Raw genomic sequence first — 56,701 nt, 5'->3', positions numbered from 1 at the left:
AGGACGCGATGTTCGCCCACCTGCTCGACGGCTCGCGGGCCGCGAACCGGCTGGGCTGGCAGTGGACCGTCGGCACGGGCAACGCCAAGCCGTACGGGTTCAGCCGCTGGCAGGTGGAGAAGCGGTCCCCGCAGCTGTGCCGGTCCTGCCCGCTCGCGGCGCGCTGCCCGATCGAGGACTTCCCCGACACCCCGCCCGGGCCGCCCGTGCAGGGCCCGGACCTGGGCCGCGGCCCCATCCCCGCCGGGCCGGAGCGGGTGAGCGGCGGGGGAGCCGACGCCGTCTGGCTCACCGCCGAGTCGCTCGGCGCCGGCGACCCGGCGCTGGCCGCCGACCCCGACCGCCCGGCGGTCTTCGTGCTCGACGCGCCGCTGCTGGCACGGCTGCGGCTCTCCGGCAAGCGGCTGGTGTTCCTCGCCGAGACCCTCGGCGACCTCGCCGCGCACCGCCACCTCGAGGTGCGGCTCGGTGCGGTGCCCGAGGAGCTGGCCGGTCGGCGCGTGGCGGTCACCCACGCGCCGGTGCCGGGGTTCGCGCGGCTGCGGCGCCGCGTCGACGTCGTCGAGGAGCACCCGTATCCGTGGCTGGTCGTGCCGCGGCCCGCGCCGCTGCGCTCCTTCTCGGCCTGGCGGCAGGGCGCGCGGCCGCGCTGAGGTCCCGGCGTCGCGTGGTGCGGCCGGGCAGGATCGGGGCATGCAGCCGCGCCTGAACTTCGTCACCCTCGCCGCCGCCGACCTCGCCGCGAGCCGTCGCTTCTACGTCGACGGTCTGGGATGGCCGGTGCGGTTCGCCGGGGAGGAGGTGCTGATGCTCGACGTCGGACCGATGCTCGTGCTCTCGCTGTGGCGGCGCGACGCCTTCGAGGCCGAAGCCGGTGACGTGGGTGCCGGGGCTGCCCCGATCACGCTGGCCCACAACCTGGACTCCCCGGCCGGCGTCGACGCCGCCGTGGCGGCCGCCGTCGCGGCCGGCGGGGTGCTGCACCGTGCCCCGGAGTCCCGCGCCTGGGGTGGCTACTCCGGCTACGTCCTGGACCCCGACGGCTACCGCTGGGAGATCGCCTGGAACCCGGACTTCGTCGTCGGCGAGGGGTGAGCGCCGCCCGTCGCGGCGGACGGGGCCGGGGAGCCGGCGGCGCCGAATGCCGGGACGGGCGTCCCGCCATTCGGGACCGCTGGCAGACTGGCCTATGGCATCGCAGCGCCGCGCGTTACCCTGGGGTCATGCTCGACCTCCTCGTATCCGACCGACGCGCCGACTGAGTCCACCGACGACGGCACGCCAGTCAGCGCGTCACCCCTCGAAGCCACTCCGGCCGAGGGGTTTTTGTTTGCCCACCACCTCTTCTTCGCAGACAGGAACCACCACCAGCATGAGCGCAGAGACCTCCGGCGCGATCACGGGTGCGCAGAGCCTGATCAGTTCCCTCGAGGCCGTCGGTGTCGACACGATCTTCGGCATCCCCGGCGGGGCGATCCTGCCGGCCTACGACCCCCTGATGGACTCCTCGATCCGTCACATCCTGGTGCGCCACGAGCAGGGCGCCGGCCACGCCGCCCAGGGGTTCGCCTCCGCGACCGGTCGGGTCGGGGTGTGCATGGCGACGTCGGGCCCGGGTGCCACCAACCTGGTCACGCCCATCGCCGACGCCCACATGGACTCGGTGCCGATGGTGGCGGTCACCGGCCAGGTCGGCGCGTCCTCGATCGGGACCGACGCCTTCCAGGAGGCCGACATCCGCGGCATCACGATGCCGATCACCAAGCACAACTACCTGGTCACCGACCCCGCCGACATCCCGCGCACGATCGCCGAGGCCTTCCACCTCGCCAGCACCGGGCGCCCCGGCCCCGTCCTGGTCGACGTCGCCAAGTCGGCGCTGCAGTCGATGACGACGTTCACCTGGCCGACCGAGCTGCACCTGCCCGGCTACCGTCCCGTCACCAAGCCGCACGCCAAGCAGATCCGCGAGGCCACCCGGCTGATCCTCGAGGCCAAGCGCCCGGTCCTCTACGTCGGCGGCGGCACGATCCGCGCCCGCGCGCACCGCGAGCTCGCCGAGCTCGCCGCCCTCACCGGCATCCCGGTCGTCACCACGCTGATGGCGCGCGGCGCGTTCCCCGACGGCCACCCGCAGCACCTCGGCATGCCCGGCATGCACGGCACGGTGGCCGCGGTGGCGGGCCTCCAGCGCAGCGACCTGATCATCAGCCTCGGCGCCCGCTTCGACGACCGCGTCACCGGTCAGCTGGAGAGCTTCGCCCCCGGCGCGCTGGTGATCCACGCCGACATCGACCCCGCCGAGATCGGCAAGAACCGCCACGCCGACGTGCCGATCGTCGGCGACGTCCGCGAGGTGCTGCTCGACCTCATCGTCGCCCTCAAGGCCGAGGAGGCCGCGGGCCGCACCGGCGACTACGAGGCCTGGGTCGGCTTCCTCACCGGCGTCAAGAACAAGTACCCGCTGGGCTACGACCTGCCGCCCTCCGGCCTCTCGCCGCAGTACGTGATTGAGCGGCTGGGCAAGATCGCCGGCGAGCAGACGATCTTCACCTCCGGGGTCGGTCAGCACCAGATGTGGGCCGCGCAGTTCATCAACTACACCCAGCCCAACACCTGGCTGAACTCCGGCGGCCTCGGCACCATGGGCTACGCCGTGCCGGCCGCGATGGGCGCCAAGGTCGGCATGCCAGACCGCACCGTGTGGGCCATCGACGGCGACGGCTGCTTCCAGATGACCAACCAGGAGCTCGCGACCTGCGCGATCAACAACATCCCGATCAAGGTCGCGGTCATCAACAACGAGTCCCTCGGCATGGTGCGCCAGTGGCAGTCGTTGTTCTACAACGAGCGCTACTCCAACACCGACCTGCACTCCAAGCGGATCCCCGACTTCGTCAAGCTCGCCGACGCCTACGGCTGCGTGGGCCTGGCGTGCGAGTCGCCCGACGACGTCGACGCCACGATCGAGAAGGCCATGGAGATCGACGACGTCCCGGTCGTGGTCGACTTCCGGGTGCACCGTGACGCCATGGTGTGGCCGATGGTCGCCGCCGGCGCCAGCAACGACGACATCAAGTACGCCCGCGACCTCGCCCCCGACTTCGAGGAGAACGACCTCTGATGTCCCGCCACACCCTCTCCGTCCTGGTCGAGAACAAGCCGGGCGTGCTCGCGCGCATCGCGGCACTGTTCAGCCGCCGGGCCTTCAACATCCACAGCCTCGCCGTCGGCCCCACCGAGCACCCGGAGATCTCGCGGATGACGATCGTCGTCGACGTCGAGTCCACCCCGCTGGAGCAGGTGACCAAGCAGCTGAACAAGCTGGTCGAGGTCATCAAGATCGTCGAGCTCGACCCCACCGCCTCGGTGCACCGCGAGCTCGTGCTCGTCAAGATCGCCGCCACCGCCGAGACCCGCGGGCAGGTGCTCGACACCGTGCAGCTGTTCCGGGCCAAGGTGGTGGACGTCGCCGCCGACGCCGTGACCGTGCAGATCACCGGCAACGCCGGCAAGATCGCCGACTTCCTCGCCGTGCTCGAGCCCTTCGGGATCCGCGAGCTCGTGCAGTCCGGCATGGTGGCCATCGGCCGCGGCTCCCGCTCGATCTCGGAGCGCTCGCTGCGCCCCGTGAGCGTGCCCGTGCCCTCGGTCTCCGCCTGACACCCCTCGACCTCAACCCCCACCCCGCACCAGACCTAAGGAGAAGCCACCAGTGGCTGAGATGTTCTACGACGACGACGCCGACCTGTCCCTGATCCAGGGCAAGAACGTGGCCGTCATCGGCTACGGCAGCCAGGGGCACGCCCACGCGCTGAACCTGCGCGACTCCGGTGTCGACGTGCGCGTCGGCCTGAAGGAGGGCTCCAAGAGCCGGGCCAAGGCCGAGGAGCAGGGCCTGAAGGTCCTCACCCCCCGCGAGGCCGCGGAGGAGGCCGACGTCATCGTCATCCTCGCCCCCGACCAGGTGCAGCGCCACCTCTACGCCGAGGACATCGCCCCGGCGCTGGCCGAGGGCGACACCCTGGTGTTCGGTCACGGCTTCAACATCCGCTTCGGCTACATCGAGCCGCCGGCCGGTGTCGACGTGATCCTGGTGGCCCCCAAGGCTCCCGGGCACACCGTGCGCCGCGAGTACGTCGCCGGTCGCGGCATCCCGGACATCATCGCCGTGGAGCAGGACGCCAGCGGTCAGGCCTGGGAGCTCGCGAAGTCCTACGCCAAGGCCATCGGCGGCACCCGCGCGGGCGTCATCAAGACGACCTTCACCGAGGAGACCGAGACCGACCTGTTCGGTGAGCAGGCCGTCCTGTGCGGTGGCGTCTCGCAGCTGATCCAGTACGGCTACGAGACCCTCACCGAGGCGGGCTACCAGGGCGAGATCGCCTACTTCGAGGTGCTCCACGAGCTCAAGCTCATCGTCGACCTCATGTGGGAGGGCGGCATCGCCAAGCAGCGCTGGTCGGTGTCCGACACCGCCGAGTACGGCGACTACGTCTCGGGTCCGCGCGTGATCGACCCGCGGGTGAAGGAGAACATGAAGGCGGTGCTCGCCGACATCCAGAGCGGTGCCTTCGCGCAGCGATTCATCGGCGACCAGGACGCCGGCGCGCCGGAGTTCCTGGAGCTGCGGGCCAAGGGTGCCGCCCACCCTATCGAGGAGGTCGGCAAGGGCCTGCGCGCGCACTTCTCGTGGCAGCAGCAGGACGCCGACTACACCGAGGGTTCCGCCGCGCGCTGACGCTCCCCGCACCACCCCACGAGCCCGGACCGCACGGTCCGGGCTCGTGTGCGTCCGGCCGGGAATGCCGTGGCCCCACCGAGCGCTGCACCCGGTATGCGTGTGGAGATCTGGAGCGACGTCGTGTGCCCGTGGTGCTACCTCGGGAAGCGCCGGCTGGAGGAGGCCCTGGCCGGGTTCGAGCACCGGGACGAGGTGGAGGTCGTCTACCGCTCCTTCGAGCTCGACCCCGCCGCGCCCGCGCACGGCCACGGCGACCGGGAGCCGACGCTCGTCGCGCTCACCCGCAAGTACGGCCGCTCCGAGAGCCAGATGCGGGCGATGATGCAGCAGCTCATCGCGACCGCCGCCGAGGAGGGCCTGGCCTTCCGCCTGCTCGAGACCGTGCACACCTCGACCCGCGACGCGCACCGGCTGCTCCACCTGGCCCGCGAGGTCGGGGGCCCGGCGTTGCAGTACCGGCTGAAGGAGGCGCTCTTCGCCGCCTACTTCACCCGGGCGCAGGACGTCGCCGACCCGGCGGTGCTCGCGGCCGTGGCCGCCGAGGTGGGTCTGGACGCCGACCGCGTGGCGCAGGTGCTGGCGGGTCAGGAGTACGCCGCGCAGGTGCAGGCCGACATCGACGCCGCCCACGAGCTCGGGGTCGGTGGGGTGCCGTTCACCGTCGTGGACGGCCGCTACGGCATCTCGGGCGCGCAGCCGGCGGAGGCGATCGGGCAGGTGCTCGAGCGCGCCTGGTCCGAGCGCCCCGCGGTGACGGTGGTCGCGGCCGGGGGCGCGGGCGGCGACGCCTGTGGCCCCGACGGCTGCCCGATCTGAGGTCGGGGCCCTCACCGGCGGCGGTCCCCGCGCACGGGAGCGAGGGTGTGCCCGAGCGCGGCGACGAGCCCGTGCGCCGTGCCGGGGTCGATCAGGACGGGCCGGACCGCCCCCTCGGCCTCGCTGAGCAGGAGCCAGGGTTGGTCGTCGTCGTGCCGCTGCACGAGCTGCACCAGCATCACGACGTCGCGCGGGCGGTGGGCCAGCGACGCCGGGTCGACCCGCGCCACCCGGCCGGGGACGTCGACCGGCTCCCCGTGGTGGGCCCCATCCTCGGGGTGGTCGGTGGCGAGGTGCTCGCGCACGCACCACCTCGGGCAGGGATGCGGCTCGGGCCGTGGCCGGTCCGTCGGTGGGGTCTGGTGCTCCACGAGTGCGCCTTCCGAGTAGCCGAGCAGGTGGTCCCGTACCGTAGGCACGGACCGGTGACAATCCCGGGGCGCGCGGGGGGATCCCTCCCGTCAACAGCGGGATCAGGGATGAGATTCCCATCTTCAGGTGACCGGTTGTGGATGATCCGCCGCCAAGGATGGTGCCCATGAGCGACGACGCGCCCACGTGGGAGGAGTACGGCCGCGCCATGGGGGTGCGTCTCCAGCAGGCCCGCGCGGCCAAGGGCATCAGCCAGGAGCGGGTGGCCCACCTGTGCGGCCTGGCCGGCTACACCTACCAGAAGTTCGAGAAGGGCGAGTCGCGCCCCGGCGTGCCGCTCAACCCCCGTCTCACGACGCTCACCGCGCTCTCCCAGGTGCTGGAGATCCCGCTGGCCGAGCTGCTGCCGCCGCCGTACCCCGCCGTCGAGTACTGATCCCGCGCCGATGGCCGCCGCCGCCGGACCGGCGGCCGTTCGTCCTCTGCGCCGGCTCGTGCCGGCCGTGGCGTCGACGCTGCTGGCCCTGCTGCTGATCCTGCTCCCGGGCTGCACCGGACCCGGTCCTCGCGGCTCCGGGACGGGTGCGGGCGGGGGCACGTCCGGGGTCTTCCCGGGCCTCCCTGGTCTCCCAGGCGACCCGGGGGTCACGCGTCCGCTGCCCCGGCCCGCGGGGCCGGCGGCCCTCCTCGGCCTGGAGCCGGGCTGGGGTCCCTCGCGACGGGACCTGGACCGTGCCGCGCGGGCGGTGCGCCGACTCGACGTCGCCACCCTGGCCGGGCAGGTGATCTGGGCCCGTGTCGACGGCCCGCTGGCGGGCGTCGAGGCGCGGCGTCTCCGCCTGGGCGGCCTCGTGGTCCTCGGGACCCGTGACGCGACCGCGCTGCGACGCGAGGTCGCCGCCCTCCGGCCGCCGACGGCGGGGGTCCCCGTCCCGGTCGTGGCCGTGGACCAGGAGGGCGGCCCGGTGGTGCGGGTCTCGGGCGGAGGGCCGCCGCTGCCCGCGGCCATGGCGGTCGGCGCGGTGGACGACCCCGACCTGGCCCGTCGCGCCGGCCGGGCGCTCGCCCGGCAGACCGTGGCGGCCGGGGTCGTCTGGGACCTCGCTCCGGTGCTCGACGTCGTCGACCCCGACGCGGACGTGACCCTCGGAGCCCGCTCCCTGGGGGCCGACCCCCGGCGGGTCGCGGTGCTCGGGGAGGAGGTGGCCCGCGGGCTGTGGGACGGCGGTGCGGTCCCAGTGGTCAAGCACTTCCCCGGTCTGGGGTCGGTCGACGTCGATCCCCATCGCGGGCTCCCGGTGCAACGCCGCGCGCCCTCGGTGCTGCGGGCGCTGGACGAGGCGCCGTTCGCCGCGCTGGTGCGGCGCGGCATCCCGGCGGTGATGGTGGCCCACGTCGTCGTGCCGGGCTGGGACCCGACCGCACCGGTGTCGCTCTCCCGCGCCGGGATCAGCGGCGAGCTCCGGGGCAGGCTGGGCTTCGCGGGCGTGGTGATGACCGACGCCCTCGACATGGGTGCGCTGCGCCGCCCCGCCGGTCCCGCCCGTACCGGTCCGCCCCCGGTCGTCGCGGCGCTGCGGGCCGGTGCCGACGTCGCCCTCATGCCGCCCGACCCGTCGGCCGCGCGCGACGCGGTGGTCGCGGCGGTGCGGGACGGGGTGCTGACCCGTCGCCGGCTGGAGCAGGCGGTCGCGCGGGTCTGGGCGCTGCGGGCGCTGCGGGCCGCGACGCCCCCGGTGCCGGCGCCGGGCACGGACCGGGTGGCGGTCGAGCTCGCCCGGCGGGCGATCACGCAGGTGCGCGGTCCGTGCGCCCCGGCGTCGGTGGACCCGCGGATGGCGGTGCGCTGGATCGGTCCGACGCCGTGGCGCGACGCCGCGCAGCGGGCCTGGGCGCGGGTCGGGGGTCGGTCGGTGCGCACACGGAGCCCGCGCGACACCGTGACCGTGCGCCTGCTGGCCGGTCCGCCCGCACCGGCACGCCGGGGCGCGGAGCCTCCCGGCGTCGCCGTGTCGGTCGGAGACCCCCGGTGGCTGCGGGGGAGCGGGGCGCGGCGTCAGGTCGCGATCTGGGGCGACGCGCCGGCCGACTGGGCCGCGCTCGCCCGGGTGCTGCACGGCGACGCCGTCGCGCCCGGACGTCTCCCGGCGCCGTGGTCCGGCACCGGGGACGCCGGCTGCGGCTGAGCAGGGTGCCCCTCAGCCGCGCAGCCGGGTGTTGCCCTCCGGGGCGCCGTCGCGGAGGAGACGCTTGGCGAAGCACTGGCTCGGCACGATGCCGCGCGCCGAGCACCAGCCGTTGGCCGCCCCGGGCCGGGCGAACGGGACGCCGGTGACGACCACCCAGTAGCCGTCCAGCTCGTAGGCGTCCCAGGCGGTGCTGGAGAGCAGGCGCACGCCGGGGTACTCCAGGCGCAGCTCGAGGTACTGGCGGTAGATGTCGCCCAGGGAGTAGCGGCGGTCGGTGTAGTCGTCGTAGGTGCCCTGCCGCTTGGAGGACAGCTGCGGCACCCACGACCCCTCGAGGTCGAGCAGCCCCGGCTCGTCGGCGGCCGCCTGGCGCCGCAGCGCCACCTCGGCGGTGCGCTCGTTCTCGGCGGCGTCGGTCAGCGGTGCGGCGGCGACGGCGAGTCGCTGGCCGCCCTCGGGGCCGTCGCCGGTGGGGGCGGGGCCGTCCTCGGTCCCCGCGCCGGTCCCGTCGGGGACCTCGCGGCAGGCCACGACCAGGGTGCCGCGCCGGATCTCCTGCTCGATCACCTCGGGGTCCACCCAGGCGCTGCCCGGCACGAAGTCGACGGTGAGCAGGCCGGTGGGGTCCTCGAACCCCGGCACGTGCAGCGGGGTCCGGCTCAGGTCGACGGTGCCGCGCACCAGCGGCGCCTCGGCCGCGCCCGGCAGCCCGCCGAGATCGGCCACCAGGGAGGAGGTGAGCGCCAGGTCGAGCACGCCGCCGGGCACCCACTCGCCGTCGGGACACACCGGGCGGACCTCGAACTCGATCCGGACCGCCAGGTCCTGCGCCTGCGCGCGCGTGGGCACCAGGTCGAGGGTCCGCCCGCAGGAGGTGACCAGGGCGATGCCGCCCGCCGTCCCCGCCGCGTCGGGGGAGTCGGTCGGGCCGACTGAGTCGGTCGGGCCGGCGGAGTCGGTCGGGTTGGAGGAGTCGATCGCCCCGCTGTCCTCGGACGTCGTCGCCGCGGGGGTGAGCAGCCGACCCTCGGCACTCACCCGGTCCGGGCCCTGCGACACCAGGCGGTGCGCCGCGTAGGCCGCGCCGGTGGCCACCAGGGCGGCGAGCGCGAGTGCCGTCGCGAGGACGGTGGCGCGCACGAGTCCCGTCGGCAGCCCCGCCGGGCGTGCGGGAGTCGCCGGGCCCGCCGGGCCCGCCGGACCGGCGGGCGGAGGGGGCGGGGCGTGCGCACCGGTCGGCGGGGGCGGCGGCGGGAGCGGCGCCCGGGGGACCGGTGCCGGGACCGGCGGGGCGGGGACGGCGCCGCAGCCGGGGCAGGGGGACGTGGCCGGGAGCCCGCCGCGCTCGGTGCCGCAGTCGGTGCAGAAGCGGGGGGCGCTCATGCCGCACCCCCGGTCGTGCCCGGGACGGGCGGCGTCGCGGTGGGCCGTCGTCGACGCCCGGTGCGCAGGAGCACCAGGGCGAGGCCCACGAGCGTGAGTGCACCGCCGACCGCGCCCGCACCCCACACGACCGGGCGGCGGTACCACCGTTCGATGCGGCCGATCGGCTCGAGCGCGGCCACCACCGGGGTGCCGAGGTTGCCGTCGGCGTCCATGGGCACCAGCGCGACCTCCCAGGGGCCCTCCCGGAAGTCCACGGGCACGCGGGCCTCGCGGGCGTCGCCGTCGAGGATCCGCACCGGATCGCCGTCGACCGTCACCACCCAGCGCAGCGGCTGCTGGTCGCCGGCCCGCCAGGACACGTCGAGCAGGACGTCGTCCGTGCGCCGCTGCGCCCGGGCCGTGAGGTCGGAGGCGTTGGGCACCCGGGGCACCAGTCCGCGGGTCGGCTCGGCCTCGACCGCGACCGACGCCGAGGCGTTGGCGCTGCGACCGCGGTCGTCGACCGCCACGACCTGCATCACCCCGCGGTAGCCGGGCGTGTAGGTATGGGTCAGGGTGGGCCCGGTGGTGGTCTCGTCGGTGAACCCGTCGCCGTCGACGTCCCACAGGAACGAGACCAGTTCCCCCTCCGCGGCGGTCGAGGCGGAGGCGTCGAAGTGCACCTCGCGGCCCGCCGCGACGTAGTAGGAGGCGTCGTCGAGCACCACCGTGGGGCGCGCGGCGATGTCGTCCAGGGCCGCGCTCAGGCTCGTGGTGGCGTCGCGGTCGAGTGGGATCACCTGCCCCGAGGTGCGTGCCGCGAGGTCGCGGTAGGGGCGGGCGAGGCGGCCCGGCACCACGGGGAAGACGTTGACCGGATCGATCTCGAGCGCCCGGCGCTCCACCTGCGGCAGGGTCTCCCCGCCGGTGCGGTCGGGCTCGTGGAACGGGGCGTCGGTGAGCACGACGGCGGCCTTGGTGGCGCCGTAGGTCCAGTCGAGGGTGTCGAACCCGAGCATCAGCGCGTGCAGCAGGCCCTCGGGGGTGTCGTCCCCGCCGGTGGCGGTGAGCGAGAGCAGGCCGGACTCGAAGACCCCGACGTCGTCGGTGAAGTCGACGACCACCTGGGCCGGTGGGGAGTCGCCGGAGTCGCGGTACTCCAGCAGCGCCACCCGCGAGTCGAGGGCCAGGATGCGGTCGGCCTCGGTGCGCGCGAAGGTGATCGCGTCGTCGATGTTGTCGCTCATCGACCCGGTGGTGTCGATGACGAACACCACGTCCCGACCGGTCGTGCCGGGCGCGGACGCGGCGTCGTCGGGCGGGTCGAGCACGAGGTTGCGCACGCCCAGGCGCTCCACGACGCGGTCGGCCAGACAGCTGATGCCGGACTCGACCGTGGTGGGCGCGCCGGCGAGGTCGACGCACGCCACCGGGAACTCGTCGGCGTCGCGGTAGCCGCGCGAGTGGACCCGGCGCGCCGCCTCGTCGGGAAGGACGGTGCCCTGGCCGCACACGCCGTCGCCCGCCAGGCACAGGGAGTCGGCCACCGCGCGCACCGACTTCGGGAGGCCCGGGGTGATGGCGTCCGTGAGGCCGCCCTTCCGGGCGAGGCCGGGGTCCAGGTCGCTCATCGACTCCGGGGCCCGGGGATCGTGGTTGGGATCCGCGATCAGCGCGACGGCGGCGATCTGACGGGTGACCTCGCGCGAGGGCGCGAGGTAGCCGTCGGTGCGGAACTGGCCCAGGAACTTGTCCGGGTTGACGATCTCGCCGCGCAGGTAGGAGTTCACGACGTCGGCCCCCTGGGAGTACCCGGCGAGCACGTACCGGGTCGCGGTGCCGCAGCTCTCCCACTGCCGCTGCAGCGTGCGGTGCAGCTCGCGGATCCCGGAGGTCACGGAGTTCGAGTAACCTCCTGCGGCCCACGGCACGATCGAGAGGTCGGCCCGAGGAACGGCGATCGCGGGGTAGCGGATCGGCGTCCAGCTCAGCCGCAGCTGGCCGCCGGTGCGGGCGTTGATCTGCTGCACCAGGTCGTAGAGGAACGGCGTCGACGTGGCGGGGGAGTACCCGGTGTCGGGGTCGCCGGTGAGCGCGGTGCCGCTCGCCAGGCCGGACGTGCCCGTGGCGGGGTCGACGGGGTCGAAGGCGTCCCAGGTGGCGCCGTACCCGGCGGTGGGGTTCGTCGGGTCGTACGGCTGGGCGCCCGGCCCGGTCTGCGGGGCCTCGCCCGAGCCGCGCACGACGTAGACGATCACCTCGGCACAGGAGTCCGTCGCCGCCGACGCCGGCAGCGGCGGGGTGGCGAGCACGGCGAGGGCGCCGGAGACGCCGAGGGTGAGCGCGAGTATTCGTCGGGCCCGACGGGGCGGGCGGGCGGTCGGGAGGTCGCGGTCGCGCGGGGCTGGGGACACGGGGCGATCTCCTGGGGCTGCGGGGGCCGGGCTCCGGGGAGGGAGCGTGGGGGAACTCTAGGACGGATCCGCGTGGTCGGCACGGAGGGCAGCGCCGTCCGGCGTCGCCCACCGCGCGTGCGACAAAGGTGAGGCTCACCTCACGTTGGTAAGGCTTGCCTCAACAGTGCTACGGTCGACCGGTGCTGAGCAACTTCCTCATCGGACTGCGGGAGGGCCTGGAGGCCTCGCTCGTGGTGAGCATCCTGCTCGCCTACCTCGTGAAGTCGCAGCGGCGTCATCTCGCCCGCTACATCTGGATCGGCGTGGCGGGTGCCGTGGCCGTCTCGGTCGGCTTCACGCTGCTGCTCGGGCTGCAGTCCCGCAAGCTCGACCACCGTTCCCAGGAGCTGCTGGGCGGTGTGCTGTCGCTCGTCGCGGTCGTGTTCGTGACGTTCATGATCTTCTGGATGGCGGGCGCCGCGCGCTCGATCGCCGGCGACCTGCGCGGGCGCATCGACGCCGCCGCCGGCAGCCCCGGCGCCCTCATGCTGATCGGGCTGGTCTCGGTCGGGCGCGAGGGCATGGAGACCGCCGCCATCCTGTGGGCCAACACCCAGACCGCGACCGGCCGCGACCAGGTCGCCGGCACCACCACCTCGACCACCCCGCTCCTCGGCGCCCTGCTCGGCATCGCCACCGCGGTGGTGCTCGGCTACCTCCTCTACCGCGGCGCCATCACGATCGACCTGGGCCGCTTCTTCGCCGTCACCGGCGCCCTGCTGGTCGTGGTGGCCGCCGGCGTGCTCGCCTACGGCGTGCACGAGCTGCAGGAGATCGACCTGCTCCCCGGCGGCGACGCGATCGCCTGGGACATCTCGGGCGTGCTCAGCGTCGGCAGCTGGTACGGCTCCCTGCTGGCCGGACTGTTCAACATCACCCCGCGGCCCTCGGTGCTCGAGGTCGTGGCCTGGACGGCCTACGTCGTGCCCGTGATGGTGCTGTTCCGCCGCGCGCTCCGTGCCCGACCGGCCCGACCGGCCCGGCCCGCCCCGGACGCCGCGACCGCCTGACGCCCCGGCCCCTTCCTGCTCGGCCCCTTCCTGCTCGGCCCCCAGCCCCGCATCCGCCCCCTCACCCCGGAGGACCACCGTGTCATCCCGTCCTGCCCATCCGGCCCGTCCACTCCTCCTCGGTCTCCTCGCCGCCACCGCCCTGGCCGGCTGCGGCACCGAGAGCACCGCCGCCCCCGAGGCCGGCGACCCCCGCGCGCTCGTGGTCACCTCCCGCGACGACGCCTGCGAGCTCTCCGCCGTCACCGCCCCGGCCGGCACGCTGACGTTCGCCGTCAGCAACGAGGGCCGCGACGTCACGGAGTTCTACCTGCTCGCCGACGACGGGCTGCGGATCATCGGCGAGGTCGAGAACATCGGGGCGGGCGCGGGCAACCGGCTCACCGTCACCGCGCCGGCCGGCGACTACGTGGCGGTCTGCAAGCCCGGCATGAGCGGCGACGGGCTGCGGCAGGCCTTCACCGTCACCGAGTCCGACGACGACGCCCCCGCGATCAGCGCCGACGACCAGGTGCTGATCGACCAGGCGCTGGCCGGCTACGCCGCCTACGTGCGCGACCAGACCGACCAGCTGCTGGCCCGCACCGAGGAGTTCGTCACCGCCTACGGAGCCGGCGACGACGACCGCGCGCGGGCGCTCTACCCCGTGGCCCGCACCCACTGGGAGCGGATCGAGACGGTCGCGGAGTCCTTCGGCGACCTCGACCCCCGGATGGACCTGCGCGAGGCCGACCTGGAGCCCGGGCAGACCTGGACCGGGTGGCACCTGCTGGAGAAGGACCTGTGGCCGGCCGAGGCCGAGGCCGGGTACGCCGGTCTCACCCCCGCCGAGCGCCGCCGCTACGCAGGACAGCTGCTCGCGGACACCCGCGACCTCCGCGCGCGCGTCGCCGACCTGACCTACACCGTCGACGACATCGCCAACGGCTCGCGCGGCCTGCTGGAGGAGGTCGCCACCGGCAAGGTCACCGGTGAGGAGGAGCGCTGGTCCCACACCGACCTGTGGGACTTCCAGGCCAACGTCGACGGCGCCCGCGTGGCCTTCGAGGGCGTCGCGCCGATCGTGGAGCGTCGCGAGCCCGCGCTGGCCGCCACCCTCACCGAGCGCTTCGCGGCCCTGCAGGACCTGCTCGACCGACACCGCGAGGGGGAGGGGTTCGTGACGTACACCGCCCTGGACCCCGCCGAGGTCAAGGCGCTCGCCGACGCCGTGAACGCGCTCTCCGAGCCGCTCTCGCGGCTGACCGCGGCCGTCGTGTGAGCGGTCAGCACCTCCCGGACGGGACGGGGGGCGCCCCCACGGCTCCCCGCTCCGGCCGGCTGTCGCGCCGCCGGCTCCTCGGCGGGGCCGCCCTCGGTGGTGCCGCCGTCGGGGGTGCGGCGCTGGGCGGGGTCGCCGTCGCGCCCAGCCGTGACGACGTCACCGACGCCGGGAGCGCGACCGGCGGCGTCGTCGCCTTCCACGGCGCCCACCAGGCGGGGATCGTCACCCCGGCGCAGGACCGGCTCCACTTCGCCGCCTTCGACGTGACCACCACCGACCGTGCCGAGCTGGAGCAGCTGCTGCGCGACTGGACCGACGCCGCCCGCCGCCTGACCCGCGGGCTGCCGGCGGGCGCGGGTGCGGTGGGCGGCGACCCCCTGCTGCCCCCGGACGACACCGGCGAGGCGCTCGGGCTGCCCGCCGCGCGGTTGACGATCACGATCGGTGTGGGTCCCTCGCTGTTCGACGACCGGTTCGGGCTCGCCGAGAGGCGGCCGGCGGCGCTGCGCTCCCTGCCGCACTTCCCCGGCGACGTGCTCGACCCCGCGCGCAGCGACGGCGACCTGGCGGTGCAGGCGTGCGCCGACGATCCGCAGGTGGCGGTGCACGCGGTCCGCACCCTGGCCCGGATCGCCTTCGGGCGCGCCTCGGTGCGCTGGTCGCAGCTCGGTTTCGGGCGCACGTCGTCGACGAGCACGACCCAGCAGACCCCGCGCAACCTGTTCGGCTTCAAGGACGGCACCGCCAACCTCAAGGCCGAGGAGACCGCGGCCGTGGACGAGCACGTCTGGGTGGGCGTCGACGACGATCCGGCGGCCGCCTGGCTGGCCGGGGGGTCCTACCTCGTGGCACGCCGGATCGCGATGGACATCGAGGTCTGGGACCGCCAGCCGCTGGCCGACCAGGAGGCGATCGTGGGGCGCACGAAGGGGGAGGGCGGGCCGCTGTCGGGCGGACCGGAGTCCGCGGCGCCCGACTTCGCCGCCGTCACGGGCACCGCGCCCACCATCCCGGTCGACGCCCACGTGCGCGTCGTGCATCCCGACGCCCACGGCGGGGCGCGCATGCTGCGCCGCGGCTACAACTTCGTCGACGGCTCCACGGGGCTCGGTGCGCTGGACGCCGGGCTGTTCTTCCTGGCCTACGTGCGCGACCCCGATCGGCAGTTCGTGCCCGTGCAGGCGGCGATGTCGCGCGCGGACGCCCTGCGGGAGTACCTCACCGTCACCGGCTCGGCGCTGTTCGCCGTGCTGCCGGGCACTGACGAGGCCGGCTTCCTCGGCGAGACGCTGTTCGCCTGAGCGACCCGCCCCGGGGCATCCGGCTCAAGCCACCAGCACCCGGTCGCGCCCCCGTGGGACGGGCCGGTCGCCGTCGGCGCCCGCCGCCGCCCACGCCTCGGCCAGCCGCGGCAGCGCGGCGCGCAGGTCGTCGACCGGGCGCGCCCAGGGGATCCGGACGAACCGGTCGAGGCCGCCGGCCACGGCGAACACCGGACCGGCGGTGAGGGCGACGTCGCGCCGCTCGGCCTCGCGCGCCAGCGCCGTCGCGCGGGCCCGGGGCAGCCGGCACCACACGGCGAGCCCGCCGCCGGGGCGGTGGAAGGTCCAGTCCGGCAGCTGCTCGGCGAGGCCGTCGAGCAGCACACCGCGCTGGGCGCGCAGCCGCGCGAGATGCTCGGGCAGCACCGGTCCGCGCGCCAGCAGCCGGGCGAGCACCAGCTGCTCCAGGACCGGTGCGCCCAGGTCGAGCACGAGCCGGGCCGCCACGACGTCGTCCACCAGCTCGCGCGGGGCCCGGATCCAGCCGAGTCGCAGCCCGCCCCAGAACGACTTCGAGGCCGAGCCGAGGGTGACGGTCCCGGGGGCGAACGCGGCGAACGGGGGTGGCATCTCCTGGCCGTCCAGGGCCAGCGCCTGGTGGGCCTCGTCGACGATCGCCACGGTGCCGGCGGCGCGCAGGTGGGCCGCGTAGGCCGCGCGCTGGTCGGCGGTCATCACGTGCCCGGTGGGGTTCTGGAAGTCCGGCACGAGGTAGGCGGCCGCGGCCCGCACCTGGCGCAGCGTCGAGCCGATCGCCTCGAGGTCCCACCCCTCGGCGTCCACCGGCAGCGGCACCAGCCGCGCGCCGGCGCTGCGGATGCTCTCGGTGGCGTTGGGGTAGACCGGCGACTCCACCAGCACCCGGCTCCCGCGGCCGGTGAGGGCGCGCGCCACGATGGCGGCCGCGGACAGCGCCCCCGGGGTGACGATGATCTGGTCGGGGCGGGTGGGCAGGCCGCGGGCCTCGTAGGTGGCCGCGATGGCCTCCTGCAGCGGCGGCAGTCCCGCCGGGAAGTAGCCGTGGCCCCCCAGGTAGGCCGGCAGGTCGGCCGCGGCCTCGGTGAACGCGGCGAGCAGGCCCGGCGGCGCCGAGGCCGCCGCGCAGGTGAGGTCGATGACGCCCTCGGCGTCGCTGGGCAGCAGCACGCGGTCGGGGGCGTGGCTGCGGCCGTGGGGGAGCCGTGTGTAGGTCCCGGAGCCGTGGCGGGCCTGCGCGTAGCCCTGCTCGCGCAGCATCGCGTAGGCCCGGGTGACGGTCGTGCGCGAGACGCCGAGCGCGGTGGTGAGGTCGCGCTCGCTCGGCAGACGCGCACCGTGGCCGAGCCGGCCGTCGCCGATGGCCTCGATGAGGGCCTCCGCCAGACCGGCGTAGGCGGGCGAGCGGTCGAAGCCGGCCACGGTGGTGGCCACGCGCGCCGCCGACAGCACCGGTGAAGTGGTCTGCGCCATGCAGTCCACTGTTCCACAAGTGGCTCTTGGAGAACAGGCCACTTGATCGGAGACTGGATGATGTGAGCACCCCCGCGCCGACGCCCGCCCCGGCCCTGGTCGACCTCGGCCCCGTCGCCCAGCTGCGCGCCGGTCGGCTCGCCCACCGCCTGGTGCAGCTGCACGTCGGGCTCGTGCTCTACGGCGTCTCCCTGGCGATGATGGTGCGCGGCGACCTCGGCCTCGCGCCCTGGGACGTGCTCCACTCCGGCCTGGCCCGCTACCTGCCCCTCGACCTGGGCCAGGTGCTCATCGTCGTCAGCTTCCTGGTGCTGCTCGCCTGGATCCCGCTGCGCGAGGTGCCCGGCTACGGCACCATCGCCAACGCGATCGTGCTCGGCCTCGCCGCCGACGCCACGCTGGCCGTGCTCGAGCGCCCTGACGACGTCGCGGCCCGGCTCGCGCTGATGCTCGGCGGCATCCTGGCCTGCGGCACCGCCACCGCCTGCTACATCGGCGCGCAGCTGGGGCGGGGTCCGCGCGACGGCCTGATGACCGGCCTGCACCGCCGCACCGGCCTCTCGCTGCGCCTGGTGCGCACCGCGCTGGAGATCACCGTCGTGGTGCTCGGTCTCGCGCTCGGCGGTCACCTCGGCCCGGGCACGGTCCTGTTCGCGCTCACCATCGGGCCGATCACCCAGGCCCTGCTGCCCGCGTTCGTGGTGGCGCTGCCGACGCCCGCAGACGTCGGCGGGGGAGCACCGGTCAGCGACGCGTCGCGATGATCGTGGCGGCGTCGGGGGCCACCATCACCTCGGCCGCCACGAAGCGGTCGTCGGTGAGCCACTGCTGACGCAGGGAGTCCACCCGGCCCCCGCTCATCGGCGGCCAGCCCTCGCTCGGCACGAGGTCGTCCAGCACCACCACGCCGCCGTCCTCGACGAGGTCGGCAACCGCGTCGACCCCGACCTCCCCGGGCTGGGCGGCGTCGAGGAACAGCAGCGAGAACGGGCCGCGGTCCTGCAGCGTCGACCAGTCGGCCGCCACCACCTCGACCTGGTCGTCGTCGGCGAAGATCGTGGCGGCGGCCTCGGCGAGGCGCGGGTCGAGCTCGGCGGTCACGATGCGTGCCTTCTCGCCCCGGACCCCCGAGCGCAGCCAGGCGGTGCCGACGCCGCAGCCGGTGCCGAACTCCGCCATCACGCCGTCGCGGGTGGCCGCCAGCGAGGCCAGCAGACGCCCGGTCTCGTTGCGGCAGAAGGAGACGTAGCCCGCCTGCCGTGACACCGCGAAGGCGCGCTGCACCACCTCGGGCAGGTCGGGGGAGGCGCTCATGTCCCGAGTCTGTGCCGACGGCGCCGCCGTCCCGGGCCGCGTCTCGGCATCCGAACCCGGCGTCTCGGCATCCGGCCGTTCCCGGGCCGCCACCCCCGAGCTCCCGGCCCGAGCTCCCGGATCGGGACGAGTTGGTGGAAAGGGGTGGCGCGCACGGCGACGGCGTCGTACCGTGGAGTCACCATGCTGACGCGGCTCGTACTTATCGTGTGCCGCGGCGAGGCCCACCGGATCCTCTGACGACCCGGATGTGAGGCCCCCTCGCCGCGGTGGACGTGCTGCGCGGCGGAGGTGGATCTGCCGGGAGCCAGGCCTCACTGTTCGTCCCCGGTGATGTCTCCACGACGGGTCCCAGCCGCGCGTAGTCGCGTGATCCGCCGTCCGTGAGCTCCTTGCGCCCCGCCGTGCGATCCGCGGCCCGGGCCCGGTCCCCGTCGTGGGGTCATCTCCGGTGATGACACCGGAGCACCCCCGCCGCGCGACCCACGTGCGGCACGACACCGCAAGGAGCACGACGATGTACGACCTGTATCCCGAGTGGGGCCCCGCCAAGCACCGTCGCGACGGCGACCCGACCGGCCACACCGCCCCGGCGCGCGACGCCGTGCAGCGGGCCCTCGACCTGCGAGACGGGAGCGTCGAGCGGCCCGACGACAACTAGCGTGGGGTCCCATGACCTCTCAGTCCGCTTCGGCCGCGGTGCGGCTCGCAGTCATCCCCGGCGACGGCATCGGGCAGGAGGTGACCACCGAGGCGCTGAAGGTCCTCGAGGTCGTCAAGCCGGCCGGCGTGAGCATCGAGCAGACCCGCTACGACCTCGGCGCCGAGCGCTACCTCGCCACCGGTGAGGTGCTGCCCGACTCCGTGCTCGCCGAGATCCGCGCCCACGACGCCATCCTGCTCGGCGCGGTCGGCGGCAAGCCCAACGACCCCAACCTGCCGCCCGGCATCCTCGAGCGCGGCCTGCTCCTGCGGCTGCGCTTCGAGCTCGACCACTACGTGAACCTGCGCCCCTCCCGGATCTTCCCCGGCGTCCCCTCGCCGCTGGCCGACCCGGGTGACGTCGACTTCGTCGTCGTCCGCGAGGGCACCGAGGGCCCCTACACGGGCAACGGCGGTGCGCTGCGCGTGGGCACCCCCGCCGAGATCGCCACCGAGGTCTCGGTGAACACCGCCTTCGGCGTCGAGCGCGTGCTGCGCGACGCCTTCGCCCGCGCCCAGCGCCGGCCCCGCAAGAAGCTCACCCTGGTCCACAAGACCAACGTGCTGGTCAACGCCGGCTCGGTGTGGTGGCGCCTGACCCAGGAGATCGCCGCCGAGCACCCCGACGTGACCGTCGACTACATGCACATCGACGCCGCGATGATCTTCATGACCACCGATCCCGCGCGCTTCGACGTGATCGTCACCGACAACCTGTTCGGCGACATCATCACCGACCTCGCCGCCGCCATCACCGGCGGCATCGGCCTGGCCGCCTCGGGCAACATCAACCCCGACCGCACCACGCCGTCCATGTTCGAGCCCGTGCACGGCTCGGCCCCCGACATCGCGGGTCAGCTCAAGGCCGACCCCACCGCCGCGATCCTCTCGGTCTCGCTGCTGCTCGACCACCTCGGGCACACCGAGGCCGCGGCCGCGGTGGAGACCGCGGTGATCGAGGACCTCGCCGCCCGCACCCCGGGCACCACCCGCACCACCCCGGAGGTCGGCGACGCGATCGCCGCCCGTCTGAGCTGACCCGGTCGGTGCCCGGTCGATCTGCCGGGACGGGCCACGAGGGGCGGGGGTGCGCGGAGTGCGCGCCCCCGCCCCTTCCCGTTCCTCCTAGAGAGTCGACTAAGTTGCCTTCCATGCAGATCAGCACCACGGTCACGACCACGCCGACGTCGCCCGAGCGGCTCGCCGAGATCCTGGCCAACCCCGGCTTCGGCACCCACTTCACCGACCACATGTTCACGGTGGAGTGGACCCCCGACGCCGGCTGGCACGGTGCCCGCATCACCCCCTATGGCCCGCTGAGCCTCGACCCCGCCACGGCGGTCCTGCACTACGCGCAGGAGACCTTCGAGGGCATGAAGGCCTACCGCCACGGCGACGGCTCGGTGTGGACCTTCCGGCCCGAGGAGAACGCCGCCCGGATGGAGCGCTCGAGCCACCGGCTCGCGCTGCCCGTGCTCCCGGTGGCCGACTTCGTCGAGGCCGTCGACGCGCTGGTGAGCGTCGACCACGCCTGGGTGCCCGACAACGAGGGCGAGAAGAGCCTCTACCTGCGGCCGTTCATGATCGCCACCGAGGCCTTCCTCGGCGTCCGGCCCTCCCAGCACGTCACCTTCATGGTGATCGCCAGCCCCGCCGGCGCCTACTTCCGGGGCGGGGTGAAGCCGGTGACGCTGTGGCTCACCGAGGAGTACACCCGCGCCGGCCGCGGCGGCATGGGGGCGGCCAAGACCGGCGGCAACTACGCCTCCTCCCTCGTGGCCCAGCAGGAGGCCACCGCGCACGGCTGCGACCAGGTCGTCTTCCTCGACGCCCAGGAGGGCCGCTACGTCGAGGAGCTCGGCGGCATGAACATGTACTTCCTCTACGACGACGGCACCATCGTCACCCCCGAGACCGGCACGATCCTGGAGGGCATCACCCGCTCCAGCATCATCGCGCTGGCGCAGGACCTCGGGCACAAGGTCGAGGAGCGTCGCTTCGGCATCGACGAGTGGCGCGAGGGCGTGACCTCGGGGCGCATCACCGAGATCTTCGCCTGCGGCACCGCCGCCGTCGTCACGCCGGTGGGCTCGCTGAAGTGGGACGGCGGCGAGGCCCCCGCCCCCGCGAGCACCGACCTCACCATGCGCATCCGCCAGGCGCTCGTGGACATCCAGTTCGGCCGCGCCGAGGACCGCTTCGGCTGGATGCACCGGGTCCTCTGACCCGTCGCGGGTCCCGGTCCCCCGTTGTCACCAGCGGAATGCACCGGTTTCCGACGGAAACCGGTGCATTCCGCTGGTGACAACGCCCAACGGTGACCCCGTGACCTCAGGGGGACGGCGGGGTCCAGCGCCACACCTCGCCCACGAGCTCGCCGTCGCTGCTGCGGTCCCAGCGCTGGCCGCCGTAGACGACCAGGGACTGGCCGAGGCCGGCGCTGGCCTCGTCGTAGACCTCCCGGCGCTCCGGCGGTGCGGTGACCTCGAGGTAGGAGTCGGTGGCGACGTCGTAGGCCAGGACGCGGGCGTCGGCGGTCGTCCACCCGATGCTGTTCGGCACGTCCCAGGTGCTCGTGGTGGCCTCGAGGACACCGAGCAGGTCGCTGCGTCCGCCGATCCCGGGATCCGGGAGGGTGCGCCAGGTGCCGGCCACCGGGTCGAGCAGCCACCCGGGCCCGGGGTTCATCCGGCCGTTGCGCAGTCCCCCCGCGCTGGTGGCGGTGAAGCCGTAGCCGCCGTCGCCCGGGACGTCGTCGACGCGGCGCCACACGGCCTCGGCCGGGTCGCCGGGGCCGCCAGCGTCGCCGAGCAGGGTCAGGACGGCGGCGTGCACGGTGTCGTCGCCGCCGTCCTCGACGGCCGTGAGCGGGGTGGCGGTCAGGGCCAGGGTGCGGTCGTCGAGCGCGACCCACTGCCGGTCGAAGCTCGGCGGGAGCGGATCGGCGGGGAGGTCGGTCCAGGTGCCGGTCGCCGGGTCGAAGACCCGGTCGGGACGCACGCCGCGCTCATCGCTGCCGGACACCAGGGCGAGACGCTCCCCGACCGCCAGGAGGGCGCGGTAGCCCGGGGCGGGCACGGGGCCGAGGTCGTCCCAGGCGTCGGCGACGGTGTCGTAGGCGACCAGGCGCGACTGCCGGCAGCGGTCGCCGTCGGTGCACTCCGCGAGCGCGTACATCGTCGTCCCGACCGTCACGGCGTTCGTCTCTCCTGCCAGGAGTCCGTAGGGCGCCGCGGCGATCGGGCGCCACGTCCCGCTCCCGGGGTCGAGGATCGCGCCGTCGGTGAGGCGTGCGGCCGGGGTGGCGCAGTCGGCCCCCGGCGGGCAGAGGAACTCCCAGCCGCCGACGATCAGCAGGTCGCCGGCCACCTCGGTCATCACGGCATGGGTGCGCGGTGCGAGCGGCGGGTCGGGCAGCCGCTCCCACCCGGCCCCGGGTGCGGTCCCGGCCCCGGCCAGGGCCCCGGCCTCCGACGTGGTCGCGGTGCGTGCACCGCAGCCTGCGAGGGCGGGTGCCGCGCACATCAGGAGCAGCGCGGCGAGCAGGACCGACCGAGAGCGTGTCATGGCGCTACGACGGCGTCGGCGCCGCCCCGGTTCCCCTCGGATGTCCGGTGCCGGACGCGGGCGCTGGTCGGGGCGGGCCGGCTGACCTAGGGTCGCGGAGGTGAGCCACCCGCTGATGTTCGACGACGCCGACCCGGTCCTGGTGCGACTGCGGGAGGCGGTGGCGCGGCTGCCCGAGGCCACCGAGAAGATCTCCCACGGCCGCCCCACCTGGAAGGCGGGACCGACCGGGAAGCTGTTCGCGGTGCTGGGCGGGGGGATCAAGGGCGGCCTCCCCGACGGCGGCATGCGGCGGCTCGACCACGGCCTGCTGTTCCTGCCCGACCCGGTGGACGAACCCGCGCTGCGCGCCGACCCGCGCTGCTTCCTGCCTGCCTACTACGGCCCGGCCGGCTGGTGCGGGATCGACCTCGACTCCCCGGAGACCGGGCCGGCGGGCCCGGACTGGGAGGAGGTCGCCGAGCTGCTCGTGCTCTCCTACCGCCGCGTCGCCACCCGGCGGCTGCTCGCCCTGCTCGACGCCGGCGCCTGATCAGGCCGGCTCGGGAGGCTCCGGGCGCCCCAGCCGCTCCTCGATCCAGAACACCTCGCGCGCCTCGACGTCGGCGGGCTCCCGGAAGGAGCAGTTGCCGCAGTAGCGCGGCGAGCCCGGCGGGAACCGGGTGTAGAAGCGGCGATGGGCCTCGGGGTACGCCGCGAGGTCGAGGTCGACCTCCGGCCGGGTGTAGGCCAGGCAGCAGCCGCCCTTCTGCCCGATCACCGTCGGACCGTGGGCGCACGACCCCACCCACAGGGCGGGCCGCTTGCGCCACGGCGCCGCCGCGGCGTGCGTGAGCCGCTCCACCGCGGCCACCGCAGCCAGCGTCGCGGGCACCTCGGGCTGGTTGGCCACCGCGGTCGCCAGCCCGTCGGCCACCTCCGCCCACAATGCGACCGGCCCCACCTTCGCCAGGGTCCGCACCCGGTCGATCAGCGGGGTGAGCACCTCGCGCAGACCCGCCACGACGGCGTCCGCCACGGGGTCGGCCACGGGGTCACGGTCGGGGCACCCGGGCTCCGGCCCGAGGGTGCGCACCCCCGCGACGCCGGCCCACGGGTGCCCGTGCGGCACGACGACGTCGGCGGTGCCGAGGTCCACCCGGTCGGGCCACCCGCCGGGCTGCACGCGGAACGCCGTGGCGGGACCGGGCAGGAACCCGGCGCCGGTGAGTGCGTAGCCGTGGGCCACCGCCCCGGCGAGCAGGCCGCCCACCCAGCCGACGAGGTACTTCGCGGCGGCCGCGGGCGGCTCACCCGCCTCGACCAGGCTCGCGTGCGCGGACCGCAGCGTCGCGCCGTCGTGCTGGAGCAGATCGGCCAGCGTGCGCCAGGACCCGCCGGACCGGCCGGCCTCGTCCCAGCGGGCCTGCCAGGCCTCGAGGTCGGTGGCGAGGTAGGCCGTCGGGGTGGCGGGCGGCGCTCCGGCGGCGCTCATCGCACCCCGACCCCGGTGTGATGACGACCGATCGGCAGCACCAGCGGGGTGCCGGCGACCTCGTCGAGGACCACCCGGCAGTCCAGGCCGAAGACCTCGGCCACCAGGTCCTCGGTGAGGATGTCGCGCGGCGGCCCGGCGGCCACGACACGGCCGGCGCGCATCGCGATCAGGTGGTCGCTGTAGCGCGCCGCCTGGTTGAGGTCGTGCAGCACCATCGCGATCGTGCGGCCCTCGGCGCGGTTGAGGTCGAGCAGCAGGTCGAGCACCTCCACCTGGTGTGCCAGGTCGAGGTAGGTGGTGGGCTCGTCGAGCAGCATCAGCTCGGTGCCCTGGGCCAGCGTCATCGCGATCCAGACCCGCTGCCGCTGGCCGCCCGAGAGTTCGTCGACGGACCGATCGGCGAGGTCCCCGGTGCGCGTGAGCTCCAGGGCCCGCTGCACGGCGCACTCGTCCTCGGCGCTCCACGGGCGGAACCAGCGCTGGTGGGGATAGCGCCCGCGCGCGACGAGGTCGGCCACGGTGATGCCGTCGGGAGCCAGCGGCGTCTGGGGGAGCAGGCCGAGCCGGTGGGCGACGTCGCGGGTGGAGTACGCGCGCAGGTCCCGTCCGTCGAGCACCACGCGGCCAGCGCGCGGCGCGAGCAGCCGGCCCAGCGCTCGCAGCAGCGTCGACTTCCCGCAGGCGTTGGCGCCGACGATGCAGGTGACCGCCCCGGCCGGGATGGCGACGTCGAGGTCGCGCGCGATCACCGTCGTGTCGTAGGCCAGGGTCAGTCCCTCCCCGGCCAGCGCGGCCGGGGCGGGGCCCGTGGCGGGGGCGGTGATGGGGGCGGGGGGTGGGGTCATCGAGGTCATCCTCCGGATCCGATGCGGTGGCTGCGGGCGAGCAGCCAGATGAGGTAGGGCGCGCCCACGAGTCCGGTCACGACACCGACCGGCAGCTCGGTGGGCGCGACGGCGCGGCGGGCGAGCAGGTCGGCCAGCACGACCAGGACCGCCCCCACGAGCCCGGCCGGCACGATCGTGAGCGGGGTCCGCACCAGCCGGCGGGCGATCGGTGCCGACACGAAGGCGACGAATGCGACCGGCCCGGCGGCGGCGGTGGCGACGGAGGCCAGCCCGACGGCCACGAGCACGAGCCCGAGACGGGCCTGCTCGACCCGGGCGCCGAGGGCACGGGCGGTGTCGTCGCCGAGCTGCAGCACCCGCAGGTGCCGGGTGAGGACCAGAGCGGTCGGCACGAGCACGAGCAGGGCCAGTCCGACCGGCCGCACGTGGTCCCAGCCGCGGGCGTTGAGCGAGCCGGTGAGCCAGACCGTGGCCTGCTGGGCCTCGTAGATCTCGGCGCGGGTGAGCAGGTAGGACGTGACGGCGCTGAGCACGGCGGACACGCCGATCCCGACCAGGATCAGCCGGGCCGAGGCGACTCCGCGGCGCCAGGCCAGCAGGTAGATCGCGACCGCCGTGAGCAGGCCCCCGGCCAGCGCGCCGAGGGCGAGCGCCGTGCCGGTGGCCTGGGCGACGACGATGAGGAACACCGCAGCGGCCGAGGAACCGGCGGTGATCCCGATGATGTCGGGGGAGGCCAGCGGGTTGCGCGCCAGGCCCTGGAAGATCGCGCCGGAGACGCCGAAGGCCGCACCCACCAGCACCGCGGTGAGGGCCCGGGGCAGGCGCAGCTCGCGCACGATGAACACGACGTCGTCGGGCCCGGTGCCCAGCACCGCACCCGGCACCGACCGCAGCGGCACCGGGAAGTCTCCGACGGTGATCGAGGCGGCGAAGCCGAGCAGTCCGACGGCGAGCAGCACCAGGCCGACCGCCGCGCCGCGCGGGCGCGTGCCCCGCGGCAGGCGCCGCCGGGTCGCGGGCCGATCGCCGGTGTCGGCGACCGGGCGCAGCAGCGCGCTCACAGCTCGGCCAGCCGGCGTCGGCGCACGAGGGCGATGAAGAACGGGGCGCCGAGGGCGGCCGTCATCAGGCCCACCTGGACCTCGCCGGGCCGGGCGATCACCCGGCCGAGCACGTCGGCGCCCAGCAGCAGGGTGGGTGCGAGCACGGCACTGACCGCGAGCACCCAGCGGTAGTCGGGGCCGGTGAGGGCCCGGGCCATGTGGGGCACGGCGAGGCCGACGAAGCCGATCGGACCGGCGGCCGCGGTGGCGCCCCCGACGAGCAGGACCACCACCAGCGCCCCGAGCAACCGGCCGACGGCGATGCGCTGGCCGAGCCCGCGGGCGACGTCGTCGCCGAGGGCGAGCACGTTGAGCGTGCGTCCCAGTCCCAGCGCCACCACGGTGCCGACGACGACGAACGGCAGCACCTGCTCCACGATCGCCCCGTCGCGACCCGCGAGGGAGCCCACGGCCCAGAAGCGGTACTGGTCCAGGGTGGCGACGTCGATGAGCAGGATGGCGGAGGTGATCGAGCCGACGAACGCGGTGAGGGCGGCACCGGCCAGGGCGAGCTTCACCGGGGTGGCGCCCTCGCGTCCCAGCGAGCCGAGGGCGTACACCGCGACCGACACGACCGCCGCGCCGGCGAAGGCCCACCAGACGTAGCCCTGCAGGGTCGCCACACCGGCGAGGTGGATCGCCATCACGACCGCCAGCGAGGCGCCCGCGCTGACGCCGAGGATGCCGGGGTCGGCCAGCGGGTTGCGGGTCAGGCCCTGCATGACCGCGCCCGCCAGGCCGAGTGCGACGCCCACGAGCAGTCCGAGCACGGTGCGGGGCAGCCGCAGGGAGTGCACGATCAGGTGGTCCTCCTGCGTGGGGTCGTAGTGCAGCAGGGCGTCGAGGACGGTCGGCAGCGGGATCGGCTTGGCGCCGACCGCGATGGAGGCCAGCACCACCAGCACGAGTGCGGCGACAGCCGCGAGGAGGCCGAGCACGCGGCGTGTGCGGGGACGGCCCGGATGTCCCTTGGCGCCGGAGGAGCGCCGCGGGTTCCCTCCGAGGCGGTCGGGTGCCGGCGGCGCCGCGGTGGTGTGGTCATGGACGGTGGTCACCCGGCTACTATAGGTGAGGCTAGCCTTAGTATGGATAGCCTCACCTGATGTGAGATGCCCTTGCTCGGAAGGGCGATCGTCGCGGCCGACCCCGGTGGCCGGCCCCCTGCCCCAGAGAGAAGTCATGTCCCTCACCCCCCTCCTCCGCCCCGCCCGCCCCCGCCCGACGGGCCTGCACCTCGCCGGTCTCGTCCTCGTCGCGGGCGCGCTCGCCGCCTGCGGCTCCGACGACGCCTCCGGGACCGACGCCACCGCGGCCGGGACCGCGGCCGGCGCCACCACGGAGCCCGACGCGTTCCCGGTCACCCTCGAGCACAAGTACGGCGAGACCACGTTCACGGCGGCGCCCGAGCGCGTCGTCGTCGTCGGCCTGCAGGAGCAGGACACCCTGATCGACCTCGGCATCGTGCCGGTCGGCGTCACCTACTGGTTCGGGGAGGAGGACGCGATCAACCCGTGGGCGGAGGCCGCGCTCCCCGAGGGTGCGGAGCCCCCGACCGTGCTGCAGGCCACCGACGGCATCCCGGTGGAGCAGGTGGCCGCGCTGCGCCCCGACCTGATCATCGGGGAGTACTCCAGCATGACCGAGCAGGAGTACGAGCAGCTCTCGCAACTGGCGCCCGTGCTGGCCCAGTCCGGGGAGTATGCCGACTACGCGATGCCCTGGCAGGAGATGGCCCTGAAGATCGGGCAGGCCGTGGGTCAGGAGGAGGCCATCACCGCCCGCATCGAGGAGGTCGAGGAGCAGTTCGCCGAGGCCGCCGCCGACCACCCGGAGTTCGCCGACGCCACGGTCGCGCTCGTGACCCCCTACGAGGGACTGTTCGTCTACGGCCCGGACGACCCGCGCGCCCGGCTGCTGGAGGACCTCGGCTTCGACACCCGCACCTCCACCCTCTTCGACGACCAGGCCTCCTTCGGCGGCTCGCTGAGCCCCGAACGCGCCGCCGACCTCGAGAACCTCGACCTCACCGTGTGGTACGACCGCACGGCCGAGGCGGGGGTCGCCGACGTCTACGAGGGCACCGACCAGTTCGCCGAGGGTCGGTTCGTGAACATCAGCGACGACGACGGCGCCTACTACGTGGCTCACAGCTTCACCAACACCCTCGCCCTGCCCTACGTCCTGGAGCGCTACGTGCCCCAGCTGGCCGCCGCGATCGACGGCGACCCGACCACCGTCGTGGAGGTGGAGGAGTGAGGCGCCGCCCCGCGACCGCGCTGGTGCTGGGACCGCTGCTCGCGGCGTCGGTGCTGACCGGCTGCGCGACGGACCCCGCGTCGGACCCCGCGACGGAGCCGGCGGGAGCCGGCCCCGCGGGGCGCCGCCGCGACGTGCGACGGCAACCCGGTGTCCGGGTCGCTCACCGACCCGCTGCCGGCGGACCTGCCCGAGGCGGTCGGCGTCGTCGTGACCGAGGACGACGGCACCCGCACGGTGCGCTCGGCGTGGGGCACGGTCGAGGTGCCGCAGGACCCGCAGCGCATCGTGTCGGTGATCGGCGACCTCGACTTCGAGTCGATGCTGGCCCTGGGCGTGGTGCCGGTGGCCGCGGGCACGCAGGGCGGATCGGCTGCGTCCGGGTTCGCCCCGCACCTGGGTGACCTCGCCGACGGCGTCACGCCCCTGGCGTGGTCCGACGGCGCCCCGGTGGAGCGGATCGCGGCGTTGCGGCCCGACCTGATCTTCGCCCCCGACGAGGAGACCGCGCAGCAGCTGGCGGCGATCGCACCCACGGTGCCGCGCGGATCGTGGGACCCCACGCGGTGGAAGGAGGACTTCCGCTACGTCGCGCAGGTGCTGGGCTGCGAGGAGGAGGGCGCGGCCCGGTTGGCGGTGTACGAGGACGACGCCGCCGCGCTGCGCGCCGACCTCGCCGCCGCCGTGCCCGACGTCGCCGAGCTGACGGTGGCCTCGCCCCAGGTGGGCTACGACCACGCGCAGATCGGCGTCGCGGGCCGCGACCAGCTGCCCTCGCAGGTCTTCGCCGAGCTCGGGCTCACCCTCGACGACCTCGTCACCGAGGCCGAGGACCCCTGGGAGGTGGGCCTGTCCTTCGAGCGGATGGCCGAGCTCGACGCCGACCTGCTGTTCTGGCAGGTGCGGCAGGACGAGACCGGGGCGCCCGACGAGGAGGGTCTGGCCCTGGCCACCGGCAACCCGCTCTACCGGCGCCTCCCTGCCGTGCGGGCCGGCGCGGTGACCGAGGTGCCGAACCGGCCCTGGTACTTCCCGACCATCCTCGGGGCCGAGCGGATCCTCGCCGACGTCCGCGCTGCCCTGATCCCCGGCTGATCCCCGGCTGATCCCCGGCTGACCCGCCGACGGTGGCGGCGGTCGTGGCGGGCGAGCCCGATTAGGCTCCTCGCCATGACCGCCGCACCGCCGACCCGTGTGGGCCGCCAGGGCGAGTACACCCTGCGCGAGCGGCTCGGCGAGGGCGGCATGGGCGTGGTGCACCTCGCCGACGCCCCCGGCGGACGGCCGGTGGCGGTGAAGCTGCTGCGCGCCCACGTCGTGGGTGACGAGGAGGCGCGCTCCCGGCTGGCCCGCGAGGTCGCCTCGCTGCGGCGGATCCGCAGCCGGTGGGTGGCCGAGGTGCTCGACGCCGACCCGTGGGCGCCCTGGCCCTACCTCGTGACCCGGTACGTGCCCGGCCCGACCGTGCACGACCACGTGCACACCGTGGGCGTCATCGCCCCCGGAGACCTGCTGTGGTTCGCCGGCGCGCTCGCCGAGGGGGTCGCCTCGGTGCACGACGCCGGCGTGCTGCACCGCGACATCAAGCCGAGCAACGTCATCCTCGACGGCCGCACGCCGATCCTCATCGACTTCGGCCTGGCCCGCGTGGCCGAGGATCCCCGCCTGACCCGCACCGGCTGGCTGCTCGGCACCCCCGGCTACCTCGCCCCCGAGGTGCTGCACGGCGAGCCCGCCACCGCCGCCAGCGACGTGCACAGCTGGGCCGCCACCGTCGCCTTCGCCGGCCTCGGCCAGGCCCCGTTCGGCACCGGACCGGCGATGGCGATCCTCGACCGCACCCGCCGCGGCGAGCACGACCTGCGCGGCCTCGCGGCCACCGGCGCCCTGCGCGAGGTGCTCGAGGCCAGCCTCGACCCCGACCCGCTGCGGCGCCCCACGCTCGCGGAGATCCTGGCGTGGACCCGGCCGCAGACCACGGCCCCCAGCCCGCTGCTGGTGGCGCCGCCCGGACCCGCGGTCGTACCCGCGGATCCCTTCGCCGACTCCCTGGCGCTGGCGCACGACCCCGCGCCGGTGCCCGCGCCCGACGACGAGCTGACCGCCGTGCTCGACGCCCTGCAGCCCCCGGGTGTCCGCACGCCGCTCCCATCGCGGTCCGAGCACCGCTCGGTGACCCTCGGCGACGCCGCTGCCCACCGGACGCTCCCCGCTCCCGCTCCGGTCGCGGACCCGACGCGGATCGCTCCGGTGCCGGTGTCCGCCGCCGTCCACCCCACCGTCGTCGTGCCGCCCGTGCCGCGGGCCCCCGTCCCGCCCGTCCCGCCCGTCCCGGCTCCCGTGCCCGCACCGGTGCCCGCCCCGGTGCCGGCTCCGGTCGGTTGGGGGGAGCACGGCGCCGTCGACCCGGTGCCGGGGTCGATGGTCCAGCACGAGCCGCCCGAGCCGCCCGAGCCGGTGGGACTGCGCGTCCGCCGGGCCGTCCTCATCGGTCTGCTCGGGGCCGCCTGTGCGGCCGCCGCCGCGATGGCGCCGCTGCTGTGGGCGGTGTCGGGGTCGGTGCTGCTGTGGGCGGTGGTGGCGGCCGGTGTCGGTGCCGACGCCGTCGCCCGGCGTCGGGCGGTGCGCGGCGCGCGCTGGCACGACGCGCCGGGACTGGTGCTCGGGGCGCCCTGGCACCTGGTGCGGGCCGTGCCGCGGGCGGCGATCCTGCTCGCGACCGCCGCCGCCGTCGGCATCGGCGCGCTCGGCGCGGGTCTGGTCGTCCTCGACCCGGTGCCCGGCGCCGTCGGTGACCTCGGCCGCGTGCTCGCCCTCGCCGGCGCCGCCGCCGGTCTCGCGACGTGGTGGGGACCCGGCGGCGCGGCGTTGCGACGTCCGGCGCGGGCCCTGGTCACGCCGCTGTGCCGCGGGACGGCGATGTGGATCGGGGTGGTCGTGCTCGTGCTGGCCGGCACCGCGCTGGCGGCCGACCGGGTGGGCGACGAGGGCACGTCCTGGCAGCCGATCACGCGGCCCCCGGCGCCCCTGCGCTGAGGCCGGCGCCTACTCGGTCTGCATCAGCCGTTCGACGTGCGCCACGAACGCGGCGCTGAGCTGCGCCGTGCCGCCGGCGTCCAGCCACTCCTGCCAGAGGTCGTCGAGCAGGGCGGCCACGGTGCGGTCGGGCTCGGGGGAGCGCAGCAGCCAGGCGCGGCCCGGCGGACCGGTGGGCAGGCCGAGCCCGGCCAAGAGGTCGGCGACCCCGGCGTCGCGGTGCGCCGCGTCCGGGTCGCCCAGCCACGCTCGGTGCGCCCGCGGCCACACGGCCGGGAGGAAGCACCACAGCGGCGTCGTCGGGGCCGGCTCGAAGCCGTGGGTGCGGGCGGCCTCACGCTGCGCGGCCAGGCTCGCAGCGGCCGGCGCGGTGAGGGTCGTGGGGGCGGGGTGGGGGAGATCGGGGTGCGTGTCGAAGTGCGCTTCGGGCTCCTCGATCCCCCAATCGGGGGTCGACACGGGGGGATCGTGCCACGGCGCAGGCCCCGCGCGACAGGGGTCGCGGTGCGTCGTGACGACCTCGGGCACCCCGCGGACGGCGTGCGCGCCGGGCCCGGCGCGTGGCACCATGGAGGGGTGCGTCACCCTCACGCCCTCATTACCTAGCGCACCGGGACCTCCTCGGTGCGCCGGCCTCTCGTGACCCGAGGGGCCTTTCGTCTGTCTGCGGCCCGATCGATCCGGACCCGCCCCGCCCTCACGCTTCGACCTGTTCCGCTCCGTTCCCACCTGAGAGTGACCCGCGATGGACCTCCACGGCGACTTCCACGTCTACGACACGACGATGCGCGACGGCGCGCAGCAGGAGGGCCTCAACCTCTCCGTCGCCGACAAGCTGACGATCGCCCGGCTCATCGACGGCCTCGGGGTCGGCTACATCGAGGGCGGCTGGCCCGGTGCCAACCCCAAGGACACCGAGTTCTTCCGGCGTGCGGCCGACGAGCTGGACCTGCGTCACGCGCGGCTCGCGGCCTTCGGGGCCACCCGCAAGGCCGGCGTCGCGGCCGCCGACGACCCCCAGATCGCGGCGCTGCGCGAGAGCGGTGCCTCGGTCGTGACGCTGGTGGGCAAGTCCCACGACCGCCACGTCGAGCTGGCGCTGCGCACGACCCTGGCCGAGAACCTGGCGATGGTCGGCGACTCCATCGCCCACCTCGTGGCCGAGGGCCGCGAGGTCTTCCTCGACGCCGAGCACTTCTTCGACGGCTTCCGCCGCAACCGCGACTACGCCCTGGAGGTCGTGCGCACCGCCGCCGAGGCCGGGGCGAGCGTGATCGCGCTGTGCGACACCAACGGCGGCATGCTGCCCGACTGGGTGGGCGAGATCGTCGCCGACGTCATCGCCTCCACCGGCGCCCGCGTGGGCATCCACGCCCACAACGACACCGGCTGCGCGGTCGCCAACTCCCTGGCCGCGGTGCAGGCCGGCGCCACCCACGTGCAGGGCTGCATCAACGGCTACGGCGAGCGCACCGGCAACGCCGACCTCGTCGCCGTCGTCGCCAACCTCCAGCTCAAGCTCGGGCGCACCGTCGTGCCGGCCGAGCTGCTGCGCGAGTCCACCCGCATCGCCCACGCCGTCGCCGACGTCACCAACTTCCCGCCGGCCTCGCGCCAGCCCTACGTCGGCACCTCGGCCTTCGCCCACAAGGCCGGCCTCCACGCCAGCGCCATCAAGGTCGACCCCGACCTCTACCAGCACATGGACCCCACCGGCGTCGGCAACGACATGCGGCTGCTCGTCTCCGACATGGCCGGCAGGGCCTCGATCGAGCTCAAGGGCAAGGAGCTGGGCTTCGACCTCTCCGGCGACCGCGACCTGGTCACCCGCGTCACCGACCGGGTGAAGATCCTCGAGCAGCGCGGCTACACCTTCGAGGCCGCCGACGCCTCCTTCGAGCTGCTCCTCACCGAGGAGGTCGAGGGCGTGCGCCCCGCCTACGTCGAGGTCGAGTCGTGGCGGGTCATCACCGAGAACCGCGCCGGGGTGGAGGACGCCGTCTCCGAGGCGACCGTGAAGCTCAAGGCCGCGGGCGTGCGCTACGTCGTCACCGGCGAGGGCAACGGCCCGGTCAACGCCCTGGACTCCGCGCTGCGCCAGGCCATCGGCCAGGCGTTCCCCGAGGTCGCGAAGTTCGAGCTCATCGACTACAAGGTGCGCATCCTGGACCAGGGCCACGGCACCGACGCCGTCACCCGGGTGCTGATCGAGACCTCCGACGGTGTGTCCTCCTGGGTCACCGTCGGCGTCGGCGCCAACGTCATCGAGGCCTCCTGGGAGGCGCTGCTCGACGGCCTCACCTACGGCCTGCGCCGCCACACCACCTGATCCGCGCACCCCGCCCGCTACGCTCACCCCACCCGGGGCGGTAGCTCAGTCGGTCAGAGCAGAGGACTCATAATCCTTGGGTCGTGGGTTCGAGCCCCACCCGCCCTACCCGGCGCCCTCGTGGTCCGTCGTACCAACCGCTGAGGCTGTTTCGGTGCCCGGAAACAGCAGTTCCGGTTCGTACGACGGACCCGCCGGGAGCCCGGGTCGGATCAGGCGGTCAGGCCACCTGCCCCGCCCGGCCGCCGGCGACGACGCCGGAGCGCAGGAGGTCGGCGGCCTTCTCGCCCACGACCACGCTGGGGGCGTGGGTGTTGCCGCGGGTGATGGTCGGGAACACCGAGGCGTCGGCGACGCGCAGGCCCTGCACGCCGTGCACCCGCAGCGTGGGGTCGACGACGCCGTCGGACTCCGAGCCGATCCGGGCGGTGCAGCTGGGGTGGTAGGTGTGCTCCACACCGGCGCGGATCTGTGCCTCGAGCTCGGCGCGGGTGGTGTGGGCGGCGCCGGGGTGCAGCTCGCTGCCGACCAGGCCCCGCATCGCGGACGTGGCGAGCAGCTCGCGCGCCCGCTCGACGGCGGTGACCATCGCGGTCATGTCGGCGGGCTCGGCGAAGTAGTCGAAGCGCACCGAGGGCTTGGTGCTCGGGTCGCTGCCGGCCAGCCGCACGCGGCCCCGGCTGCGCGGCCCCACCAGCGAGCAGCCGACGGCGATCGCCGGCTTGTCGTGGGTGGCGAAGCCGTGGTCCCAGAAGTAGGCGGGGCCGGCGAGGAACTGCATGTCGGGGCCGGCCAGGCCGTCGGTGGTGTGGAAGAAGCCGCCGGCCTCGCCGACGTTCGAGGTCAGCAGCCCGCGGCGTCGGGTGAGGTAGGCGACCAGCTCGCGCGGCGACTCCGCCTCGGCCAGCGTGCGGGCCGCGGTGGTCTCGGCGTTGAGCAGGTACATCGGGTGGTCCATCAGGTGGGCCCCGACGTTCGGGTTGTCCACCACCACGCCGACGCCGTGCTCGCGCAGGTGGTCGGCGGGCCCGATGCCCGAGAGCATCAGCAGGTGCGGGGTGCCGAACGCGCCGGCGCTCAGCACCACCTCGCGGCCGGCCCGGTGCACGACCCGCGACCCGCCCTGCTCCAGCTCGACGCCGACGGCGCGGTCGCCCTCGAGCACGACCCGGGTGACGAGCGCGCCGGTCAGCACGGTGAGGTTGGCCCGCTTGCGGGCCGGGCGCAGGTAGCCGTCGCTGGTGGTCCAGCGCTGCCCGCGACGCTGGGTCAGCTGGTACAGCCCGGCGCCCTCCTGGGTGGGGCCGTTGAAGTCGGGGTTGCGGGGCAGGCCGATCTCGACCATCGCGTCCACGAGCCGCTCGCTCACCTCGTGCGGGGAGCGGGGGTCCTCGATGAACAGCGGGCCCTCGCCGCCGTGCAGCGCGTCGCCGCCGCGGCTGTTGCGCTCGGCGCGCTTGAACAGCGGCAGCAGGTCGTCGTAGCCCCACCCGGTGGCGCCGCCGGCGGCCCAGGCGTCGTAGTCGGCGCGGTTGCCGCGGATGTAGATCATCGCGTTCTGGGCGCTGCAGCCGCCCAGCATCTTGCCGCGCGGGTGGTAGATCCGGCGGCCGTCGAGGTGGGGCTCGGGCTCGGTGTAGTACTCCCAGTCCAGCCCGGTCTTGAACTGCTTGGCGAAGGCCGCGGGGATCTTGACGTTGAGGTCGCGTCCCTTGCCGCCGGCCTCCACGAGCAGCACGGTCGTGCCCGGGTCCTCGCTCAGCCGCCCGGCCACCACGGCGCCGGCCGATCCCGCGCCCACCACGATGTAGTCGTAGGTCCCCATCTGCTGCTCCTGCCGCTCGCGTTCGCCGCGGCGTCGTCGACACCGCCGGTGTGAGCATCGCAACACCGAGGCGTTCGGCGCTTGTGCTGGTCACCAATGCAAGCCGGTGTGGTTGGATCCAGGACCAGAAACGATCGGGAGGAGTGGACGTCGATGACGCCGGAGGACCTGCGCTCCTGGACCGCCGACTTCGCCGCCCGGGCGCTGGACCCCGACGCCGTGGAGGCCTTCGTGGCCGACGTGGACGCCGTCATCCTGGCCCAGATGCCCGACCTCGCCGCCGACCCCGTGCTGGTCGCCGAGCTGCACGCCTCGACCCGGGCCCACTGGCGCACCTTCCTCGCCGCCCTGCCCGACCCCGCGCACCGGCTGGTGCTCCCCGAGCCGGCGATCGCGCTCTCACGGTCCCTGGCCCGACGCGGCGAGGACATCGGGGTGCTGCTGAAGATCTACCGCACCGCCCAGCGCGGCGTCTTCGAGCACCTCGCCGCCGTCGACGTCGCCCGCCACGCGGGCCCGCGCCCGGTGGCGCGCGACGAGGTGCTCGTGGCCCTGTGGGACCGCGCCAGCCGCTGGATCGACGACGCCGTCGAGGCGCTCATCGCCGACCACCTCGAGGAGCAGCGGCGCATCCGCGAGACCACCGACGCCGGCCGCGCCGAGGCGATCGCGGCGCTGCTGCGCGGCGAGCCCGCGCAGGCCCGGACCCTGCGGGCGCTGGCCCACCCGCTCCCGCTGTGCCAGACCGCGCTCGTGCTCTGGCGCCGTGACGGCGACGTCCCGCCGGCGCCGGGGGAGTGGGCCCGGGCGGTGCGCGGCGCCCTGGGGGCGACCTCGGTGCTCACGCACCTTGCCGGCAGCCGTGAGCTGTGGGCCTGGGCCGCCACCGCCACCCCGCCCGAGGACGCCGCCCTCGACGGCCTGGCGGTGCTGCTCGAGGACGGGGTGCACCTCGCGGTGGGGCGCCCCGAGGCCGGGCCGACGGGGTTCCGGCGCAGCCACGAGCAGGCCCGGTCGGTGCAGGCGCTGATGCTCGGACTGCCGCGCACCAGCGCGCCGCCAGCGCTGCTGCGGCACCCCGAGGTCGAGCTGCTGTGCCTCACCGGCACCGGCTCGGCGGTGGCCGACCTCGCCCGCCGCGAGCTCGGCGCGCTGCTGGCGCCCGGCCGCGGACCGGCCCAGCTGCGCGAGACCCTCGCGACCCACCTCGCCTGTGGGCTCCAGGTCGACCTCACCGCCCGCCGGCTCGTCGTGCACCCCAACACCGTGCGCTACCGGCTCGCCCGCGCCGAGGAGCTCCTCGGACGCCGGCTCACCGAGCGTGCGGGCGCCCTCGACCTCGCGCTGCGCTACGCCGCGCTCGTCGGCGTCCCGGAGTCCTGAGGCGCCGCCTGTCGGGGGACGGCGTCAGCGGACGGCGATGACCTCGAAGGCCACGCCGAGCGCCGCCCCGAGCCGCGCCCCGGTGCCCTGCGCCATCCCAGTGAGGAAGCCCCGGGCCTCGTCCGCAGTCTGCCCGAGGCCCGCGAGGTAGGCCTGATGGGCGAGCAGGGAGTCGATGCCGGCCTCGAAGGAGTCGGTGATGTCGACGCCGTGGCGGGCCCGCGGCGATCCGGCCGCCCACACCGCCCGCACGCCGTCCCACGGCTCCAGACCCTCGGTGCTGTCGGCGCCGCCGAGCTGCTCGGGGAAGATCCACCGGTTGCCGGCGTCGCGCACGGCGTCCACGACCGCGCGGCCCACGGCCATGTGGTCGGCCTGGTTGAGGAAGCCGCCCTCCCAGGTCTCGCGGAAGTTGTGGGTGAGCACGATGTCGGGCCGGTGCCGACGCACGATCCCGGCGAGCAGACGACGCAGCTCGACGCCGTACTCCACCACGCCGTCGGGACGGCGCAGGAAGTCGCAGCGCGACACCCCCACCGCGGCGCAGGCCGCGAGCTGCTCGGCCTCGCGCAGCGGTCCGGCTTGGTCGGGGTGCAGACCGTCGATGCCGGCCTCGCCGGAGGTCACCAGGCAGTACACGACCTCCTTGCCCTGCCCGGTCCAGCGCGCCACGGCCGCACCGGCGCCGTACTCCATGTCGTCGGGGTGGGCCACGATCGCCAGTGCCCGCGACCAGTCGTCCTCCGGCAGGTGCTCGAGCGGGGTGGGGCCGGGCGTCACGTCGTCCACGCACCCCAGCATGACAGCGCAGGCGCGGCACCGGGAGGTGCGAGCGCGCCCGGGACCGGCGGTTCCCGGTGCCGGCCTTCGACTCGCTGCGTCTCGTGACGGCGCTGGGGCGCCTCCTCGACGACCGTGGGGAGATGCGGTCGTCGAGGAGCGAGCGCAGCGAGTGTCACGAGACGCGCGCACCCGAGGGACCGCGGGATGCGGGGTGCTCCTCGATGACCGTGGGGAGATGCGGTCGTCGAGGAGTGAGCGCAGCGAGTGTCACGAGACGCGCGCACCCGAGGGACCGCGGGATGCGGGGTGCTCCTCGATGACCGTGGCGAGATGCGGTCGTCGAGGAGTGAGCGCAGCGAGTGTCACGAGACGCGCGCACCTGAGGGGCCGCGGGATGCGGGGTGCTCCTCGATGACCGTGACCTCGGATGGACCTCACCCGACCTGCCCGCGCCTGCGGAGTCGGCGCGCTGTCTAGGGTGAGCGGCATGAGTGGGAGCAGCGACGACACCCGCCCCGGCGACCTGCTGTGGTCGCCCCCGGCCGACGTCTCCGGCACCGCGCTGGGCCGGTTCCAGGCCGAGGTCGCGGCGGCCACGGGCATCGACGCCACCGACTACCGCGCCCTGTGGTCGTGGTCGGTGGAGCAGCCCGGGGAGTTCTGGTCGCGGCTGTGGGACTTCTACGACGTCGGCCCGCGGCCCGAGGGTCCCGCCCTGGCGCCGGGGTGGTCGATGCCGGAGGACGTGCGCTGGTTCGAGGGCGCCACGCTCAACCTCGCCGGCTACCTGCTCGACCGCCCCCGACCCGACGACGCCGTCGCCGTGCTCGGCCTGCACGAGGGCGGCGGCCGCCGCGAGCTCACCTGGGGCGAGCTGCGGCGCGAGTCCCGGGCCTTCGCCGCCACCCTGCGCTCGTGGGGGGTGGGTCCCGGCGACCGCGTGGTCGGCTACCTGCCGCACGTCCCCGAGACCGTGGTCGCCTTCCTCGGCACCGCACTCGTCGGGGCGCTGTGGTCCTCGGTGGGCCAGGACTACGCCCCCGGGGCGGTGCTCGACCGGTTCGGCCAGCTCGAGCCGCGCGTGCTCGTGGCGGGCGACGGCTACCACTGGGCGGGCCGCACGATCGACCGCACCGGTGAGATCGCGGAGATCCGGGCCGGGCTGCCCACGATCGAGCACACGGTGCTGGTGGGCAACCTCGGCCCCGACACCGCCCGTGCCGCGGACCTCGGCGCGCACCCGTGGAGCACGCTCACCGACCTGCCCGCCGACGACGCCGCCGCGGTCACGGCACAGGCGGTGCCCTTCGACCACCCGCTGTGGGTGCTCTACTCCTCCGGCACGACCGGCCAGCCCAAGGGCCTGGTGCACGGTCACGGCGGGGTGCTGCTGGAGGAGCTCAAGGCCCACGGCCTGCACTTCGACCTCGGTCCGGACGACCGCTTCCTCTGGTACACCTCGCCGAGCTGGGTGATGTGGAACATCCAGATCACCGCGCTGCTCGTCGGCGCCTGCGTGGTGGCCTACGACGGCGCCCCGACCAGCCCGAGCCCCGACGCGCTGTGGGAGGTCGTCGCGCGCGAGCGGGTCACCGTCTTCGGGGTGTCCCCGGGCTTCCTCCAGGCCGGTCTCGCCGCCGGGCTGGAGCCGGGGCGCGACCACGACCTCTCCGCCCTGCGCGCGATGGGCTCCACCGGCTCGCCGCTCTCGGCGGGGCTGCACGGCTGGGTCCGCTCGCACGTCGGCGACCTGCCGCTGTGGTCGATCAGCGGCGGCACCGACGTCGCCAGCGCGTTCATCGGCGGCGCTCCCTCACTGCCGGTCCGGGCCGGGGTGATCCCCACCCCGCTGCTCGGCGTCGCCCTGGAGGCCTGGGACGGCGACGGCCGGCCGGTGGTCGGTCAGGTGGGCGAGATGGTGATCACCGTGCCGCTGCCGAGCATGCCGGTGCACCTGTGGCGCGACCCCGACCACGCCCGCTACCGCGATGCCTACTTCTCCACGTTCCCGGGCGTCTGGCGCCACGGCGACTGGATCACCATCGATGAGGGCGGGGCGATCGTGGTGCACGGCCGCTCCGACGCCACCCTCAACCGCCACGGGGTGCGGATGGGCAGTGCCGACATCTACGCCTGCCTGGAGGACCTGCCCCAGATCGCCGACGCGCTCGTCGTCGGGGTGGACGAGCCTGACGGCGGGTACTGGATGCCGTTGTTCGTCGTGATGGCCCCGGGGGAGGAGCTCGACGACGCGCTGCGCGCCGACATCGCCGACCGCATCCGGCGCCGCACGACCCCGCGGCACGTGCCCGACGCCGTCATCGCGGTGCGCGGTGTGCCGCACACCCGCACCGGCAAGCGGTTGGAGATCCCCGTCAAGCGACTGCTCGCCGGCGCCGAGGTGGCCTCGGTGGCCAACCCCAGCAGCGTCGACGACGCCACCCTGCTCGACGACTTCGCCGCCGTGGCGGCGGCGCGGGCGCAGGAGCGCGGCGCCGCGGGGAGCTGACCCCACCCGCGCTCAGCGGGCGGCGCGCCGCTCGGTCTCGAGCAGCAGCCGGTGCGACTCCAGGGCGAGGCTGAGCCGCACGAGGTCGGCCGGCAGCCGCAGGTCGGCGCCGGTGAGCGAGGTGAGCTTGCCGAGGCGGTAGCGCACGGTGTTGGGGTGGCAGTGCAGCAGCTTGCCGGTGGCCTCCGCCGCGCCACCGGCGTCGAACCAGGCCCGCAGCGTGCCGAGCAGCAGGTCCTGCTCGTCGCCCGGCAGGTCGAGCACCGGCCCCAGCACCTCGCGGGCGAGGTCCACCGCGAGGTCGGGTGAGGCGTGCAGCAGCGCCGGGATGCGCGCCTGGTCGAATCGGGTGACGGTGCCGGACCCGGCCAGCGCGACCTGCCGGGCCAAGCGCGCCTGCACCGCGGCCGCGGGGGTCTCGAGCAGCGACTCGTAGATGCGGCTCAGCCCCACCCGGCCCAGCGCGAGGGTGCCGAGGTGGTCGGTGAGCCGGTCGAGCCGGTAGGCCCGGGTGAGGGCGATGATGCCGAGCTCGCAGTCGGGTTCGCTGCGCCAGGCCGAGCGCACCCCGAGCGAGGACAGCGCCCGCTCGAGGTTGGCGGTGGTGGAGTCCTCCCGCTCCTCCTCCCCGCCGAGGGGGTCGCAGGCCACCACCACCAGCTGCCCGACGTGCGGGAGGCGCAGGGCCCCGGCCAGCTCGCCGAGGGTGCGACCCTGGGGCGCGACGCCGCTGACGATCGCGGCGAGCGCGGCCTCGCGCTGACGGGCGTCGCGCAGGATCTGCTCGGTCTCGACGTCGCGGTAGGCCGCGGCCAGCTCCTGGGAGTACACGTCCAGCGCGGTCCACAGCTTCGAGGCCGAGGCCAGCAGCGCGCGACCCACCTCGGGGTCGTCGCACATCACGACGACCTCGTTCCAGATCTGCAGCGCCCCCAGCCGGTAGGCGTGCAGCACGCAGGCCAGCGGCACGCCTTGGCCGGCGCGGGTGCGTCCGGTGCGCCGCGGCGGCGCCATCGAGCCGGGGGCGTCGAGCATCAGCGACTCCAGCAGCCCGATGAGGTTGGGCCGCACCGACTCGACCAGCTGCTCGAAGGTCACCGCGGTCAGGTAGATCTCCTCCTCCGCGCGGATCAGGTGCGCCACCCGCTCGGTGAGGCCGTCGATGTCGAGCAGCAGCTGCTGGCACACCGCCACGACCCGGGGATCGGTCGGCTCGAGCTGGGGGCGGGTCACCGCGCTTGTGGACACGAACAAAGAATCCCACGTCATGTGAGTGGCGTCACCATGTGCACCCCCGGCTGGACTTGGAGAAGGTGTGTCACGCCTGGTGATCGGCGTCACCCACCGTTGTGGGCCGCCACGATCCGGCGCTGGTCCGGTCCGTCCGGTACCGGCCGCCCGATCCCACCGGGTCGCCCGCCCCGACCCGCCACACCCCGATGGACGACATGAACCTCGCCGAGCTCCTCGACCGCGCCGCGGTGTCGCACGCGCGCCGCGTCGCGATCCGGCTCGACGACGAGGCGCTCACCTACCGCGACCTCGCCGCGGCGACGGTGTCCGCCGCCGCGCGGCTGGCCGCCGCGGGGGTCGGCCCCGGCGACCGCGTGGGCCTCGTGCTGCCGCACGTGCCGGCCTTCGCCGTCTGGTACTACGCGGCCCTGCGCCGGGGCGCCGTGGTCGTGGCGCTGGACCCGGCGCTGGCTCCCCGCCACCTGGTCCGCTACCTCGACGACGCCGACGGCGCCGCCGTCGTCGCGTGCTCCGAGGTCGCCCGTCCCGAGGGATCGGACGCCACCTGGCTCGACACCGACACCGACGCTCCGGCCGCCGACCCCGGGCCCGCGCCGGTCGTCGCGCGTGCGGCCGATGACGTCGCGGCCATCGTCTACACCTCCGGCACCACCGGCACCCCCAAGGGCGCGGTGCTCACCCACGGCAACCTGCTGGGCAACGCCCGCCACGTGGGGGAGGACCTCTACGAGCTCGCCGAGGACGACGTGCTGCTCGGCGTGCTGCCGTTCTTCGGCGCGTTCGGGCAGACCTGCGTGCTCAACGCCGCGGTCCTGGCCGGCGCGCAGGTCACCCTCGCGCCCCGGGCCGACGCCGCGCGGGCCCGCGAGGTCATCGCCCGCGACCGCGTGAGCGTGATCGCCGCGGTGCCCTCGATGTACGTCAGCCTCGTGCGCGACGCCGGGCCCGACGCCACCAGCGTGCGGCTGTGCCTGTCCGGCGGGGCGGCGCTGCCGCTGGACGTGCTGCTGCGCGTCGAGCGCACCTTCGGCTGCGTGGTCCTGGAGGGCTACGGCCTCTCGGAGGCCTCCCCGGTGGTCGCCTTCAACCGCATCGACCGCCGCCTCATCGGCTCGGTCGGCCAGCCGATGCCCGGCGTCGAGGTGCGGGTCGTGGGGCCCGAGGGCCGCGAGGCCGGCGTCGGCGAGACCGGGGAGATCCTCGTGCGCGGCCACAACGTGATGGCCGGCTACTGGCGCCGCCCGGAGGGCAGCCGGCTCGCGCTCGACGGCGGGTGGCTGCACACCGGCGACCTCGGCCGGCGCGACGCCGACGGCTTCGTGCACCTGGTCGACCGCGCCGGCGAGGTGCTCGTCCGCGCCGGCGAGCCGGTGTACCCCCGCGAGATCGAGGAGGTCCTCTACGACCACCCCGCCGTCGCGGAGGCCGCGGTGGTGGAGGTCGCCGAGGGTGCCGAGCTCGTCGCGTTCGTGACCCTGCGCCCCGGCGCCCCGAGCGACCCCGCGCCCCTGGTGCGGCACCTGCAGCAGCTGCCGGCCCACGCCCGGCCCACGCACGTGGAGGTCGTCGCCGACCTCCCGAAGACCTCGACCGGCAAGATCCTCAAGCGCTCCTTGCGAATGGCGGTGCACTCATGACCTCGTCCCTCCTCGAAGTCCGCGGGCTGGCGGTGACCTACGGCGGTGTCGTCGAGGCGCTGCGCGGCATCGACCTCACGGTCGAACGCGGCAGCGTCGTGGCCCTGCTGGGCAGCAACGGCGCCGGCAAGACCACGCTGCTGCGTGCGCTCTCCGGCACCCTGCGGCTGCACCGCGGGAAGGTGGAGTCCGGCTCCATCCACTACCAGGGCACCGACATCACCAAGCGCGACACCGCCGCCGGCGTGGCGTCGGGCCTGGTGCAGGTGCCCGAGGGCCGCCGGATCTTCACCCGCCTCACCGTGGAGGAGAACCTCCGCGCCGGTGGGCTCGGCGCCCGCGACAAGTCCGGCCGCGAGCAGGCCCAGGCCCGGGTGTTCGAGATGTTCCCGGTGCTCGCCCAGCGCCGCGGCCAGCGGGCCGGCCTGCTCTCCGGTGGTGAGCAGCAGATGCTCGCCATCGGCCGCGGGCTGATGGCCGGCCCCGAGCTGCTGCTGCTCGACGAGCCCTCCCTCGGCCTCGCGCCGCGCATCATCGGCCAGATCGGCGAGGTGGTGCGCGAGATCAACAACCAGGGCGTCTCGGTGCTCCTCGTCGAGCAGAACGCCACGATGGCGCTCGGCGTCGCCGACACCGCCTTCGTGCTCGACGTCGGCAAGGTCTCGCTGTCGGGACCCGCCGCCGAGCTCGCCCAGACCGACGCCGTGCAGCGGCTCTACCTCGGCCACGGCGCCGAGGCCCCCGCGCACGCCGACCCGCTCGCGAAGGCCGACCCCGCGCGGCCCCGCAAGACCCTCTCGAGGTGGACCGCATGAGTACCCCGCCCGTCCGCTCCGACGTCCCGGTCCTGGAGGTCAAGGGCGCCACCGTGCGCTTCGGTGCCCTCACGGCCCTGGACGCGGTGTCCTTCACGGTGCAGCCCGGCACGATCCACGCCGTCATCGGGCCCAACGGCGCCGGCAAGTCGACGATGTTCAACGTCCTGTGCGGCGTCTACAAGGTGGCCGAGGGGTCGGTGCGCATGGGGCGCACCGAGCTCACCACCATGGTGCCGCACGCCATCGCCGGGCTCGGCCTGGCCCGGGCGTTCCAGAACATCGCGCTCTCCGGTGCCCAGTCGGTGCAGGACAACGTGATGATCGGGCGTCACCGGCTCACCAAGGCGGGCTTCCTCACCTCGGGCCTGCAGCTGCCCTCGGTGCGGGCGGAGGAGAAGCGCCACCGCGCCCGGGTGCACGAGATCTGCGACTTCCTCGAGCTCGGCGACAAGCTCGACATCCCCGTGGGCGTGCTGTCCTACGGCGACCAGAAGCGCGTCGAGGTCGCCCGGGCCCTGGCCAGCGAGCCCTCCATCCTGCTGCTCGACGAGCCGGTGGCCGGCATGAACGCCGAGGAGACCCGCCGGATGGGCGAGTCGATCCGCGAGATCCGCGACGCCCTCGGTATCAGCATCGTGCTGGTCGAGCACGACATGGGCATGGTGATGGGTCTCGCCGACCGCGTCACCGTGCTCGACTTCGGCCGTCGCATCGCCGACGGCACCCCGGCGGAGGTGCAGGTCGACCCCGAGGTGATCCGGGCCTACCTCGGCTCCGGCGACGAGACCGATCCCGCTGCGGCGGCACTCAAGGAAGGTGCGCTGTGACCCAGTTCCTGTCCCTGCTGCTCAACGGGCTCTCGCTCGGCGCGATCTACGCGCTGATCGCCCTGGGCTTCGTGATCATCTACAAGGCCAGCGAGGTCGTGACCTTCATGCAGGGCTCGCTGCTCCTGCTCGGCGCCTACGTCATCGCCGCCACCAACGAGGACCTCGGTTTCGCGCTCGCGGTCGTGCTGGGCCTGCTCGTCACCGTGATCGGCGCGGTGCTCATGGAGCGGCTGGTGATCAGCCGGCTGCGGGGCGCCCCGGTGATCAGCCTGGCGATCGTCACCATCGGTGCCGACCTGATCCTGCTCACCGAGCTCACCCGGCGCATCGGCTCCGACATCCTCTCCGTCGGCCAGCCGTGGGGTGGTGACACCGTCTCCTTCGGCGACGTCGGGATCGCGACCAACCGCCTTCTCGCCATCGTCGTGGCGGGCGTGCTCATCGGTGCCTTCTTCGTGGCCTTCAAGTACTCCAGCTGGGGCATCGCGATGCGGGCGGCGGCGGAGGACGGCGAGGCCGCGGCCCTCATGGGCATCCGCCTGGGCCGCGTGTCGATGGGCGCCTGGGGTGTCGCCGGCGTCCTGGCCGCCACCGCGGGACTCTTCGCCACCGGCTCGCCGACGCCCGGCGTGACGCCCTCGGTCGCGCTGGTCGCCCTCGCCGCCATCCCGGCCGCCATCCTCGGCGGTCTCGACTCCACCGGAGGCGCCCTGGTCGGCGGCCTGGTCATCGGCATCGCGGTCTCGATGGCCAGCGGCTACCAGGACAACCTGGAGTTCCTCGGCCGCGGCTTCGGTCCGGTCGTGCCGTACCTCGTCATGTTGCTCGTGCTGCTCTTCCGGCCCTCGGGCCTCTTCGGAACCAGGGATGTGACCCGTGTCTGACCTCACCACCACCACTGCGCCCTCCGCCGCACCGCCCGCCGGCGGTGCCCGCGTGGCACCGCCCGGGCCCTCGCGAGGTCGGAGCACGCTCCTGAGGCTGCTCCCCGCGGTCGCGCTCATCGCGGTCCTGGCCGTCTTCCCGATCTTCGTCGGGGGATTCTGGCTCACCATCGGGTTCTCGGTCTTCGCCGCCGTCATCGGCGCGGTCGGCCTGAACCTGCTGGTCGGCACCACCGGGCAGCTCTCGCTGGCCCACGCGTTCTTCCTCGCGGTCGGCGCCGTCACCTACGTCTACGTGTCGGGCTCCCCGGGTGGTGTCTCCACCGAGTACGGCGGGCTCGAGCTGCCGCCCCTGGTCGGGCTGATCGCGGGCGTGCTGGCCGCCGGTCTCGCCGGTCTGCTCGTCAGCCCGATCACCGCGCGGCTGCACGGCATCTACCTCGGCATCGCGACCCTGGGCCTGGTGTTCATCGGGGTCTACCTGCTCAACACCGTGTCGTACGTGACCGGCGGCTTCAACGGTCGCCTCGTGCCCGACTTCGAGCTGTTCGGCTTCAACTTCGGGGCCAACGAGGGGCCCTACCTCGAGGTCGCGGGCGTCCCGTTCGGGCGCAACGAACGTCTCTGGTACCTCGGCCTCGTGCTGTGCGTGCTGGCCTGCTGGTTCGCCGTGAACCTGCTGCGCTCCCGGCCCGGTCGGGCGCTGCAGATGGTGCGCGACAGCGAGACCGCCGGCTCGGTGCTCGGCATCAACGTGCAGGAGTACAAGGCCAAGGTCTTCCTCGTCTCCTCGATGTACGCGGGCCTCGCGGGCGTCCTGTACGCCCTCTCGATCGGCTCGATCGCCCCGGAGTCCTTCCGGCTGCCGCTCTCGGTGTTCTACCTGGCGATGGTCGTGCTCGGCGGCCTCGGCAGCGTCTGGGGTGCGGTGCTCGGCGCCACGTTCGTCACCGCGCTCCCGCTGGTCTTCCAGGAGTACGCGGCCGCACTTCCGTTCATCGTCGAGCCCGGACAGAGCGGCGGCATCATCGCGCCGCAGGCCGCGTCGTTCCTGTTCGGAATCGCGATCATCCTCGTCGTCATCTTCGAGCCCGGCGGCCTCGCCGGGCTCGCCCGAAAGCTCCGGCGCCTCACCCCGTCCCGGCCGTCCCGAGGTTCGGGCCCCGGGCGTCGGTCCGCACGTGCCGAGATCCCCACGTCGGCGTCCGCCGACTCGTCCACAGGAGGAACCCTCAGTTGAACACCATCCACACGCGTCGTCTGGCCGCCCTGGCCACGACGGCTCTGCTGATCGCCGCCACCGGCTGTTCCACCCGCGCCAGCGATGACGAGGGTTCCTCCTCGACCCAGGACGGCGTGAAGGTCGGCCGCGGCATCGACGGCACCACCATCACCCTCGGCTCGCTCACCGACCTCACCGGTCCGTTCGCCGCCCTGGGCAAGGACTTCACCAACGCCCAGGCGCTGTACTGGAAGACCCTCAACGAGGGCGACAAGATCTGCGGCACCTACACCGTCGAGGAGGAGGTGAAGGACCACGGCTACGACACCCAGAAGGGGATCCAGCTGTACTCCTCCATCTCCGAGGACGTCCTGGCCATCGAGCAGACGATCGGCTCCCCGATCAACGCCGGCCTCTTCGAGCAGCTCGACCGCGACAAGATGGTCAACATCCCCGGTGCGTGGGCCCAGGCCCTCACCGCCGACGAGCAGAACGCCGTCGTCGGTGCGACCTACGAGGTCGAGATGATCAACGTGCTCAACTACCTCCTCGACGAGGGCAAGATCGAGGAGGGCGGCACCCTCGGCCACATCTACTTCGAGGGCGAGTACGGCGAGGGCGGCCTCGGCGGCTCGGAGTACTTCGCCGAGCAGCACGACATGAAGCTGGTCAAGGTGCAGATCGCCCCGACCGACACCGACATGACCGCGGCCGTCACCAAGCTGGCCGCCGAGAACGTCGACGCCATCGCCATCACCACCGGCCCGACGCAGACCGCGTCGATCGCCGGCGTCGCCGCCGCCTCCGGCCTCGACGTGCCCCTCGTCGGCAACAACCCGGTCTACTTCCCGGGTCTGCTCGACACCCCGGCCGGCCCCGCGCTGGAGAAGAACCTGACCGTCGCCTCGCCCGTGGCGGGCTTCGACAAGTTCCCGGCCTACTTCGAGTCCTACTCCGAGGCCTACGACGGCGACCCGACGCTGGGCGTCATGTTCGGCTTCGCGGCCGCCGACGTCATGCGGCAGATCCTGGAGAAGGCCTGCGAGGACGGCGACCTGACGCCCGAGGGTGTCACGGCGGCGAAGCTGTCGATCGGCACCATCGACACCGGCGGCATCGCCGTCCCGGTGACCTTCCAGAAGGACACGTCCTCCAGCGACTCGATCTTCCTCTATCAGCCCGCCAAGGGCCCGGGTGGGGCCGTCACGGTCGGCGACGGTCCCTACACCTCCGCGGACGCCGCGGCGTTCATGGGGGAGTGAGCGGGTAGCCACCGCACCGCAGTGCCTCACCGCGGCCCACGACGACTCCGGTCGTCGTGGGCCGCGGCGCGTCCACGGCCCCGTCGGGGCCCGCGCCCCCCGGTGGGAGGGGCCGGGGATCAGCGCCGGTGCACCCGACCGTGCGCCAGCACCGTCCGCAGCCCGCCCAGCAGGTGCCGGCGGAACAGCGGGTCCAGGTACATCGTCACCTCGTGCCCGAGCGCGGTGTACCAGGACAGCCCGCGACCCACGCGGTGCTGCCAGCTCATCGGGTGGTCGCCCATGACCCCGCTCACGCGGCCCTCGGGCAGGGCCGGGCCGCTCGGCAGGTCGCTGGTGTTGGGGTCCTGGAGGTAGGTGGACTCGTCGATCGACAGCAGCACCCGTGAGCGCCCGCGCACGCTGGAGGTGAAGGAGTAGAACTCCTCCACCGGGATCAGCCACCGCGCCGGCAGGTGCGACGTCGAGCGGTGCGAGGCCGCCTCCCGCACCACCACCCCGGGCTGCTCCAGCGGATGGCACAGGAAGCGGCCGCCGGCCAGCAGCCGGGTGTGGAAGGCGGAGGTGTACTCGCTGTCGGCCGCCGAGTGCACGCCCGCCCAGCCGCCGCCCCCGGTCACGAACGCCTCCAGGGCCCGACGCTGCCGGGCGTCCAGCACGTCGCCGGTGGTGTTGACGAAGGCGACGGCGTCGTGGCGCGCGAGTCCGGTGGTGCTGAACCGCTCGGGGTCCTCGGTGGCGACGACGTCGAAGCCGTGCGCGTCCCCGAGCCGGGAGATCGTGGCGATCGCCACCGGGATCGAGGAGTGGCGGAACCCGGTGGTGCGGGTGAACACCAGCAGCCGCGGCCGTGCGCCCGCGGCACGCGCCGCGCCGGGCAGCAGGAGCGGTCCCACCGCGCCGGCCGCGCCGCCGACCAGCCCCCCGGCCAGCAGTCGTCGTCGGTCCAGGCCCGGTGCCTGCGTCCGGGATCGGGTCACGTGGCGCTCCGCTCCGCCAGGCCGCGCGCGATGCGCACGGCGTTGGCCATGATCGTCAGGGTCGGGTTGAAGCCGGGGAACGTCGGCCAGGTGGAGGCGTCGGCGACGTACACGTTCTCCACCTCGTGCAGCCGGCCCGAGGGCGCGCAGACCGAGTGCCGGGGGTCGGTGCCCATCCGCGCGGTCCCCGCAAGGTGGGCGGTGTTCGTGATCCCGTCGCTGAGCAGCGGGAAAGGCAGCACGAGGGCGCCCACCGCGCCCGGCGCCAGCCGGTGCATCGCCAGCTGCGCGCCCAGCAGGGTCGCGGCCGCCTGCTCGTGCCGGTGCGGTGAGTAGGTCACCCGCGGTGCGGGCAGTCCGTGCAGGTCGCGCACCCGCGGGTCCAGGTCCACCCGGTTGGCGGCCTGCGGCAGGTCCTGGTGCACCAGCTGCGAGCCGGCGATGCCGGCGTGCAGGCCCGCCTTCATGACCTCCTTCAGCGCCAGGCCCCAGCCGGTGTAGGCCGCGAGCATGCTGGCCCCCTGGATCGGGGGCGCCCCGCTGCCCACCTGCAGCAGCCCGCCCACGACGTAGGGCACGCCGAGCTCGCGCACGGGCGCCCCGCGGAAGGGCCCCACGAGGTCGTCGAGCACGAGGGTCGTGGACTGGGCGCGCAACGGCTCCACGTGCTCGGCGAACACCGAGCCGGCCAGGGTGAAGTTGTGGAACATCATGTGGCGGCCCACCAGGTCCGAGCCGTTGCCCAGGCCGTCGGGATGGGCCGTGCTGCGGGAGAGCAGCAGCAGCCGGGCGGTGTTGATCGGGCTGCCCGCGAGCACCACCGTGGTCGCCGCGAGGCGGTGCGATCCGCCGTCGACGTCGTGCCAGTGCACGGCGCGCGCCCGACGGCCGTCGCGCGTGGTCTCGATGCGGTGCACCCAGGCCCGGTCGATCACCCGCACCCGCCCCGAGCGGAGTGCGGGGTGCAGGAAGCCCGCGATCGCGTCGCCGCGGGCGTCGATGGGGCAGCCGAAGCCCGAGCACAGCCCGCAGGCGTTGCAGGCGGGGCGGCCGTCGCGGGGCCGGGAGTTCACCGCCGCGGGGTAGGGGTAGGGCTCCCAGCCCAGGGCCCGCGCGCCCTGGGCCAGCAGGCCGGCGGCGTACCCGGTCGGGTTGGGCGGCATGGGGAAGTCGCGCGTGCGCGGCGTCTGGGCACGGGTGCGGGCCGGCGTCGCGGCCCGGTCGCCCTGCACGCCGATCCGGTCCTCCACCAGGTCGTAGAACGGCGCGAGGTCGTCGTAGTCGATCGGCCAGTCGGCCACCGCGGCCTCCGGAACCGGACCGAGGTCCGAGCGCTGGGTGAAGTCCTGGCCCCAGAACCGCGGGGTCTTGGCGTTGTAGTGCAGGGTCGTCCCGCCGACGGCGGCGCCCAGCTGGCCCAGCGCGCCCTGGGCCGAGCGCGCCACCCCGGCTCGGGCCTGCGCCTGGGTACGGGTCGTGACGGGCTCGAGCAGCCCGTCGGGGAAGCCGTAGCCCCGCAGGCCCTTGATCTCGTCGCTGCCGTAGGTCGTGCCGAGCCGCCCGGCGGGGCGCTGCCCGAGGCCGGGACGCAGATGGGTGCCGCGCTCCAGGATCGTGACGTCCCACCCCTGGCGGGCCAGCTCCCAGGCGACGGCACTCCCCGCCGCGCCGCTGCCGACCACCACGGCCTCGCGGCTCATCGCGCCTCCTCCTCGCCGCGCACCCGGGCCACGATCGCGTCGGCGCGGGCGTGGAGGTCGGTGAGCTGCGGCAGGGCCGCCAGCCGCTCGCCCACGAGTGCGGTGAGCGCGCCGTGGTCGGCACCGCCCGCGAGGTGGCCGAGCGCGTCGTCGGAGCCGGCCCAGGTCAGGGCGGCGGCCGCCCCGAGCATGGCGGGCGTGGAGGGCAGCGCCAGCAGCGGCAGCGGGCGGGTGCGGGGCCGCTCCACCTCGCGCCGGGTGTAGCCGCGCGGCTGCCGGTCGCCGTCGAACCCGATGCCCCGCCAGCCCGCGGTGGCGCGGTTGCCGCCGTACTCGGGCGCCCCGAAGTGCAGCTCGAGGGTGTGCGTCACCGCGAGGTCGAGGAGGCGCCGCACCGCGGCGTCCTGCGTGCCGCGCAGTGCGAGGTCGCGCACCGGCCCGGGCAGGGCGGCGAAGCCCGGCGTCGTCGCGGCCAGCGCGCGCAGGCCGCGGCGGTAGACCTCGCGGAACCCGCCCGGGCCCTCGATCCGACGACGCCAGGCCCGCGACTCGTAGCGGTCCAGCGGCAGGAAGCGGGCGAAGTCGTTGCGGCGGGCGCCGCCGCGGTCGGAGAACGGCCCGCCCGCGTAGATGCGCGGCGGGTCGGTGTCGAAGGCGGCGAGCAGGGTGTCGATCGCCTCCGCGCACCGGGTCGCCAGCGCGCCCGGGGTGCCGTCGTCGGCCGGCACGATGCGGTCCACGACGCCCCGCAGCGTGCCGAGCTCGCCGGGGGAGAGGAAGGACGGACGCTGCCGGTCCGCGCCGTCGTCGGCCGGCTCGCTGGGCAGGGCGAGTGCGGCGGGTGGCAGCCCGGCCAGCGCCAGCACGGCGACGCCGCCGCCGAGCAGGCCGCGGCGCGAGGGGAACGAGGGGTCCGGCAGGTCCACCGGCGGCGGGGGAGCGCTCACGCCCCCTGCAACGAGGCGGAGTGACTCAGGTCACGCGCGGTAGGTGGCCTGGTAGCGCCGCAGCAGCTCGCGGGCCCGCGCCATCTCCGGTTCCAGGCGCGGCAGCAGCGCGGCGGCCGCGGCCAGGCCGTCGCGCTCCACCACGACCTCGGTCTCGCGCGCCAGCGCGCCGGCGTCCTGGGCCCCGAGGTTGAGGGCGCTGCCGGCGATCTTGTGCACCACGGCCCGGAACGCGGCGGCGTCGTCGGCGGCGACGTGCTCGTGCAGCGCGGCCATCGCGGCGCTGGAGTTGGCCTCGAAGTTGTCGATGGCGCGATCGAGGTAGGTCGTGTCACCGGGGTCGAGGTCGCGCAGCACGTCCAGCCGGGCGGTGTCGAGGCCCTCGATCGGGGGCGTGGCCGGCCCCGTCAGGTCGGCGTAGGGGTCGGGGGGCTGCTGGGTCACGGGGATCAGGCCTCTCCGGCGATCAGGAAGGTGTCGCCCTCGCGCACCAGCTGGAGGGTCACCGTCTCGGTCTGCACGCCCTCGCCGCGCAGGTTGTAGCGGTAGCGGTAGGTGACGACCAGCCGGTCGACATCGGCGTCGAAGGACACCACGCGCGGGTTGGTGACCCGGCTCCAGAACTCGCCGTACCGGGGGCTCTGGGCCTGGAACTGCGGGGTCAGCAGGGCGAAGCCGGCGGCGGGGTCGCTGCTGGCGGTGGCGAGGTAGGCCCCGATGAAGGCCTCGAGCTGCGCCACCGCGGGGGCGTCGGGGTCGGGGCTGCCGGTGTCGGTGGGGCTCCCGGTGGGCTCCTCGCCGGCCGATGACGACGCCGAGGGCGCGGCCGCGTCCGGCTGCCCCCCGGTGGTGCGCTGGGGATCGTCGAGGGCCAGGAGGACGGCGATCAGCAGCACCAGCCCGAGCACGACCGAGCCGAGCACCACGCCGGTGCGCGAGCGCCGTCGGCCGGGCGCGGGGGGTGCGGGGACGGCGCGACGGGCGCCCGGCCGCGACGCCGTCGACGGCGGGGCGGGGGTCCCGGCCGCCACGGTCGCGGCCCGACCGATCGGCGGCGACGGCACGGCGGCACCGGCGGGAGCGGGCGGGGCCGGCAGCACCCGGGTGCGGGTGGCGGGGTCGGCGGCGGGCCCGGGGGACGGGAGGGGCGACGGTGCGGACGGGTCGACCTCGGCCAGCACGCGCGCGACCTCGGCCATCGACCAGCGCGCCTGCGGGTCGTGGGTCAGCGTCGCCTCCAGCACCGGTGCGAGGGCTCCCGCGTCGGGCAGCCGCGGCGGCGGCTCGTTGACGATCCGGTACAGCGCGCCGAGCACGGTGTCGCCCGCCTCGTAGGGCGCGCGCCCCGCGAGGGCGTGGAACAGCGTGGCCCCCAGCGACCAGACGTCGCTGGCCGGCGTGGCGCCGGAGCCGGTGGCGACCTCGGGGGCGAGGTAGGCCGGTGACCCCGTCACGAGACCGGTCTGGGTGAGTGAGGGATCGGTGAGACCGCGCGCGATCCCGAAGTCGGTGAGCTTCACGTGCCCGTCCTCGCGCACGAGGATGTTGGAGGGCTTCACGTCGCGGTGCACGATCTGGTGGGCGTGCGCGGCCGCGAGGGCGGAGGCCACCTGGGCCAGGATCGGCGTCACGAAGTCGGCCGGCAGCGGACCGCGGGTGCGGATGAGGTCGGCGAGCGTGCTGCCGTCGACGTACTCCATCACCAGCCACTGACCCTCGGCGTCCTCGACCAGGTCGAGCACGCCGATGATGTGGGGGTGGTTCAGGCTGGCCGCGATCCGCGCCTCCCGCTCGGCGCGCTGGAGGTCGGGGCCGGCGGCACCCGGCATGAGGCCGACGCGCTTGATCGCGACGCGACGGCCCAACACCTCGTCGCGGCCGAGCCAGACCGCCCCCATGCCGCCGCGACCGATCTCGCGCTCGCGGCTGTACCTGCCGGATACCACGGGGTCACCCTAGGGTCTCCCGGCGCGAGGTGGAGGCGTGCGTCGTCCGGGTGGTGTCCGAGTCGCGGCCCCGGGCGGCCTGCTGGCAGGCTGGGACCTGCGTCCGACGCCGTCGTCCGGACCGCCCCCGCCCCGGCGACTGCGAAAGAGGAGCACCGTGCCCGTCGACCCGACCCTGCTCGACGATCTGGAGTGGCGCGGACTGCTCGCGCACACCACCGATCGTGACCAGCTGCGCGAGGCGCTCGCCGCGGGGCCGGTGCGCTTCTACGTCGGGTTCGACCCCACCGCGCCCAGCCTGCACCTGGGCAACCTGGTGCAGCTGGTCACCGCGCGACGGCTCCAGGACGCCGGCCACGTGCCGTTCCTGCTCGTCGGCGGCGCCACCGGGATGATCGGCGACCCGCGCGACTCCGGGGAGCGCACGCTCAACACCGCCGAGACCGTGCAGGCGTGGACCGCGTCGCTGCGGGCCCAGATCGAGCCGTTCCTCTCCTTCGAGGGTGAGAACGCCGCGACCATGGTGAACAACCACGACTGGACCGCCGGGCTGGGGGTGCTGGAGTTCCTGCGCGACGTCGGCAAGCACTTCCCGGTCAATCGGATGCTGGCCCGCGACACGGTGAAGCGGCGCCTGGAGTCGGGGATCAGCTTCACCGAGTTCAGCTACGTCCTGCTGCAGTCGATGGACTTCCTCGAGCTGTACCGCCGCCACGGCGTCGCGCTGCAGTTCGGCGGCTCCGACCAGTGGGGCAACATCACCGGCGGCGCGGAGCTGATCCGGCGATCGGTCGGCGGGCAGGCCCATGCCTTCGCGACGCCGCTGATCACCAAGGCCGACGGCACCAAGTACGGCAAGAGCGAGGGGGGCGCGCTCTGGCTCGACCCCTCGATGCTCTCCCCCTACGCCTTCCACCAGTTCTGGCTCAACGTCGAGGACGAGAAGGTCGGTGAGCTGCTGCGCATCTTCACCTTCCTCCCGCACGCCGAGATCGAGGCGCTCGAGGCGCGTCATGCCGAGGCCCCGTTCCGCCGCGAGGCGCAGCAGGTGCTCGCCGACGCCGTCACGACGTTCGTGCACGGCGCCCGCGAGACCGAGCAGGCCAGGGCGGCCGCCGCGGCGCTGTTCGGGGGCGACGGCGGCACCGGGCTGGCCGACCTCGACGTCGCCACCCTCGCGGCCGCGCTGCGCGAGGCCGGCACCACGACGGTCGCGCGCACCGACGGCGCCATCCCGAGCGTCGGCGACCTCCTGCTGGCCAGTGGTCTGGTGACCAGCCGCAGCGAGGCGCGCCGGACCGTGGGCGAGGGCGGGGCGTACGTCAACAACGTGCGGGTCTCCGACGTCGACGCCCCGCCCGCGGAGTCCGACCTGCTCGGTGGGTCGTGGCTGGTGCTGCGCCGGGGCAAGAAGCGCTTCGCCGGCGTCGAGGTCGTCGAGGGGTAGGACGCGATGACGGGGCACCAGCTGCCGGACCGGGGGACGAACGCCCCGGCCGGGTCCGGTGCGCCCGGTGCCCCCGGGGCCACCGCGTGGTCCCTCGGCGCCGACTGGTACCCCGCGCTGGTCGCCGCCGCCACGCAGGCGCTGCCCGCCCACGTCGCCGCCTACATCGCCTCGGGCGCCCGCCGTCAGCGCACGCGCGAGGAGGCCGAGGCCGCCTGGGCGGGGGTCCGGCTCGCGCCGCGGGTGTTCAGCGACGTGCGTCGCCCCGACACCGGCGTCACGCTGCTCGGGCAGGGCTACGACCTCCCCGTGGGCATCGCCCCCACGTCGCTGCAGCTGCTGGCCCATCCCGACGGCGAGCCCGGCATGGTGCGGGCGGCGCACCGTTGCGGGGTGCCCGTGGTGGTCTCGAGCAACAGCGGCACGCCCTTCGCGGCCCTGGCGCAGGCGGGGGAGCGGTGGTGGCTGCAGGCCTACCTCACCGCGGACCGGTCGCTGATCGTCCCCACGCTCCTCGCCGCCCGCGACGCCGGCGCCGCTGCGGTGGTGCTGACGGCCGACACCCCGTTCCCCGGCCCGAAGCCCGGTGTCGTCGACGCCGACTTCGGCGACCTGTCGGGGGTGTACGGCGTGAACCACCCCGCCGCGGTGAGGGGCGAGACACCGGGCGCCGAGCACGCCCGCGACCTCGGCCCGGCCGACGTCGCCTGGCTGCGCGACCTCACCGGGCTGCCGGTCGTGGTCAAGGGAGTGCTGCGCGCCGACGACGCCCGCCGGTGTCGCGACGCCGGCGCTGCCGCGGTGTGGGTGTCCAACCACGGGGGGCGCCAGTACGACGGCGCGATCGACACCGTCGCGGCGTTGTCGGCGGTGGCCCCGGCCGTGGGGGAGGAGATCGAGGTCTACGTCGACGGCGGCTTGCGCTCGGGTTACGACGTCGCCGCCGCCCTGGCGCTCGGTGCCCGGGCGGCGTTCCTCGGCCGTCCCGCCCTCTACGCGCTCGCGGCCGGTGGCAGCCCGGGCGTGCAGGAGTTGATGAGCGTGGTCGGGAGCGAGTTCCGGGAGGCGATGGCGCTCGCCGGGGCCCCGTCGCCCGACGCCCTGGCCGGCCTCGCCGCGCCGGTCCTCGGCGGGCCGGGACGGCCAGCGGAGCCGCGAAAGCACCTCTGACCTGCGGAAACAGTGTTCACGGGCCCGGTGTGACGCCGGACACGTGACCCCGATTTGTGCGCGTGCGGGGAAGGGTCTAATGTTCTCGATGTCGCCAGGGAGCGGCGGGGAGCAAGGCAGAAGCCGGGCTCCCGGCCCCTAGAGCGACCGACTCGGATCTCCGGTCCACGCCGATGTCTCGCAAGAGGCGCGGGAAGCACCAGGATCCACAGCCTGCGAGGGCGGCGAGAGATCGCAAGCGCGCAGTGCGTCTGATGTTTGAGAACTCAACAGTGTGTCATAGTCGACGGATTAATCAGTATGCCCTTGTCGGCTGGGATGGTTCGTGCCCTTTGTGGTACGGGTTGTTCTGGTTTGGTTTGGGTTGAGTTTTTTCGGCAATGATTCTGGCAATTGTGTCAGGGTTTGTTTGTCTGGGTATTGAATTTTCTATGGAGAGTTTGATCCTGGCTCAGGACGAACGCTGGCGGCGTGCTTAACAC

Annotated in this window: 49 protein-coding genes and 1 tRNA gene (1 of these 50 cut by a window edge); 31 read left to right on the top strand and 19 right to left on the bottom strand. The window is 74.7% G+C overall.

From position 1 onward, the window contains the following. The 6 genes from ACERUJ_RS03845 to ACERUJ_RS03820 form a co-directional block, all read left to right on the top strand. On the top strand, positions 1-653 hold the 3' portion of the coding sequence (locus tag ACERUJ_RS03845) for an FAD-binding domain-containing protein (RefSeq protein ID WP_370247116.1). The gene continues 580 nt to the left of window position 1, outside the view; only the last 653 of its 1,233 coding nucleotides appear in the window; its start codon lies off the left edge, out of view; it ends in the stop codon at positions 651-653. A gap of 40 nt (positions 654-693) precedes the next feature. Next, positions 694-1,095, top strand: coding sequence for a VOC family protein (locus ACERUJ_RS03840; protein ID WP_370247115.1), 402 nt, complete (start codon positions 694-696; stop codon positions 1,093-1,095). Between the two features lie 277 nt (positions 1,096-1,372). After that, the gene (locus tag ACERUJ_RS03835) at positions 1,373-3,124 is read left to right on the top strand and encodes an acetolactate synthase large subunit (RefSeq protein ID WP_370247114.1); all 1,752 of its coding nucleotides are present in this window, start codon (positions 1,373-1,375) and stop codon (positions 3,122-3,124) included. Beyond that, on the top strand, positions 3,124-3,663 hold the full coding sequence (gene ilvN, locus ACERUJ_RS03830) for an acetolactate synthase small subunit (protein WP_370247113.1): 540 nt from the start codon (positions 3,124-3,126) through the stop codon (positions 3,661-3,663). Before ACERUJ_RS03835 ends, ilvN begins: the two co-directional genes overlap by 1 nt. A 52-nt stretch (positions 3,664-3,715) precedes the next feature. Next, positions 3,716-4,741, top strand: a complete 1,026-nt coding sequence (gene ilvC / locus ACERUJ_RS03825; protein ID WP_370247112.1) for a ketol-acid reductoisomerase — start codon at positions 3,716-3,718, stop codon at positions 4,739-4,741. 96 nt (positions 4,742-4,837) lie between these two features. Continuing rightward, positions 4,838-5,560 (top strand): DsbA family oxidoreductase, encoded by a 723-nt coding sequence (locus tag ACERUJ_RS03820; RefSeq protein WP_370247111.1) that lies wholly within the window; start codon positions 4,838-4,840, stop codon positions 5,558-5,560. A gap of 11 nt (positions 5,561-5,571) precedes the next feature. Here ACERUJ_RS03820 and ACERUJ_RS03815 read toward each other — a convergent pair whose 3' ends face one another. Next, positions 5,572-5,931 (bottom strand): hypothetical protein, encoded by a 360-nt coding sequence (locus ACERUJ_RS03815; protein ID WP_372715299.1) that lies wholly within the window; start codon positions 5,929-5,931, stop codon positions 5,572-5,574. 167 nt (positions 5,932-6,098) lie between these two features. Between ACERUJ_RS03815 and ACERUJ_RS03810 the strand changes: the two genes are divergently transcribed. Further along, the gene (locus tag ACERUJ_RS03810) at positions 6,099-6,368 is read left to right on the top strand and encodes a helix-turn-helix domain-containing protein (RefSeq protein WP_370247109.1); all 270 of its coding nucleotides are present in this window, start codon (positions 6,099-6,101) and stop codon (positions 6,366-6,368) included. 67 nt (positions 6,369-6,435) lie between these two features. Then, on the top strand, positions 6,436-8,118 hold the full coding sequence (locus tag ACERUJ_RS03805; RefSeq protein ID WP_370247108.1) for a glycoside hydrolase family 3 N-terminal domain-containing protein: 1,683 nt from the start codon (positions 6,436-6,438) through the stop codon (positions 8,116-8,118). 12 nt (positions 8,119-8,130) lie between these two features. Here the strand turns inward: ACERUJ_RS03805 and ACERUJ_RS03800 are convergent, their stop codons facing one another. Continuing rightward, positions 8,131-9,261 carry a hypothetical protein gene (locus ACERUJ_RS03800; protein ID WP_370247107.1) on the bottom strand — a complete coding sequence of 377 codons (1,131 nt, stop codon included), beginning with the start codon at positions 9,259-9,261 and terminating at the stop codon, positions 8,131-8,133. A gap of 239 nt (positions 9,262-9,500) precedes the next feature. Next, positions 9,501-11,900, bottom strand: a complete 2,400-nt coding sequence (locus ACERUJ_RS03795; protein WP_370247106.1) for a cutinase family protein — start codon at positions 11,898-11,900, stop codon at positions 9,501-9,503. Positions 11,901-12,082: 182 nt separating this feature from the next. On the opposite strand from ACERUJ_RS03795, the gene efeU reads away from it, so the two are divergent. The 3 genes from efeU to efeB all read left to right on the top strand — a co-directional run bounded on the left by efeU (position 12,083) and on the right by efeB (position 15,517). Then, positions 12,083-12,952, top strand: a complete 870-nt coding sequence (gene efeU, locus ACERUJ_RS03790; protein ID WP_370247105.1) for an iron uptake transporter permease EfeU — start codon at positions 12,083-12,085, stop codon at positions 12,950-12,952. Between the two features lie 79 nt (positions 12,953-13,031). Further along, on the top strand, positions 13,032-14,213 hold the full coding sequence (gene efeO / locus ACERUJ_RS03785; protein WP_370247104.1) for an iron uptake system protein EfeO: 1,182 nt from the start codon (positions 13,032-13,034) through the stop codon (positions 14,211-14,213). After that, entirely contained in the window at positions 14,210-15,517 is a 1,308-nt protein-coding gene (gene efeB, locus ACERUJ_RS03780; protein WP_370247103.1) for an iron uptake transporter deferrochelatase/peroxidase subunit, read from the top strand. Before efeO ends, efeB begins: the two co-directional genes overlap by 4 nt. Before the next feature lie 24 nt (positions 15,518-15,541). Here efeB and ACERUJ_RS03775 read toward each other — a convergent pair whose 3' ends face one another. Then, positions 15,542-16,987, bottom strand: coding sequence for a PLP-dependent aminotransferase family protein (locus ACERUJ_RS03775; RefSeq protein WP_370247102.1), 1,446 nt, complete (start codon positions 16,985-16,987; stop codon positions 15,542-15,544). A 62-nt stretch (positions 16,988-17,049) separates the two neighbouring features. Between ACERUJ_RS03775 and ACERUJ_RS03770 the strand changes: the two genes are divergently transcribed. Next, the gene (locus ACERUJ_RS03770) at positions 17,050-17,751 is read left to right on the top strand and encodes a YitT family protein (protein ID WP_370247101.1); all 702 of its coding nucleotides are present in this window, start codon (positions 17,050-17,052) and stop codon (positions 17,749-17,751) included. Here the strand turns inward: ACERUJ_RS03770 and ACERUJ_RS03765 are convergent. After that, positions 17,732-18,301, bottom strand: a complete 570-nt coding sequence (locus tag ACERUJ_RS03765) for an O-methyltransferase (protein ID WP_370247100.1) — start codon at positions 18,299-18,301, stop codon at positions 17,732-17,734. The genes ACERUJ_RS03770 and ACERUJ_RS03765 overlap by 20 nt on opposite strands. A 517-nt stretch (positions 18,302-18,818) precedes the next feature. Here ACERUJ_RS03765 and ACERUJ_RS03760 point away from each other — a divergent pair. The 3 genes from ACERUJ_RS03760 to ACERUJ_RS03750 all read left to right on the top strand — a co-directional run bounded on the left by ACERUJ_RS03760 (position 18,819) and on the right by ACERUJ_RS03750 (position 21,228). Beyond that, positions 18,819-18,962, top strand: a complete 144-nt coding sequence (locus ACERUJ_RS03760; protein WP_370247099.1) for a hypothetical protein — start codon at positions 18,819-18,821, stop codon at positions 18,960-18,962. Positions 18,963-18,973: 11 nt separating this feature from the next. Continuing rightward, positions 18,974-20,041, top strand: a complete 1,068-nt coding sequence (locus ACERUJ_RS03755; RefSeq protein ID WP_370247098.1) for a 3-isopropylmalate dehydrogenase — start codon at positions 18,974-18,976, stop codon at positions 20,039-20,041. A 113-nt stretch (positions 20,042-20,154) separates the two neighbouring features. Further along, the gene (locus ACERUJ_RS03750; RefSeq protein WP_370247097.1) at positions 20,155-21,228 is read left to right on the top strand and encodes a branched-chain amino acid aminotransferase; all 1,074 of its coding nucleotides are present in this window, start codon (positions 20,155-20,157) and stop codon (positions 21,226-21,228) included. A gap of 106 nt (positions 21,229-21,334) precedes the next feature. Here the strand turns inward: ACERUJ_RS03750 and ACERUJ_RS03745 are convergent, their stop codons facing one another. Then, on the bottom strand, positions 21,335-22,570 hold the full coding sequence (locus tag ACERUJ_RS03745; RefSeq protein ID WP_370247096.1) for a hypothetical protein: 1,236 nt from the start codon (positions 22,568-22,570) through the stop codon (positions 21,335-21,337). A 100-nt stretch (positions 22,571-22,670) separates the two neighbouring features. Between ACERUJ_RS03745 and ACERUJ_RS03740 the strand changes: the two genes are divergently transcribed. Next, a complete protein-coding gene (locus ACERUJ_RS03740; protein WP_370247095.1) occupies positions 22,671-23,102 on the top strand; it encodes an MmcQ/YjbR family DNA-binding protein in 432 nt (143 codons plus the stop codon). Here the strand turns inward: ACERUJ_RS03740 and ACERUJ_RS03735 are convergent, their stop codons facing one another. Genes ACERUJ_RS03735 through ACERUJ_RS03720 form a run of 4 tightly spaced genes read right to left on the bottom strand, consistent with a single transcriptional unit; the run spans position 23,103 to position 27,056 of the window. After that, positions 23,103-24,044, bottom strand: coding sequence for a hypothetical protein (locus tag ACERUJ_RS03735; protein WP_370247094.1), 942 nt, complete (start codon positions 24,042-24,044; stop codon positions 23,103-23,105). It abuts the gene before it with no gap. After that, positions 24,041-24,892 carry an ABC transporter ATP-binding protein gene (locus ACERUJ_RS03730; RefSeq protein WP_370247093.1) on the bottom strand — a complete coding sequence of 284 codons (852 nt, stop codon included), beginning with the start codon at positions 24,890-24,892 and terminating at the stop codon, positions 24,041-24,043. The genes ACERUJ_RS03735 and ACERUJ_RS03730 overlap by 4 nt, the downstream gene beginning before the upstream one ends. 5 nt (positions 24,893-24,897) lie before the next feature. Continuing rightward, the gene (locus tag ACERUJ_RS03725) at positions 24,898-25,959 is read right to left on the bottom strand and encodes a FecCD family ABC transporter permease (RefSeq protein ID WP_370247092.1); all 1,062 of its coding nucleotides are present in this window, start codon (positions 25,957-25,959) and stop codon (positions 24,898-24,900) included. After that, a complete protein-coding gene (locus ACERUJ_RS03720) occupies positions 25,956-27,056 on the bottom strand; it encodes a FecCD family ABC transporter permease (RefSeq protein WP_370247091.1) in 1,101 nt (366 codons plus the stop codon). The genes ACERUJ_RS03725 and ACERUJ_RS03720 overlap by 4 nt, the downstream gene beginning before the upstream one ends. A 124-nt stretch (positions 27,057-27,180) precedes the next feature. Here ACERUJ_RS03720 and ACERUJ_RS03715 point away from each other — a divergent pair, with 124 nt between their 5' ends. The 3 genes from ACERUJ_RS03715 (at position 27,181) to ACERUJ_RS03705 (ending at position 31,293) form a co-directional block, all read left to right on the top strand. Further along, positions 27,181-28,257 (top strand): ABC transporter substrate-binding protein, encoded by a 1,077-nt coding sequence (locus tag ACERUJ_RS03715; RefSeq protein ID WP_370247090.1) that lies wholly within the window; start codon positions 27,181-27,183, stop codon positions 28,255-28,257. A 150-nt stretch (positions 28,258-28,407) separates the two neighbouring features. Continuing rightward, positions 28,408-29,352: an ABC transporter substrate-binding protein gene (locus ACERUJ_RS03710; protein ID WP_370247089.1), complete on the top strand. Its 945-nt coding sequence runs from the start codon at positions 28,408-28,410 to the stop codon at positions 29,350-29,352. 75 nt (positions 29,353-29,427) lie between these two features. Then, entirely contained in the window at positions 29,428-31,293 is a 1,866-nt protein-coding gene (locus tag ACERUJ_RS03705) for a serine/threonine-protein kinase (RefSeq protein WP_370247088.1), read from the top strand. Between the two features lie 9 nt (positions 31,294-31,302). On the opposite strand, the gene ACERUJ_RS03700 is transcribed toward ACERUJ_RS03705, so the two are convergent. After that, positions 31,303-31,752, bottom strand: a complete 450-nt coding sequence (locus ACERUJ_RS03700; protein WP_370247087.1) for a hypothetical protein — start codon at positions 31,750-31,752, stop codon at positions 31,303-31,305. A gap of 286 nt (positions 31,753-32,038) precedes the next feature. On the opposite strand from ACERUJ_RS03700, the gene cimA reads away from it, so the two are divergent. Together cimA and ACERUJ_RS03690 are read left to right on the top strand one after the other, a co-directional pair. Further along, a complete protein-coding gene (cimA, locus tag ACERUJ_RS03695; RefSeq protein WP_370247086.1) occupies positions 32,039-33,622 on the top strand; it encodes a citramalate synthase in 1,584 nt (527 codons plus the stop codon). A 34-nt stretch (positions 33,623-33,656) separates the two neighbouring features. Next, positions 33,657-33,730, top strand: a tRNA-Ile gene (locus tag ACERUJ_RS03690). A 112-nt stretch (positions 33,731-33,842) separates the two neighbouring features. On the opposite strand, the gene ACERUJ_RS03685 is transcribed toward ACERUJ_RS03690, so the two are convergent. Next, a complete protein-coding gene (locus tag ACERUJ_RS03685; protein ID WP_370247085.1) occupies positions 33,843-35,447 on the bottom strand; it encodes a GMC family oxidoreductase in 1,605 nt (534 codons plus the stop codon). A 153-nt stretch (positions 35,448-35,600) separates the two neighbouring features. On the opposite strand from ACERUJ_RS03685, the gene ACERUJ_RS03680 reads away from it, so the two are divergent. After that, on the top strand, positions 35,601-36,830 hold the full coding sequence (locus tag ACERUJ_RS03680) for a PucR family transcriptional regulator (protein ID WP_370247084.1): 1,230 nt from the start codon (positions 35,601-35,603) through the stop codon (positions 36,828-36,830). 24 nt (positions 36,831-36,854) lie between these two features. On the opposite strand, the gene ACERUJ_RS03675 is transcribed toward ACERUJ_RS03680, so the two are convergent. After that, positions 36,855-37,619 (bottom strand): PIG-L deacetylase family protein, encoded by a 765-nt coding sequence (locus ACERUJ_RS03675; protein WP_370247083.1) that lies wholly within the window; start codon positions 37,617-37,619, stop codon positions 36,855-36,857. Positions 37,620-38,100: 481 nt separating this feature from the next. Between ACERUJ_RS03675 and ACERUJ_RS03670 the strand changes: the two genes are divergently transcribed. Next, positions 38,101-40,122: an acetoacetate--CoA ligase gene (locus ACERUJ_RS03670; RefSeq protein WP_370247082.1), complete on the top strand. Its 2,022-nt coding sequence runs from the start codon at positions 38,101-38,103 to the stop codon at positions 40,120-40,122. A gap of 12 nt (positions 40,123-40,134) precedes the next feature. Here the strand turns inward: ACERUJ_RS03670 and ACERUJ_RS03665 are convergent, their stop codons facing one another. Next, entirely contained in the window at positions 40,135-41,370 is a 1,236-nt protein-coding gene (locus ACERUJ_RS03665) for a PucR family transcriptional regulator (protein WP_370247081.1), read from the bottom strand. A gap of 200 nt (positions 41,371-41,570) precedes the next feature. On the opposite strand from ACERUJ_RS03665, the gene ACERUJ_RS03660 reads away from it, so the two are divergent. From ACERUJ_RS03660 to ACERUJ_RS03635, 6 genes are read left to right on the top strand one after another with little or no spacing between them, the layout of a single operon-like run. After that, the gene (locus tag ACERUJ_RS03660; RefSeq protein ID WP_370247080.1) at positions 41,571-43,013 is read left to right on the top strand and encodes an AMP-binding protein; all 1,443 of its coding nucleotides are present in this window, start codon (positions 41,571-41,573) and stop codon (positions 43,011-43,013) included. Further along, complete coding sequence (locus ACERUJ_RS03655; RefSeq protein WP_370247079.1) at positions 43,010-43,828, top strand: ABC transporter ATP-binding protein; 819 nt, start codon at positions 43,010-43,012, stop codon at positions 43,826-43,828. The genes ACERUJ_RS03660 and ACERUJ_RS03655 overlap by 4 nt, the downstream gene beginning before the upstream one ends. Then, positions 43,825-44,658: an ABC transporter ATP-binding protein gene (locus ACERUJ_RS03650; RefSeq protein WP_370247077.1), complete on the top strand. Its 834-nt coding sequence runs from the start codon at positions 43,825-43,827 to the stop codon at positions 44,656-44,658. Before ACERUJ_RS03655 ends, ACERUJ_RS03650 begins: the two co-directional genes overlap by 4 nt. Beyond that, positions 44,655-45,545, top strand: a complete 891-nt coding sequence (locus ACERUJ_RS03645) for a branched-chain amino acid ABC transporter permease (protein ID WP_370247076.1) — start codon at positions 44,655-44,657, stop codon at positions 45,543-45,545. Before ACERUJ_RS03650 ends, ACERUJ_RS03645 begins: the two co-directional genes overlap by 4 nt. Beyond that, positions 45,538-46,785 carry a branched-chain amino acid ABC transporter permease gene (locus tag ACERUJ_RS03640; RefSeq protein ID WP_370247075.1) on the top strand — a complete coding sequence of 416 codons (1,248 nt, stop codon included), beginning with the start codon at positions 45,538-45,540 and terminating at the stop codon, positions 46,783-46,785. The genes ACERUJ_RS03645 and ACERUJ_RS03640 overlap by 8 nt, the downstream gene beginning before the upstream one ends. Continuing rightward, positions 46,782-48,029, top strand: a complete 1,248-nt coding sequence (locus tag ACERUJ_RS03635) for an ABC transporter substrate-binding protein (RefSeq protein WP_370247074.1) — start codon at positions 46,782-46,784, stop codon at positions 48,027-48,029. The genes ACERUJ_RS03640 and ACERUJ_RS03635 overlap by 4 nt, the downstream gene beginning before the upstream one ends. Positions 48,030-48,148: 119 nt before the next feature. Here the strand turns inward: ACERUJ_RS03635 and ACERUJ_RS03630 are convergent, their stop codons facing one another. The 5 genes from ACERUJ_RS03630 to ACERUJ_RS03610 are packed head-to-tail and all read right to left on the bottom strand — an operon-like array spanning position 48,149 to position 53,602. Then, a complete protein-coding gene (locus ACERUJ_RS03630; RefSeq protein ID WP_370247073.1) occupies positions 48,149-49,009 on the bottom strand; it encodes a ThuA domain-containing protein in 861 nt (286 codons plus the stop codon). After that, positions 49,006-50,709 (bottom strand): GMC family oxidoreductase, encoded by a 1,704-nt coding sequence (locus tag ACERUJ_RS03625; RefSeq protein ID WP_370247072.1) that lies wholly within the window; start codon positions 50,707-50,709, stop codon positions 49,006-49,008. Before ACERUJ_RS03625 ends, ACERUJ_RS03630 begins: the two co-directional genes overlap by 4 nt. After that, entirely contained in the window at positions 50,706-51,656 is a 951-nt protein-coding gene (locus ACERUJ_RS03620; protein ID WP_370247071.1) for a gluconate 2-dehydrogenase subunit 3 family protein, read from the bottom strand. Before ACERUJ_RS03620 ends, ACERUJ_RS03625 begins: the two co-directional genes overlap by 4 nt. 30 nt (positions 51,657-51,686) lie before the next feature. Beyond that, positions 51,687-52,100 (bottom strand): Hpt domain-containing protein, encoded by a 414-nt coding sequence (locus tag ACERUJ_RS03615; RefSeq protein WP_370247070.1) that lies wholly within the window; start codon positions 52,098-52,100, stop codon positions 51,687-51,689. A 5-nt stretch (positions 52,101-52,105) separates the two neighbouring features. Next, positions 52,106-53,602 carry a serine/threonine-protein kinase gene (locus tag ACERUJ_RS03610; protein ID WP_370247069.1) on the bottom strand — a complete coding sequence of 499 codons (1,497 nt, stop codon included), beginning with the start codon at positions 53,600-53,602 and terminating at the stop codon, positions 52,106-52,108. A 157-nt stretch (positions 53,603-53,759) separates the two neighbouring features. Here ACERUJ_RS03610 and tyrS point away from each other — a divergent pair, with 157 nt between their 5' ends. Together tyrS and ACERUJ_RS03600 are read left to right on the top strand one after the other, a co-directional pair. After that, positions 53,760-55,049 carry a tyrosine--tRNA ligase gene (gene tyrS / locus ACERUJ_RS03605; protein WP_370247068.1) on the top strand — a complete coding sequence of 430 codons (1,290 nt, stop codon included), beginning with the start codon at positions 53,760-53,762 and terminating at the stop codon, positions 55,047-55,049. 6 nt (positions 55,050-55,055) lie between these two features. After that, entirely contained in the window at positions 55,056-56,219 is a 1,164-nt protein-coding gene (locus ACERUJ_RS03600) for an alpha-hydroxy acid oxidase (protein WP_370247067.1), read from the top strand. The last annotated feature ends 482 nt before the right edge of the window (positions 56,220-56,701 follow it).

Origin of the sequence: Nocardioides sp. (assembly GCF_964228225.1) — a bacterium.
Lineage (GTDB): Bacteria > Actinomycetota > Actinomycetes > Propionibacteriales > Nocardioidaceae > Nocardioides.
Note: the sequence above shows the minus strand (reverse complement) of the source record. Positions and strands in the feature narration are given on the sequence as shown.

What these genes read in the sequence shown, in the direction of transcription:
- ilvN (WP_370247113.1), top strand. Translation starts at nt 3,124, where the DNA reads ATGTCCCGCCACACCCTCTCCGTCCTGGTCGAGAACAAGCCGGGCGTG.
- ACERUJ_RS03705 (WP_370247088.1), top strand. Translation starts at nt 29,428, where the DNA reads ATGACCGCCGCACCGCCGACCCGTGTGGGCCGCCAGGGCGAGTACACC.
- ACERUJ_RS03730 (WP_370247093.1), bottom strand. Translation starts at nt 24,892, where the DNA reads ATGACCCCACCCCCCGCCCCCATCACCGCCCCCGCCACGGGCCCCGCC.
- ACERUJ_RS03760 (WP_370247099.1), top strand. Translation starts at nt 18,819, where the DNA reads ATGTACGACCTGTATCCCGAGTGGGGCCCCGCCAAGCACCGTCGCGAC.
- ACERUJ_RS03765 (WP_370247100.1), bottom strand. Translation starts at nt 18,301, where the DNA reads ATGAGCGCCTCCCCCGACCTGCCCGAGGTGGTGCAGCGCGCCTTCGCG.
- ACERUJ_RS03775 (WP_370247102.1), bottom strand. Translation starts at nt 16,987, where the DNA reads ATGGCGCAGACCACTTCACCGGTGCTGTCGGCGGCGCGCGTGGCCACC.
- ACERUJ_RS03670 (WP_370247082.1), top strand. Translation starts at nt 38,101, where the DNA reads ATGAGTGGGAGCAGCGACGACACCCGCCCCGGCGACCTGCTGTGGTCG.
- ACERUJ_RS03650 (WP_370247077.1), top strand. Translation starts at nt 43,825, where the DNA reads ATGAGTACCCCGCCCGTCCGCTCCGACGTCCCGGTCCTGGAGGTCAAG.
- ACERUJ_RS03680 (WP_370247084.1), top strand. Translation starts at nt 35,601, where the DNA reads ATGACGCCGGAGGACCTGCGCTCCTGGACCGCCGACTTCGCCGCCCGG.
- ACERUJ_RS03745 (WP_370247096.1), bottom strand. Translation starts at nt 22,570, where the DNA reads ATGACACGCTCTCGGTCGGTCCTGCTCGCCGCGCTGCTCCTGATGTGC.
- ACERUJ_RS03840 (WP_370247115.1), top strand. Translation starts at nt 694, where the DNA reads ATGCAGCCGCGCCTGAACTTCGTCACCCTCGCCGCCGCCGACCTCGCC.
- ACERUJ_RS03810 (WP_370247109.1), top strand. Translation starts at nt 6,099, where the DNA reads ATGAGCGACGACGCGCCCACGTGGGAGGAGTACGGCCGCGCCATGGGG.
- cimA (WP_370247086.1), top strand. Translation starts at nt 32,039, where the DNA reads ATGGACCTCCACGGCGACTTCCACGTCTACGACACGACGATGCGCGAC.
- ACERUJ_RS03685 (WP_370247085.1), bottom strand. Translation starts at nt 35,447, where the DNA reads ATGGGGACCTACGACTACATCGTGGTGGGCGCGGGATCGGCCGGCGCC.
- ACERUJ_RS03660 (WP_370247080.1), top strand. Translation starts at nt 41,571, where the DNA reads ATGAACCTCGCCGAGCTCCTCGACCGCGCCGCGGTGTCGCACGCGCGC.
- ACERUJ_RS03735 (WP_370247094.1), bottom strand. Translation starts at nt 24,044, where the DNA reads ATGAGCGCCGCCGGAGCGCCGCCCGCCACCCCGACGGCCTACCTCGCC.
- ACERUJ_RS03715 (WP_370247090.1), top strand. Translation starts at nt 27,181, where the DNA reads ATGTCCCTCACCCCCCTCCTCCGCCCCGCCCGCCCCCGCCCGACGGGC.
- ACERUJ_RS03820 (WP_370247111.1), top strand. Translation starts at nt 4,838, where the DNA reads ATGCGTGTGGAGATCTGGAGCGACGTCGTGTGCCCGTGGTGCTACCTC.
- ACERUJ_RS03750 (WP_370247097.1), top strand. Translation starts at nt 20,155, where the DNA reads ATGCAGATCAGCACCACGGTCACGACCACGCCGACGTCGCCCGAGCGG.
- ACERUJ_RS03655 (WP_370247079.1), top strand. Translation starts at nt 43,010, where the DNA reads ATGACCTCGTCCCTCCTCGAAGTCCGCGGGCTGGCGGTGACCTACGGC.
- ACERUJ_RS03625 (WP_370247072.1), bottom strand. Translation starts at nt 50,709, where the DNA reads ATGAGCCGCGAGGCCGTGGTGGTCGGCAGCGGCGCGGCGGGGAGTGCC.
- ACERUJ_RS03755 (WP_370247098.1), top strand. Translation starts at nt 18,974, where the DNA reads ATGACCTCTCAGTCCGCTTCGGCCGCGGTGCGGCTCGCAGTCATCCCC.
- ACERUJ_RS03835 (WP_370247114.1), top strand. Translation starts at nt 1,373, where the DNA reads ATGAGCGCAGAGACCTCCGGCGCGATCACGGGTGCGCAGAGCCTGATC.
- ACERUJ_RS03600 (WP_370247067.1), top strand. Translation starts at nt 55,056, where the DNA reads ATGACGGGGCACCAGCTGCCGGACCGGGGGACGAACGCCCCGGCCGGG.